Source organism: Leptolyngbya sp. PCC 6406 (assembly GCF_000332095.2).
Taxonomy (GTDB): domain Bacteria; phylum Cyanobacteriota; class Cyanobacteriia; order Phormidesmidales; family Phormidesmidaceae; genus PCC-6406.
In genome coordinates this window covers 3,614,267-3,670,891 of sequence record NZ_KI913949.1, presented here as the reverse complement: position 1 = coordinate 3,670,891, position 56,625 = coordinate 3,614,267, and the positions used below count along the sequence as shown (strand labels likewise).

At 54.2% G+C, this 56,625-nt stretch carries 54 protein-coding genes and 1 pseudogene (1 of these 55 running past the window's edge); 39 read left to right on the top strand and 16 right to left on the bottom strand.

All coding sequences use genetic code 11. The features are described from left to right. Positions 1–357, top strand: partial view of a CHAT domain-containing tetratricopeptide repeat protein gene (locus LEP6406_RS28465; protein ID WP_008313906.1) — the 3' end only. It extends 2,736 nt beyond the left edge of the window; 357 of the gene's 3,093 nt are visible here — the last part of the coding sequence; the start codon falls outside the window, past its left edge; its stop codon occupies positions 355–357. Between the two features lie 151 nt (positions 358–508). Here LEP6406_RS28465 and LEP6406_RS0216190 read toward each other — a convergent pair whose 3' ends face one another. After that, positions 509–3,748, bottom strand: a complete 3,240-nt coding sequence (locus LEP6406_RS0216190; protein ID WP_008313904.1) for a glycoside hydrolase family 15 protein — start codon at positions 3,746–3,748, stop codon at positions 509–511. Between the two features lie 187 nt (positions 3,749–3,935). Between LEP6406_RS0216190 and LEP6406_RS0216185 the strand changes: the two genes are divergently transcribed. The 6 genes from LEP6406_RS0216185 (at position 3,936) to LEP6406_RS0216160 (ending at position 9,441) form a co-directional block, all read left to right on the top strand. Beyond that, positions 3,936–4,841 carry a transposase family protein gene (locus LEP6406_RS0216185; RefSeq protein ID WP_027268700.1) on the top strand — a complete coding sequence of 302 codons (906 nt, stop codon included), beginning with the start codon at positions 3,936–3,938 and terminating at the stop codon, positions 4,839–4,841. A gap of 163 nt (positions 4,842–5,004) precedes the next feature. Beyond that, the gene (locus tag LEP6406_RS0216180; protein ID WP_225886556.1) at positions 5,005–5,463 is read left to right on the top strand and encodes a GNAT family N-acetyltransferase; all 459 of its coding nucleotides are present in this window, start codon (positions 5,005–5,007) and stop codon (positions 5,461–5,463) included. Beyond that, on the top strand, positions 5,463–6,326 hold the full coding sequence (locus tag LEP6406_RS0216175) for an EamA family transporter (RefSeq protein WP_008316509.1): 864 nt from the start codon (positions 5,463–5,465) through the stop codon (positions 6,324–6,326). Before LEP6406_RS0216180 ends, LEP6406_RS0216175 begins: the two co-directional genes overlap by 1 nt. A gap of 79 nt (positions 6,327–6,405) precedes the next feature. Next, a complete protein-coding gene (locus LEP6406_RS0216170; protein WP_008316511.1) occupies positions 6,406–7,143 on the top strand; it encodes a hypothetical protein in 738 nt (245 codons plus the stop codon). A gap of 34 nt (positions 7,144–7,177) precedes the next feature. Continuing rightward, complete coding sequence (locus LEP6406_RS0216165) at positions 7,178–7,813, top strand: CatB-related O-acetyltransferase (protein ID WP_027269191.1); 636 nt, start codon at positions 7,178–7,180, stop codon at positions 7,811–7,813. 338 nt (positions 7,814–8,151) lie between these two features. Further along, entirely contained in the window at positions 8,152–9,441 is a 1,290-nt protein-coding gene (locus tag LEP6406_RS0216160) for an ATP-binding protein (protein WP_008316513.1), read from the top strand. 21 nt (positions 9,442–9,462) lie between these two features. Here LEP6406_RS0216160 and LEP6406_RS0216155 read toward each other — a convergent pair whose 3' ends face one another. From LEP6406_RS0216155 to LEP6406_RS0216145, 3 genes are all read right to left on the bottom strand, one after another. Continuing rightward, complete coding sequence (locus LEP6406_RS0216155) at positions 9,463–10,485, bottom strand: acyl-CoA desaturase (protein ID WP_008316515.1); 1,023 nt, start codon at positions 10,483–10,485, stop codon at positions 9,463–9,465. A 274-nt stretch (positions 10,486–10,759) separates the two neighbouring features. Next, entirely contained in the window at positions 10,760–12,247 is a 1,488-nt protein-coding gene (gene hemN, locus LEP6406_RS0216150; RefSeq protein WP_008317663.1) for an oxygen-independent coproporphyrinogen III oxidase, read from the bottom strand. 183 nt (positions 12,248–12,430) lie between these two features. Further along, entirely contained in the window at positions 12,431–13,165 is a 735-nt protein-coding gene (locus LEP6406_RS0216145; RefSeq protein WP_008317660.1) for a biliverdin-producing heme oxygenase, read from the bottom strand. Between the two features lie 377 nt (positions 13,166–13,542). Between LEP6406_RS0216145 and acsF the strand changes: the two genes are divergently transcribed. Beyond that, on the top strand, positions 13,543–14,601 hold the full coding sequence (gene acsF / locus LEP6406_RS0216140) for a magnesium-protoporphyrin IX monomethyl ester (oxidative) cyclase (RefSeq protein WP_008317658.1): 1,059 nt from the start codon (positions 13,543–13,545) through the stop codon (positions 14,599–14,601). 206 nt (positions 14,602–14,807) lie between these two features. Here the strand turns inward: acsF and recJ are convergent, their stop codons facing one another. Continuing rightward, the gene (recJ, locus tag LEP6406_RS0216135; protein WP_008317657.1) at positions 14,808–17,204 is read right to left on the bottom strand and encodes a single-stranded-DNA-specific exonuclease RecJ; all 2,397 of its coding nucleotides are present in this window, start codon (positions 17,202–17,204) and stop codon (positions 14,808–14,810) included. A gap of 192 nt (positions 17,205–17,396) precedes the next feature. Between recJ and LEP6406_RS0216130 the strand changes: the two genes are divergently transcribed. The 3 genes from LEP6406_RS0216130 (at position 17,397) to LEP6406_RS0216120 (ending at position 20,624) form a co-directional block, all read left to right on the top strand. After that, entirely contained in the window at positions 17,397–18,428 is a 1,032-nt protein-coding gene (locus LEP6406_RS0216130) for an HD domain-containing phosphohydrolase (RefSeq protein ID WP_008317656.1), read from the top strand. 193 nt (positions 18,429–18,621) lie between these two features. Continuing rightward, on the top strand, positions 18,622–19,686 hold the full coding sequence (locus tag LEP6406_RS0216125) for a CobQ/CobB/MinD/ParA nucleotide binding domain-containing protein (protein WP_008317653.1): 1,065 nt from the start codon (positions 18,622–18,624) through the stop codon (positions 19,684–19,686). A gap of 149 nt (positions 19,687–19,835) precedes the next feature. Continuing rightward, entirely contained in the window at positions 19,836–20,624 is a 789-nt protein-coding gene (locus LEP6406_RS0216120; RefSeq protein WP_008317651.1) for a MinD/ParA family ATP-binding protein, read from the top strand. 165 nt (positions 20,625–20,789) lie between these two features. On the opposite strand, the gene LEP6406_RS0216115 is transcribed toward LEP6406_RS0216120, so the two are convergent. Together LEP6406_RS0216115 and LEP6406_RS28460 are read right to left on the bottom strand one after the other, a co-directional pair. Beyond that, positions 20,790–21,722 (bottom strand): alpha/beta fold hydrolase, encoded by a 933-nt coding sequence (locus LEP6406_RS0216115; protein ID WP_008317650.1) that lies wholly within the window; start codon positions 21,720–21,722, stop codon positions 20,790–20,792. A gap of 191 nt (positions 21,723–21,913) precedes the next feature. After that, complete coding sequence (locus tag LEP6406_RS28460) at positions 21,914–23,650, bottom strand: mechanosensitive ion channel family protein (protein WP_008317648.1); 1,737 nt, start codon at positions 23,648–23,650, stop codon at positions 21,914–21,916. Between LEP6406_RS28460 and LEP6406_RS34875 the strand changes: the two genes are divergently transcribed. The 3 genes from LEP6406_RS34875 to LEP6406_RS28450 all read left to right on the top strand — a co-directional run bounded on the left by LEP6406_RS34875 (position 23,649) and on the right by LEP6406_RS28450 (position 26,664). Next, entirely contained in the window at positions 23,649–23,777 is a 129-nt protein-coding gene (locus LEP6406_RS34875) for a hypothetical protein (RefSeq protein ID WP_263971187.1), read from the top strand. The genes LEP6406_RS28460 and LEP6406_RS34875 overlap by 2 nt on opposite strands. Positions 23,778–24,053: 276 nt before the next feature. Continuing rightward, positions 24,054–26,198 (top strand): CHASE2 domain-containing protein, encoded by a 2,145-nt coding sequence (locus tag LEP6406_RS30440; protein ID WP_008317646.1) that lies wholly within the window; start codon positions 24,054–24,056, stop codon positions 26,196–26,198. Positions 26,199–26,325: 127 nt separating this feature from the next. After that, positions 26,326–26,664 (top strand): hypothetical protein, encoded by a 339-nt coding sequence (locus LEP6406_RS28450; RefSeq protein ID WP_008317644.1) that lies wholly within the window; start codon positions 26,326–26,328, stop codon positions 26,662–26,664. 84 nt (positions 26,665–26,748) lie between these two features. On the opposite strand, the gene LEP6406_RS32965 is transcribed toward LEP6406_RS28450, so the two are convergent. The 3 genes from LEP6406_RS32965 to LEP6406_RS0216080 form a co-directional block, all read right to left on the bottom strand. Beyond that, positions 26,749–26,886 carry a hypothetical protein gene (locus LEP6406_RS32965; protein WP_155834705.1) on the bottom strand — a complete coding sequence of 46 codons (138 nt, stop codon included), beginning with the start codon at positions 26,884–26,886 and terminating at the stop codon, positions 26,749–26,751. A gap of 181 nt (positions 26,887–27,067) precedes the next feature. After that, complete coding sequence (locus tag LEP6406_RS0216085) at positions 27,068–27,394, bottom strand: ArsR/SmtB family transcription factor (RefSeq protein ID WP_008317641.1); 327 nt, start codon at positions 27,392–27,394, stop codon at positions 27,068–27,070. Between the two features lie 278 nt (positions 27,395–27,672). Further along, positions 27,673–28,641, bottom strand: a complete 969-nt coding sequence (locus LEP6406_RS0216080; RefSeq protein WP_008317639.1) for a hypothetical protein — start codon at positions 28,639–28,641, stop codon at positions 27,673–27,675. Positions 28,642–28,830: 189 nt separating this feature from the next. Here LEP6406_RS0216080 and LEP6406_RS28445 point away from each other — a divergent pair, with 189 nt between their 5' ends. The 3 genes from LEP6406_RS28445 to LEP6406_RS0216065 all read left to right on the top strand — a co-directional run bounded on the left by LEP6406_RS28445 (position 28,831) and on the right by LEP6406_RS0216065 (position 33,171). Beyond that, positions 28,831–29,079, top strand: coding sequence for a DUF2703 domain-containing protein (locus tag LEP6406_RS28445; RefSeq protein WP_008317637.1), 249 nt, complete (start codon positions 28,831–28,833; stop codon positions 29,077–29,079). A 262-nt stretch (positions 29,080–29,341) separates the two neighbouring features. Further along, complete coding sequence (locus LEP6406_RS0216070; protein ID WP_008317635.1) at positions 29,342–31,390, top strand: ATP-dependent nuclease; 2,049 nt, start codon at positions 29,342–29,344, stop codon at positions 31,388–31,390. A 5-nt stretch (positions 31,391–31,395) separates the two neighbouring features. Further along, positions 31,396–33,171 (top strand): ATP-dependent helicase, encoded by a 1,776-nt coding sequence (locus LEP6406_RS0216065; protein WP_008317633.1) that lies wholly within the window; start codon positions 31,396–31,398, stop codon positions 33,169–33,171. Positions 33,172–33,429: 258 nt separating this feature from the next. Here the strand turns inward: LEP6406_RS0216065 and LEP6406_RS0216060 are convergent, their stop codons facing one another. The 4 genes from LEP6406_RS0216060 to LEP6406_RS0216045 all read right to left on the bottom strand — a co-directional run bounded on the left by LEP6406_RS0216060 (position 33,430) and on the right by LEP6406_RS0216045 (position 36,721). Beyond that, positions 33,430–34,746, bottom strand: a complete 1,317-nt coding sequence (locus LEP6406_RS0216060; RefSeq protein WP_008317631.1) for a permease — start codon at positions 34,744–34,746, stop codon at positions 33,430–33,432. A gap of 133 nt (positions 34,747–34,879) precedes the next feature. Next, positions 34,880–35,128 (bottom strand): thioredoxin family protein, encoded by a 249-nt coding sequence (locus LEP6406_RS0216055; protein WP_008317629.1) that lies wholly within the window; start codon positions 35,126–35,128, stop codon positions 34,880–34,882. Positions 35,129–35,176: 48 nt separating this feature from the next. Next, complete coding sequence (locus LEP6406_RS0216050) at positions 35,177–35,593, bottom strand: heavy metal-responsive transcriptional regulator (protein ID WP_008317627.1); 417 nt, start codon at positions 35,591–35,593, stop codon at positions 35,177–35,179. Positions 35,594–35,857: 264 nt separating this feature from the next. Then, the gene (locus LEP6406_RS0216045; RefSeq protein ID WP_008317626.1) at positions 35,858–36,721 is read right to left on the bottom strand and encodes an arginase family protein; all 864 of its coding nucleotides are present in this window, start codon (positions 36,719–36,721) and stop codon (positions 35,858–35,860) included. A gap of 87 nt (positions 36,722–36,808) precedes the next feature. Between LEP6406_RS0216045 and LEP6406_RS34870 the strand changes: the two are divergent. The 11 genes and pseudogenes from LEP6406_RS34870 to LEP6406_RS0215995 form a co-directional block, all read left to right on the top strand. Beyond that, positions 36,809–36,961, top strand: a pseudogene (locus LEP6406_RS34870) (phage integrase N-terminal SAM-like domain-containing protein); the annotation flags it as partial. A 190-nt stretch (positions 36,962–37,151) separates the two neighbouring features. Further along, entirely contained in the window at positions 37,152–37,307 is a 156-nt protein-coding gene (locus tag LEP6406_RS32955) for a hypothetical protein (protein WP_155834704.1), read from the top strand. Between the two features lie 266 nt (positions 37,308–37,573). Continuing rightward, positions 37,574–39,238 (top strand): bicarbonate transporter BicA, encoded by a 1,665-nt coding sequence (locus tag LEP6406_RS0216035; RefSeq protein ID WP_008317624.1) that lies wholly within the window; start codon positions 37,574–37,576, stop codon positions 39,236–39,238. 3 nt (positions 39,239–39,241) lie between these two features. After that, the gene (locus LEP6406_RS0216030; RefSeq protein WP_008317621.1) at positions 39,242–40,660 is read left to right on the top strand and encodes a cation:proton antiporter; all 1,419 of its coding nucleotides are present in this window, start codon (positions 39,242–39,244) and stop codon (positions 40,658–40,660) included. A gap of 214 nt (positions 40,661–40,874) precedes the next feature. After that, the gene (locus LEP6406_RS0216025) at positions 40,875–41,228 is read left to right on the top strand and encodes a cation:proton antiporter subunit C (protein WP_008317618.1); all 354 of its coding nucleotides are present in this window, start codon (positions 40,875–40,877) and stop codon (positions 41,226–41,228) included. Between the two features lie 15 nt (positions 41,229–41,243). Next, positions 41,244–42,695 (top strand): cation:proton antiporter, encoded by a 1,452-nt coding sequence (locus LEP6406_RS0216020; protein WP_008317616.1) that lies wholly within the window; start codon positions 41,244–41,246, stop codon positions 42,693–42,695. After that, positions 42,692–43,093, top strand: a complete 402-nt coding sequence (locus LEP6406_RS0216015) for a Na+/H+ antiporter subunit E (RefSeq protein ID WP_008317614.1) — start codon at positions 42,692–42,694, stop codon at positions 43,091–43,093. The genes LEP6406_RS0216020 and LEP6406_RS0216015 overlap by 4 nt, the downstream gene beginning before the upstream one ends. 2 nt (positions 43,094–43,095) lie before the next feature. Beyond that, the gene (locus tag LEP6406_RS0216010) at positions 43,096–43,374 is read left to right on the top strand and encodes a hypothetical protein (RefSeq protein ID WP_008317611.1); all 279 of its coding nucleotides are present in this window, start codon (positions 43,096–43,098) and stop codon (positions 43,372–43,374) included. A gap of 39 nt (positions 43,375–43,413) precedes the next feature. Then, the gene (locus LEP6406_RS28440) at positions 43,414–43,773 is read left to right on the top strand and encodes a monovalent cation/H(+) antiporter subunit G (protein ID WP_008317609.1); all 360 of its coding nucleotides are present in this window, start codon (positions 43,414–43,416) and stop codon (positions 43,771–43,773) included. Beyond that, positions 43,761–44,393 (top strand): DUF4040 domain-containing protein, encoded by a 633-nt coding sequence (locus LEP6406_RS0216000; protein ID WP_008317607.1) that lies wholly within the window; start codon positions 43,761–43,763, stop codon positions 44,391–44,393. The genes LEP6406_RS28440 and LEP6406_RS0216000 overlap by 13 nt, the downstream gene beginning before the upstream one ends. Positions 44,394–44,401: 8 nt before the next feature. After that, entirely contained in the window at positions 44,402–45,064 is a 663-nt protein-coding gene (locus LEP6406_RS0215995; RefSeq protein WP_027269187.1) for a Na(+)/H(+) antiporter subunit B, read from the top strand. Here LEP6406_RS0215995 and LEP6406_RS0215990 read toward each other — a convergent pair. Further along, positions 45,039–48,035, bottom strand: coding sequence for a cation-translocating P-type ATPase (locus LEP6406_RS0215990; RefSeq protein WP_008317603.1), 2,997 nt, complete (start codon positions 48,033–48,035; stop codon positions 45,039–45,041). The two genes, LEP6406_RS0215995 and LEP6406_RS0215990, sit on opposite strands and share 26 nt — an antisense overlap. Positions 48,036–48,190: 155 nt before the next feature. Here LEP6406_RS0215990 and LEP6406_RS0215985 point away from each other — a divergent pair, with 155 nt between their 5' ends. The 9 genes from LEP6406_RS0215985 to LEP6406_RS0215945 all read left to right on the top strand — a co-directional run bounded on the left by LEP6406_RS0215985 (position 48,191) and on the right by LEP6406_RS0215945 (position 55,294). Beyond that, positions 48,191–50,620: a type I restriction-modification system subunit M gene (locus LEP6406_RS0215985; protein ID WP_008317601.1), complete on the top strand. Its 2,430-nt coding sequence runs from the start codon at positions 48,191–48,193 to the stop codon at positions 50,618–50,620. Next, the gene (locus LEP6406_RS0215980; RefSeq protein WP_008317599.1) at positions 50,611–50,898 is read left to right on the top strand and encodes a DUF4258 domain-containing protein; all 288 of its coding nucleotides are present in this window, start codon (positions 50,611–50,613) and stop codon (positions 50,896–50,898) included. The genes LEP6406_RS0215985 and LEP6406_RS0215980 overlap by 10 nt, the downstream gene beginning before the upstream one ends. Beyond that, complete coding sequence (locus tag LEP6406_RS0215975) at positions 50,895–51,107, top strand: DUF2283 domain-containing protein (RefSeq protein ID WP_008317597.1); 213 nt, start codon at positions 50,895–50,897, stop codon at positions 51,105–51,107. Before LEP6406_RS0215980 ends, LEP6406_RS0215975 begins: the two co-directional genes overlap by 4 nt. A gap of 251 nt (positions 51,108–51,358) precedes the next feature. Next, a complete protein-coding gene (locus LEP6406_RS0215970; protein ID WP_008317595.1) occupies positions 51,359–52,393 on the top strand; it encodes a PDDEXK nuclease domain-containing protein in 1,035 nt (344 codons plus the stop codon). Positions 52,394–52,428: 35 nt separating this feature from the next. Next, positions 52,429–53,739, top strand: a complete 1,311-nt coding sequence (locus tag LEP6406_RS30435) for a restriction endonuclease subunit S (protein WP_008317593.1) — start codon at positions 52,429–52,431, stop codon at positions 53,737–53,739. A gap of 16 nt (positions 53,740–53,755) precedes the next feature. Continuing rightward, entirely contained in the window at positions 53,756–54,109 is a 354-nt protein-coding gene (locus LEP6406_RS0215960; RefSeq protein ID WP_008317592.1) for a four helix bundle protein, read from the top strand. 74 nt (positions 54,110–54,183) lie between these two features. After that, on the top strand, positions 54,184–54,768 hold the full coding sequence (locus LEP6406_RS0215955) for an ATPase (protein ID WP_008317591.1): 585 nt from the start codon (positions 54,184–54,186) through the stop codon (positions 54,766–54,768). Beyond that, on the top strand, positions 54,765–55,031 hold the full coding sequence (locus tag LEP6406_RS0215950; RefSeq protein ID WP_008317590.1) for a hypothetical protein: 267 nt from the start codon (positions 54,765–54,767) through the stop codon (positions 55,029–55,031). The genes LEP6406_RS0215955 and LEP6406_RS0215950 overlap by 4 nt, the downstream gene beginning before the upstream one ends. Positions 55,032–55,096: 65 nt before the next feature. After that, on the top strand, positions 55,097–55,294 hold the full coding sequence (locus LEP6406_RS0215945; protein ID WP_027269184.1) for a hypothetical protein: 198 nt from the start codon (positions 55,097–55,099) through the stop codon (positions 55,292–55,294). A gap of 110 nt (positions 55,295–55,404) precedes the next feature. Here LEP6406_RS0215945 and LEP6406_RS0215940 read toward each other — a convergent pair whose 3' ends face one another. Beyond that, on the bottom strand, positions 55,405–55,656 hold the full coding sequence (locus tag LEP6406_RS0215940) for an AbrB/MazE/SpoVT family DNA-binding domain-containing protein (RefSeq protein WP_008317587.1): 252 nt from the start codon (positions 55,654–55,656) through the stop codon (positions 55,405–55,407). 277 nt (positions 55,657–55,933) lie between these two features. Here LEP6406_RS0215940 and LEP6406_RS0215935 point away from each other — a divergent pair, with 277 nt between their 5' ends. After that, the gene (locus LEP6406_RS0215935) at positions 55,934–56,170 is read left to right on the top strand and encodes a hypothetical protein (protein ID WP_193364928.1); all 237 of its coding nucleotides are present in this window, start codon (positions 55,934–55,936) and stop codon (positions 56,168–56,170) included. Between the two features lie 91 nt (positions 56,171–56,261). Continuing rightward, positions 56,262–56,525: a hypothetical protein gene (locus LEP6406_RS0215930; RefSeq protein ID WP_008318207.1), complete on the top strand. Its 264-nt coding sequence runs from the start codon at positions 56,262–56,264 to the stop codon at positions 56,523–56,525. Positions 56,526–56,625: the final 100 nt, after the last annotated feature.

Below are 56,625 nucleotides of genomic sequence, written 5' to 3'. Positions count from 1 at the left end.
CTAGCTCCTGGCAATGGCGAAGATGGCTTGCTGACCTCTGCCGAAATTCTACAACTGAACCTGCGGGCCAGTTTGGTGGTGCTGAGTGCCTGTGATACGGGGCGGGGGCGGCTAACGGGCGATGGGGTGATTGGCTTATCCCGCGCCTTCATTGCGGCTGGGGTACCCAGTGTGGTGGTATCCCTGTGGGCAGTACCCGATGCACCAACGGCAGACTTGATGACCGTGTTTTACCGTCAGTTGAGCCAGGGCGAAAGTAAGGCCCAAGCCCTGCGGCAAGCCATGTTGGTCACGATGCAGAGCCATCCCGATCCGAGGAACTGGGCCGCATTTACATTGATTGGCGCTACGGAATAGGGAGGGCAGCAACGAGGCAGCCGTTGGTTGCAGGCGGCTCCTTGACTCACCCCTACTATTGGGCATCGTTTATTTTGATTGGTAATGGGCTGTAGAGAAAGGGCACAGAAACTGGGGTTCTGTGCCGGGTTAGCAAATTTCCCTCTCTGGGTTAGGCGACCTCAGCAGAGTTGTTGTCTCCGGTCTCCTCCGCCAGCTCCACGAGGAACTGGAGTGCCTTGGCAATATAGAGAGCGCAGTCCTCTGGCGATCGCTGATAAAAGGCAGACCACGCTGCCGCCTTTTGGGACTCGTAGCGACCAATGCGGTCGGGGTGATCCTCCACCCAGGCCAGACGCACAGCATGGCCCGTCAGCACATCTAGCACGATGTAGCTCTCAAACTGGAGGTCAGGATTGCCCTTGAAAATCGCCGCTAGCTCCCGCAGAGCCTCCACCGTCAGATGGCGATATTCAGGGGCGTGAATTTTATTCAACAAATGCTCCAGACGGCGGGCGAAATTGTCTTCCCCTGGAGTCATTTCTGCCAAAACGCGATCGCTGTCGATGCGATTACGGCGATCTAGCTTGTCCCCAATCACAATGCCCTGACAATGGCTCAGCAATAGCCAGACATCCTGGTAAAAGTCCTCCGGCAGGCGGGTAAGTTCACCATCGATCTGGCGCTTGCGCCACCAGTCCCCATCCTCGGGAGCCTTATCCAGGGGTTGGGCCACCACCCCCCAAGTGATGGGAGCCTTGGCCTTAGCCTGGAGCGATTCCTGCTTAAATAGGGTGCGATTCAGACCGCTGTAGCCCGCCAGCACTTGGCGCAGTCGGGTTTTCACCGCATGGGGACTGAGGGCCGTGAGGCGATCGTAGGCTTCGTCCCGAGGGATGCCCTGCTCCCGCGCTAGTTCCCCCGTCAGCAACAGAATTAAATAGCCTACCCGGAGGGTCAGCAACCCCTTGAACAGTTCCGGCTCTGACTTGATCAGCACACTCAGATAGACAAGGATCTCCTGGGTCAAAGGGCGATCGCGTTCATCGTCACTACAAAAGGCGTTGATCTTATGAATAATCTCCGAGTGGGGCATGGGATCCCGAATTAGGGAGTTTTCGGTGTAGGCTTTGCCCACAGTGACCTGCTTTTGGCGCACTACCAACTCCGTCACCGCATCCGACAAATTCACATCCATCTTGCCCAGCAGCCCCGCCGCCCGTCGCACCACGAGCCACAACTCCAGCCTACTGGCCTTGATGTACACCTCCTCCAGTAGATCCGCCACCGTCACGGTCCGCTCTGGCTGACCGTAGCCCGCATCAAAATCTAGGCCCTCTAAGGCATGGAGACGAGCGAGGATTTCGATTTGTTTGTAGAGGTTATCCGACGCCCGCAGGCTACTGACGAGGTCAGCGGTTTCCTCTCCCTCGATCTGAAATACCTGCCACACATTGAGGGGCTGGGCCTGTTCCGGCACCATCGCCAGAAAGGAGGAAATCCAGGGGATGTAACGGGGTTGGACCGCACTAAAGGCGTATTGACCGATATCGTCAATTCGCTCGGTGCCCGCCGTCAGTAGCAACTGGTACAGTGGCCCCAGCACCACGGGGACATTGCCACAGTAGCCCGCCTTCAGTTCCTGGATGAGTTTCAGCAGGGGGGACCCATGGATGGGGCGATGGCCCAGCTCAAAAAGTTCATGGGTCAGCAGTAGGGTCACGGTGGGGCGACCGGGGGCATTCCAGTGGTAGTGGATATAGGCCAGTTCGCTGCGGATCTGGGCTACTAGAAAGTGGTAGTCCAGGGTGATGTAGAACTTTTGGGCATCTAGGAAGGAGGGCAAAAACACTACGTTTTCCCCAGCGATGCGAAAGACGCGGGAGGTGGTGAGGCTGCGGAGACGGCGAATGGGGCGTCCACTCAGGTTGAGTTTGGCGTTGTAGCCAATGTGGGCATAGACGCCGGAGAGTTCTCCCGAGGGCTGGATCCGCACGGGCTCTAGCTGCTCTGGAATCTGGGTTTCAATGCCGTAGGTGGCGAGTTCCTGTTGCAAGCCAGCGTTTTCCGCCACAAGCGCAATCTGGACAATGGACTGGCGCACCTGGCCCACCCGGTGGTGACGACCAAGGGGATCAATGTCTTGGGGGGTGAGCAGCCCATCGGCGATCATTTGCCCCAGGAGATAGAGGCTCTGTGCCCAGACTAGGGGGGTATTTTCGTTGGGCAGGCGTTCTTGGCTATGGGGTTTGGCCCGCTCTGCCGCGATCGCAGTTTCCGGCACATAGTACAGCTCCGGTAGCAGGGCAAAGCCACCCTCGTGGACGGCGATGGCCTCTAGGCGCTCTTGGTAAAATGCGATCGCACTTTGGTCCCGACGAAACAGCGCATCCAGATAGAGGTAGGCAAAGAACAACGGCCACTCACACTCAATATGCTCAAAGCGCAGCAGTTCCTCCGGCTCATAGTGGAGCCGAGTCGTATCCTCCACCGCCACCTGGTGACCATCCCGCAAAAATCGCTTGCAGCCGTAACGCCCCTGGAGCTTGTCCACAATCTTTTCGCGGGTGCGCTGCACCAGATCCCCATTCTCAATGGCAAAAGCGGGATAGCCAATCACACTCAGCACCGCCGCATCCACCTCCTTCGACCCCGACTCACGGGGCAGCAAGGATTCCAACGTAATGCGGGCACGGGAAATCTCATCCGGCAGTACATGGATCACCGAAGACTGCCCCCCGCGAATGCCGAACAGGTTCAACCCATCCATCGCCTCTAGAGCCGCCTTAGCCATGCCCACGGAACTAGCATTCAGCTCCGGCTTCCCATGGTTGAGCTTATTGCCCCGCTCCCAGATGCCATAGTCCGGCGTGCGGTAGGCCCGACCAATGTAATAGACCAGATTTTGGATAAACTTCACCTCATCCTGGGTGAAGATAATTTGCAGCCCCGAAGCAATCATCTGGGCCAGCATCAGCAAAAAGACAGCGGTGGCATCAATCTGCAAATGGCCCCACTCATCATCCCCCACCACCGGGGCTCCGGTAGCGGTGTCGTACTTGGCGTGAAGGGACGCCAGAGGTTCCTGGTTTTCCTTGAACCGCTCCACCTTATGGGCCTGCTGCATCATGGCAAACAGGAGCCCCCGCATCAGCTTCACCACGCTTTGCTCTAGCTCGTAGGTGTGGCCGGTGGTTTCATCTCCCTTGCGGTAGGCCAGAGCCAATCCCCATACCGCTAGGATGCTATAGACGTTATCCCGCACCCAGGCATCGGTGTAGTCGCCGTGGACGGTGATAGCGGTACTGGCGGGCAGCAGACCACTGACGGGATGCTGCCGCGCCAAGATTACAGCCTTGACCTGCTGATAGTAGTGATTGAGGCGATCCGTGGAAATTAGCGCAGTACCCATAAACGGGGCGGTATATCCATTAAGGAATGTTTAAAAGCCTACCGGAAATTGGAGGGCTGGGATAGTCCCAGATTCAGATGTGGTTGAATCTGGCTGGAAGCCGTTTACCAAGGGCTACGTCTATTTCTATAGACCTGTTGTGAAATAGGGGATAATAGCCTCTAGAGCTAGTTAACCTGGTTGTGCCGTGCTGAACCTCCAACGTGCCCTCAAGAGTGACCGCCTGCTGCGGGCTTTGACCGGTTTGAACCGGAAAGCCTTTGAGGAACTGGAATCCACCTTCGCTCAGGTGTTGGCCCATGCAGAGGTTCCCCGTCGGAGTCCCTTACCCCGTCAACGGGCCACCGGAGCCGGACGAAAACCCAATTTAGCAACGGTCGAGACCAAACTGTTCTTCATCTTGTTCTACTTCAAGGTGTATCCGACCTTTGATTTGGCCGGTGTCCTGTTTGACCTGGATCGCGCTCAGGCGAATCGTTGGATGCATCGCCTCCAACCACTGCTGGAGGAAGCCCTGGGTGAAAAAATGGCGTTGCCGAAACGCAAATTGACCAGTCTTGAAGAATTTATCGAAGCCTTTCCCGAGGTGGAACGGGTGATTCTTGACGGGACTGAACGCCCCATTCAGCGGGCCAAAGACCGGGACCAACAGAAGGAAGATTACTCAGGCAAAAAGAAGCGCCATACCCGCACCCACCTGGCTGGTGTCGCCCCAGACCGCCAGATTCTCGTATTCAGCACCGCCTATCCCGGTAAGGCGCACGACAAAGGCATTCTCAATAGCGAGGGATGGGCCGAGTGGATTCCTGATGACGTCAAAATCCAGGGTGATTCAGGCTTTCAGGGGCTGCAAAACGAGTATGTCAACGTAGAGATTCCACACAAGAAACCTAAGGGCGGACAACTCACCGATGAGCAGAAAGCTGAGAATCAAGCCCTCGCCCGAGAACGGGTCGTCGGGGAGCATGCCTTTGCTGGCCTAAAACGCTATGGGATTGCCGCCCAGGTCTATCGCAATCGCAAAGCGAACTTTGATGACCGCTCCATCTTCACAGCGGCAGGACTCTGGAACTTTTATCTGATGGCCGCTTAACCGAGGGAGAGAGGAAGGAAGTCGCCCTTGAAGGTTCTGACTGAGCACTATTTCACAACAACTCTTATGTTTGTATAGCAGCGGTTGTAACCGCCGTGAGTCTAGCCTGCGCCCCTAGCAATGTCGTCTAGATCACCTGTGTAGGATCCTCCTCTGGTGGACAATGTGGCGGTTCCGTTCCCTGTGCAGCAGTACCGTAGCCCCCATGGCGATCGTCATTGTCCGACAGCTCCATGAAGATCATATTCAGGATCTATGTAGCCTCTATCGTCAAACGTGGTGGGCTGCCGATCGCACCCTCCGAGAAGTGCGACGAATGTTGGACCACAGCGACATTGTGGTGGGGTTAGTGGATGATCGGGATGAACGTTTGGTGGGCTTTGCCCGCGTACTCACAGACTCCATATACAAAGCGTTTTTGCTAGATGTGATGGTGGTGGAGTCCCGTCAGGGGCTAGGCTTGGGGCGCTACCTGATGGAGACAGTGCTGCACCTGCCGGAATTAGACTTGGTGCGGGATATTCAATTGCACTGTCCGCCTGATATGGTGGCCTTCTATGAAAAGTGGGGGTTCTCGACCGACCTAGCGGGAACCCTCGCCCTACGGCTACGCCGAACTTGATGATTCCAATCCATCTCCTCATCGCCGTCCTCGTGGCGGTGCTATGGGGCTTTAATTTTGTCGCCATCCAAGTGGGGTTAGGATCCTTTCCGCCGTTGCTGTTTGCGGCCCTACGCTTTGTAGTCATTGCCTTTCCGGCAATTTTCTTTGTTCCTCGCCGGGGCATTCCCTGGCGATGGATTGTGGCGGTGGGGTTGACGATGGGGGTATTTCAGTTTGGCTTGCTCTACATTGGCATGGCCAATGGAATGCCACCGGGATTGTCCTCTCTGTTGGTACAGTCCCAGGCCCTGTTCACCTTATTGCTCTCCACGGTGATCCTGCGGGATGTGCCCCGGCGGCAACAGTGGGTGGGGGTGGGCATCGCCTTAGTGGGTATGGTTGCGATCGCATTTGCCCGAGGAGGACAGGCCCAGATCCTAGGATTATTGCTGGTGCTGGGTTCCAGCCTGTCCTGGGCCTTGGGCAACATTTGTTTGAAACTAGCCAAGGTAGGCAGCAGCTTTCGCTTTTGGGTCTGGATGGCCCTAGTCCCGCCCCTCCCCCTGCTCACCCTGTCCGCCCTGTTTGAATCCGGCCAGGGGGATGCCCTCCGTCACCTCACCCTCCTGGGGGCAGGCACCATTCTCTACACCGGACTGATTTCCTCCCTTCTGTGCTTTGGCTTCTGGGCCTACCTCGTGCAGCACTATTCCCCCAATCGAGTCGCTCCCTTTTCCCTGCTGGTGCCCATCTTTGGCATGGGGTTTTCGGCCTGGTTACTGGGGGACAGTCTCAGCCTGATGGAAGGGGCTGGCGCTGTTCTGGTCTTTTTGGGGCTGGTCTTAGCCGTCTTGGGCTCTTCTGCCCGCAAGGTTCCATGAGATCCTAATAATCAGGCTGGCCAGAGAATCCCTATCTACTGCTTTGGCTACCCCCAATTTCTTCTTTACAACAACTGCTATGACCGCAGGACTTGTCACCGCTATTGTCTCCGCCATCACCTCCCTCATCGTGGCTCTCGGCAGTCAGTATTTTGCGACTCGGGCCACCCATAGTCTGGAGAAGACGAAGGAACGCGATCGGATCACAGGCGAATACCTAAATCCCCTACGACTCTACCTAGAGGAAGCCTACGCCCGCCTCTCCCGCATTGAGGATCGCCTACAGCGGGGGGACGGTATCTGTGATGCCCTCCTCTCGGTGGAGAGCCCAGAGGCCATTAACAACCTACCGGATGACTGGTTCACCACCGACGGCTACTACCTGATGTCCTCTTGTTACCTCACCGCCTGTCTATTTTTTCACATGGATCAGGTGCGGAGTAAGGCTCCCTACCTGCCCCTAGAACAGGGCAGCGATACGGAGCTAGTGAATCGTCTATTTCAGATCAGCTTGGCCCTGGGAAAAACAGGGGGCATCTACTACATTCTGCAAAGCACCCTGGCAGAGGCCATGGCGGGGAAGAAAGGGCGACAGGTGATCAGCTATCGCACCTTCTGCGAAAAGTTTCGTAATCCCCAGGATCTGGTCTGGTTTAAGCAATTGGTGACCTTCTACTTGGCGGTAGGCCATGGCAAAAAAGGGGATCGGATTGACCAAGCCAAGGTCGCCATTATCGATCTGCTGCGGTTTCTAGAGGAACACCTTGGCGGCGGCACCGCCATTGAAAACCGAATTCAAAATCAGGGAAAAATCTAGAGTAAGCTTCAGCATGGTCCATCTATCCTCTGCCATGGCCTACGGTCCCTCCCCCCAGACCCGATACCCCATCGTCGGACAAACACGACTGGTCTACCTCAAAACCATCATCACCAACCCCAACATCATCGTCGGGGACTACACCTACTACGACGATTTTGAAAACCCCGAAAACTTTGAGCGCAATGTGCTCTACCACTTCGACTTTGTGGGCGACAAGCTGATCATTGGCAAATTTTGCGCCATCGCCTCCGATGTGAAATTCATCATGAACGGAGGCAACCATCGCACCGACTGGTTTACCAACTACCCCTTTCCCGTCTTTGGCCAGGGCTGGGAAACGGTCATGCCCGACGCATGGCCCGACAAAGGCAATACCGTCATCGGCAATGACGTGTGGATTGGCTATGGCGCGACCCTAATGCCGGGTGTGCAGGTGGGGGATGGGGCCATCATCGCCGCCCAATCAGTCGTGACCAAATCCGTCCCACCCTACACCGTAGTTGGGGGCAATCCAGCCCAAGAAATCCGCCCCCGCTTTGACCCCGAAACCATTCAGACCCTCCTGCAACTCCAGTGGTGGCACTGGGACATCGCAACCATCACCCACAACCTAGCCGCCATTTGCGGGGCCGACTTGGCGGCCCTCCAACAAGCCCAGCGATCCTAGTACCGCAGGGCGTAAATCAGTCCACTGTAAATCAGTTCACTATTGTCGCGTCGCCCAACATTATTTTCTGGTCCCCTCTCCCCGTGGGAGAGGGCTAGGGTGAGGGGCCGAGGTGTGCCACGATAAGAACGGTTAGGGTATTTACGCCGCAGAATACTAGTGGTCTGTGAACTTTACCTTTGTGATGTGAGTCTGCGTAGCTACTGTGTTAGCCCCTCAGCAGGCTTGACCCTGAGGCGCTAACACAGTAGCTACAAATTTAGAATTGACAGAGCACTAGTGCTCTGTCAATTCATAGTTGACGGGTGACCGAAGTCCTGGAGTAAGGAAAGTTTGATATGGGTGGATTGGCGGCCAAGGCCATTGGACTTGTACAGCGTTATCGGCAACAGGCCATGGCCCTGTTACTCTACCAGTCGGTGCTCGAAACGCCCCTGAGTCAGGCGCTGTTGGCTCTACTGGATGCCCTTTGTACCGAAGACTTCAGCCGCTGTCAGATCGCCTATGGAACCTGGTTTCGGATCCAGGCAGAGTATCAGCAAACCTGGCAGGATCATCTGCTTCAGCAAATTCTGCGATCGGACAATCCCTTTTCCCAGCAGGCCCAGTATAGAGATTTCGCTGACCTGCCCCCAGCCCTCGTTACCGCCGCCCGCCACGATCTTCAGCGTCTTCAGGCCCTCTACACCTGTCAGGGCGATCAGTTAAGTCGCTGGGTCCAGACTGTCTGTCAGATTCCGGAAGCCCCTGTTGTCTGGACCTTAGACCCAGCCCCAGTGCCCGTTTCCTTGCCGATCTTGCCGGACTGGCCGGAGGGCTTAGCAGAACTGGCGGACTACTACCGCCAGCAGGGGGTAGGCATTTGGGGACAATATCGGGCCTTTCAGTGGTCCCCAGACGGACTCAGGGGAATTCCCCACCCGGATCCCGTGCGCTTGCACCAACTTGCGGCCTACGATCATCCCCGGCAGCAGGTGGCGCAAAACACGGAGTTTCTGTTGGCGGGCTACCCGGCCCTCCATGTCTTGCTCTATGGCAGTCGCGGCTCTGGCAAATCTTCCCTCGTCAAGGCCCTGGTGAATGAATACTGCGATCGCGGTCTGCGCCTGATCCAAGTGGACAAGGGAGACCTCACCCACTTGCCCACCATCGTGGACCTGGTCCGCACCTGTCCCCAGAAGTTCATCATCTTTGTGGATGACCTTTCCTTTGAAGAGGATGACGACGCCTTCAAAGCCCTAAAGGTAGTTCTAGAGGGAAACATCACCGCCCGCCCCCAAAACGTAGTGGTCTATGCCACCTCTAACCGCCGCCATCTAGTGCGGGAATATTTCAGTGATCGCCCCCGTCCCAGGGACCAAGACGAAATTCAGTCCTGGGATACTATGCAAGAGAAACTTTCCTTTAGCGATCGCTTTGGCCTCACCCTCACCTTTGAGTCCGCCGACCAGCCCACCTATCTAGAAATTGTCAAACATCTGGCAGGACTGGCGGAAATTCCCCTGCCTGTGGCAGAACTAGAGCGCCGCGCCCTACAATGGGCCACCCGCCACAATGGGCGCTCAGGCCGCACCGCCCGCCAGTTTGTAGACACCCTAGCCGCCGAGATCTCTCTGTCTAAAACCTAGTGCTCAGTCAACTTTGAGGTGTCAGGGCAGGGCCGACTCCTTGTCGTAATCGGCGTTGTAATCGGCATTAGAGCCTATGGGGGAGGACTGGTGACTATTCCCCTGAGTACCGCCGGGACTGTGGGGATAAGTTGGCAAGATCGACCCCAAGCGGCGGAGCGGTTTCAGCGGTGAATCCCAGCCTCGGAAGTCGTGCCCCAAGCGCTCGGGCGGGGGCATCACTACCTTGCGGGCCAAACCTAGGGCTTGGAGGGTGCGAATGGCCCACCAAGTTATGTCAATTTGCCACCAGTGCCAGCCCGCCGGGGCAACTTGGGGATAGGCATGGTGGTTATTGTGCCAGCCTTCGCCATAGGTGAGGATGGCTGCCCACCAGAGATTACGGGAGTTATCGTCACAGAGAAAAGGGCGATTGCCCCACAGGTGGGTTACGGAGTTGATCAGCCAGGTGCTATGCCACAGCAACACTGAGCGCACCAACATGCCATACACCACAAAGGGCCACCCCCCCAGTAGGTACAACAGGCCAGCTAGGGGGATTTGGAGCAGCGCCCCATAGCTATCGAACCAGCGGTAGACCGGATCTCGTGCCAGATCGGGGGCATAGCGGTAGTACTGCTGGGGATCAAAGAAGGTAGACCGCTGGTAGAACAACCACAGCATGTGGCTCCACCAAAATCCCCGCTGGGCGGAGTAGGGGTCGCGATCGCGATCTTCGGTATAGGCATGGTGGAGGCGATGGCCCGCCACCCAGAAAATAGGGCCACCCTGGAAGGCCAAAACACCGATGAGTGCGATCGCATATTCCAACCCTTGGGGAACGCGAAAACTACGGTGGCTCAGGAGGCGATGGTAGCCCAAGCAAATGCCAATGCTGCCAAACAGCCAGTGGAGACCTAGGGTCAGAGCTACGGCAGACCAGGAAAAAAAGAACGGCGCTAGCCCTAGGGCTAAACCATGAATCAGGGCAATGAACAGTACCGTGGGCCAGTGAAATACGAGGCCATCGCGGGTGTTTGGGGCTGAAGATGGAATTTGGGTCATGGGGTGATGAGGTGATGAGGTGATGGGGTATTGGGGTGATGGGGTATTGGGGTGATGGGGTGTTGGGGTGATGGGGTGTTGGGGTGATGGGGTGTTGGGGTTATTCCCGTAGGGGCAATCCCTTGTGGTTGCCCTTGTCGCCGGGTAATTAGGTGTGAGGGTATTGGGGTATTGGGGTGTTGGGGCAATCTCTTGTGGTTGCCCTTGTCGCCGGGTAATTAGGTATTGGGGTGTGGGGGTAGGGGCGCGGTTTCCGCGCCCAATGATCAGGTGACTAAAGGGACTGGGAGAATTGCCCCTGCTGACGATGGCGTAAATAGGGGTCAAACACCGCCGCGATGTTGCGAATCAGCAAACGACCGATGGGGGTGACGGTAATCTCTGTGGGGCTCACCTGGAGCAGCCCATCTCCCTGGAGCGGCCATAGATCCCGCAGTTCACGGGCAAAATAAGCGTCAAAGTCGAGCCCATAGCAGCGGGCAATCTTGGCCTTGGACAGGTAAAAATGGCACATTAGCTCCTGAATCAGGGTGCGCCGAATCTGGTCATCCTGGGACAGTCGCACCCCGCGCTCTAGGGGCATTACCCCTTGATCTACCGCCCGGTAAAAAGCCTGCAATCCCTTGGCATTCTGGGTATAGACATCCTGGAACATGCTGATGGCAGTCACCCCAAACCCCAGCAGTTCCGCGTCCCCTTGGGTGGTGTAGCCCTGAAAATTGCGGTGGAGTTTACCCTGGGATTGGGCGATCGCCAGTTCATCTGTCGGCTTGGCAAAGTGATCCATGCCAATGAACCGATATCCTCCCTGCTGCAACTGGTCAATGGTGGTGTGGAACATTTCCAACTTGGCTGCTGGAGAGGGCAGGGCATCGGCGTTGATGCGCCGCTGAATCGGTTTCATCCAGGGCACATAGGCAAAGTTAAAGACGGCAATGCGGTTGGGGTCTAGGTGCAGGGTTTTCTCAATGGTGCGCTGGAAGGTGGCCGGGGTTTGGTAGGGGAGTCCGTAGATCAAATCCACATTGACACTGTCAAATCCCGCCTCCCGAATCCAGTCCATGGCCTGGAATAGCATCGCCTCCGGCTGCACCCGATTCACCGCCGCTTGGACACGGGGATCAAAGTCCTGAATCCCAAAGCTGATGCGGTTAAAACCGAGCTGCCGCAGGTGCAGAATCATCTCCCGTGTGACTAGGCGGGGGTTCACCTCAATGGAGCATTCCGCCCCTGGGGCAAAGGAAAACCGGCGGGAGAGCATTGTCCATAATTGCTCCATTTCCCCTAGGTCCAGATAGTTGGGGGTGCCGCCGCCCCAATGGAGTTGGGTGACTGGACGTTGGCGATCGACCCCCTGGGCCATGACCTCGATATGGCGCTCTAGGGCCTTCAGGTAGGGGCGGGTGGCGCGATCGCGCTGCTGGGTGATGATGACGTTGCAGCCACAAAAGTAGCAGGGGCGATCGCAGAAGGGGACATGGACATAGAGGGACAGGGGCCGCTGATGGTGGTTCCCCTGGGCAATGGCCTGCTCAAACCCCTGGGGGTCAAATTCTGCCTTCAGCTCCGTGGCCGGGGGATAGCTGGTGTAACGGGGAATGGGGCGATCGTATTTCTGTAGCAGGTCGGGATGGAACCAATCTGCATCGAATTGAAAATCGGGCTGGCCATGGGTCTGCTGAGCAGGCCCTAGGTCCGGAAAGGGGGTAGGGAAAGCCGCGATCGCAGTAGTTTTTCCCCCGAAGTCAGTAAAGGTGGACATTATGGTAATTGGGTTGCAGAGTTTGCGAATATTCAAAGCGACTGCTCAAGGGACTATTGCAACCAGGACAGCCGGGACGGCTATCCCACAAGAGAGGGCTGTGACTTTACCCTTGTGGGATCGGCCTCTGGCCTGTCCCTTCTTTTGCTGTTACAGCCCCCTTACAGCCCCCAGATCTGTGTCCTAGGAGGCCATAGCAGGAGCCCCTTGGGTGCTGCCGGGGCGATGCGCATCCTGAAGCCGCTGTAGGGTTGCGGGCTCCAGCGCCAACACCATCTCCCCATCCAGGGATGCCATGACCGCACAGTTGAGATGGAAGGCCCGCTGGGCTTCCAGCACCATTTGCTCCGCCAGTACCTCATCCACCGGGAGTTGATTCAGGGCCGCTCGATAACGCTCCTTAAAGGTTTGCTTCGCCTCCGGTGTAGGCAGCAGGTCAAACTCATGGAGGCCCGTACCCTGATCCGGCGGTGGATTCAGCGCTTTACGGACAATGCCCTTTAACCCTTGCCCCCCAGAGAGATCTCCCAGATAGCGCACATAGCTGTGGGGCACCAGCAGCGCCGGGTTTTCCCGCGTCACCTGTTGCAGCCGAGTCACATAGACTTGGCCTGCTGGGGTAATTTCGGGGCCAATAGCATCCCGCCAAGCTTCCCCGTAGTAGAACTGCAAATCCTCTTGGAGCTTGGCCGTGCGTTGGATTTCTGGGAACACCATTGGCCCCACGATGGGATGGTCTCGATACTCCTCCATGGCGGTCTCTAGGGTGCGATAAACCCAGTAGAGATTACTCAGCAGCTTACGGAAAGTACTTTCCACCACGATGCCATCCAAAAAACATTTCATAAATAGGCTGTTCTCGGCGGTGGTATGGGCCTGTTGAGTACCCAGGCGTAATTGTTGGGCTAAATCAGTCATGGTGATACCTCTCTTGCTATCAATTATTCATCTAAAAAGCGGTCACTATTCAAAACAAAAGCTTTACTTACTCTAGAACGATTGCTTGGTTTGTCAACCCTTAAATCAGAAGTTTATGACTCCTTTTATTGGAATTTATAAGGCTATAAAAGTAAAATATTTCTCTTTACAATTTTCCCATTACTTAAGCCTGAGATTGCTGGGAACCTTGGCGTCACTAGGTGAATCAAAGTAAAATTTTGGGGTTTAGATTTCAAAAATGTGAATTCTTGTCCCTGGAAATACCGTCTTGATGTAAAAAAGATCTGTGGGCTATACCATGATCCAAAACCACCTCAAACTATTCCCAAACCATTTAAGTCATTACCCTATACGCCATGACCTCAACCCTGACGCCATCCCCCGTTGTCAAAGCTGCGATCACAGAGAACATCCTGACTCCCCGCTTCTACACCACTGACTTTGATAAAGCGGCTGGCCTCGACCTTTCCCGAGAGGAAGAAGCGCTCCAGGCCATGGTGGCAGAGATGCGGGCGGACTATAACCGCTATCACTTCACCCGTAATGAAGACTTCAAGGGCAATTGGGATCACATTCAGGGGGCCGAGAGACGGGCCTTCATTGATTACCTGGAACGATCCTGTGTGTCAGAGTTTTCTGGGTTTATCCTATTCAAGGAATTGTCCCGCAAGCTCAAGGGACGGAATCCCCTACTGGCGGAAATCTTTCACCTGATGGCACGGGATGAGGCGCGTCATGCGGGGTTTATCAACAAGGCCATGGGGGACTTTCATATCACCTTGGATCTACAAAAACTGACCCGAAAGCGCACCTATACCTTTTTCCCGGTGGAATGGATTATCTATGCGGTTTACCTGTCGGAAAAGATTGGCTACTGGCGCTATATCATCATCTTTCGCCACCTGGAGCAGCATCCTGAAAACAATTTCTATCCCCTGTTCAACTACTTCGAGAGTTGGTGTCAGGATGAAAACCGCCACGGCGATATCTTTAAGGCCCTACTGCGATCGCAACCCCAAATGTGGCAAACCTGGCAGGGGCGGCTCTGGAGTCGCTTCTTTTTGCTCACGGTTTTCGCCACCCATGCCCTGACCGTCCACGAACGGGCTGAGTTCTACCGCATGTTGGGGTTAGACCCCATAGACTTTGATCGGGCAGTGATTCGGGAAACCAACGCCACGGCAGGGCGAGCTTTCCCCACCTGCTTGAATGTGGATCATCCCGCCTTTTATGACCGCCTGCAACGCTGCGCCGACCACAACCTGGCCCTAAGCCACATCGATCAAACCAATCAACCCCAGTGGTTGAAGGGACTGCGGAAATTGCCCCGGCAACTTGCGATCGCAGGTCACCTGCTGCGCCTCTATCTACTCCCCGCTGTCGATACCGAAGCCCTGCGCGGCACTGTCCGCTAGGGAAGTCAGAGCCACGCGAGTGATGCCCTGATATTCAAGCAAGGGGGATGTAGAGCTTTGCTCTTCCCGCAGGGTGGGGGCAGGACTACGTTGCAGTCCTGCCAGAGCTTTGCGCTTAATGTTGATACTAGTGACGGTTGTGCGCCCTCAGGGATGTACGCAATCCAACCGCATGTCGCTATATCCAGAAACTAAGACCTGTTGCATTATCGAGAAACCAAGACCTGTTGTACCACTGCCGGAGAGACCTGATAGAAATAGCGACGGCGGAATTGCTCCTCGCGTACCGCTTGTAGAAAGCGGTACGCGATCTGGGAATAGTCTTCCGTCATCGCAGTGGGATCTGTTTCGGTAGCCCGACCAATATGTAATGAGCCACTAATTGCCCCAGCTTCTGCCCCCGCAAGATTTACCGTAAAACCCAATTGCTTCAGGCAGTCTAGCCCCACGGTGATGGTCTTAAGGCTGAGAGTTAATCGCTGGCTGAGGGCAGTCAGAGTGGTGGGGGTCTCGGTGCGGGCCAAGTATTTGGCGAGGCCCACCCAGTCTTGCCACAACGCTTCTGGGGCAGGGGCATCGGGCAAGGGATAGGCCAATGTCAGCGGGGGGACTAGATGGGGTGAGGGGGGAAACTCGGACCAGTCGGCAGGGCAGTGGGCCACGGCGGGCGGAAGGGGATGGGGAGGGGGATCTGAGCGCTGATCCAGAATCCAATTACCGGGAGTAGCGGCGGTGGCGGTCGTCTCGGGGACGGTGGATTGGAGATCGATCAATCGCACTTCATATTGGGCCGGTTTACGGTAAAAGTTTACATCCAGCTCCACTACAACATCGCAGGGGGTTTCCGGTACCTCGTCCCGGCGGTGGCCCCACCAGTGGCCGGGGAAGCTGTGGGTGTCACTCTCGTCCTGGAGACGGAATTCCACTTTATAGAAACGCTGTTTGCCTCCGTTGCGATGGCCAGCGGCTGGTCGAAGACTATCGCGGATAGCGTGCTCCTTCACCGCTGTAAATTGGACATTCCGTAGTAGTAGTCGCGGCGTGGGGTTGCCCATACCGTAGGGTTCCAGTCGCTTTAGAGCCCTGAATAAATCCTGCCCTAGGTCGGCAACGGTGACCGCTAGGTCAACCGTCAGGGATGGCATTTGGGTGAGGGATTCGCTGGCCTGGTGCGATCGCAGGGATCGATTAATGCCCTCAATGAATAGATCGAGGTTGGTCAAGGGCAGACTTAGGCCCGCTGCGAAGGGGTGGCCCCCAAATCGAGTCAGCAGATGGGCTTGGTCCTGCACCAGCCCATAGAGATCAATACCATTTACCGACCGCGCCGATCCCCGTGCCATGGGCAGGGCGGCAACCGGGCTATTCTCCGCTGGGGAAACGCTATCGCCAATGGGCAAATCAGTCTGAAACATAATGGCGGGGCGGCCATAGGTCTGGGCCAGTTGACTGGCTACCAGCCCCAGTATCCCTGGTGACCACTGGGGATCCGCTAGGACGATGACCTGGGTCGTAGCGAGATCCAGTTGGGCGGCCCGAGTGGTGGCATCCGCCAGGACTTGGGCCTGGAGATCTTTGCGGCGGGTATTAGCCAGCTCTGCCTCTAGGGCCAGGGCTTCAGCTTGGGGACGTTCTCGACTCGTCAGCAACTCCACACCAAAGCTGGCATCCCCATGGATGCGACTGACCGCATTGATACGAGGTCCCAGGCCAAAGGCAACATCGGAGGGGCGATCTCCGGTGCGTTTGCACAGCTCCAGCAATTTGCTAATACCGGGGCGCAGTCCTTCCTTTGCCTGCCGTTCTAGGGTCCGCAGCCCCACCTGAGCCAGGTAGCGACAGTCTCCCCGCAGGGCCACCAGATCTGCAATTAGGCCAATGGCCACCAGATCCAGCAGCGTTGCCAAGGGCTGCTGGGCGACCCCCGGCAGGCGCTCGTACAAAGCCTCTAAGAGTTTGTAGGCCACGGCAACCCCCGAGAGATCCGCTAGGGGATGTTCTGGGGGCAACTGACGGGGGTTGATGAGGGCCACCACCGGGGGGCGGGTCTCCGGCAAGGTGTGGTGATCTGTGACAATCACCTCTATGCCCAGCTCTTGGGCATAGTCCAATTCCCGATGAGCCGTGCTCCCTGTGTCGCAGGTGACGATCAGGTTGCAACCCCAGGCAGCGAGGTGATCGAGTCCCCGGTGGGAGAGGCCATGGGATTCCGTAAACCGATTGGGGATAAAATATTTCAACGCTTGGTGCTGGGGAAAAAACTGTCCCAGTCCCTCCCACAGCACCGCTGTCGCCGTCAGCCCATCGGCGTCGAAGTCCCCCCAGATGGCGACTTTTTCGGCGCGATCGCGGGCCTGAATCAACCGTGAGATCGCCAACTCCATCTCCCCACCAAAGGCCCAGGGCGGGGTAGAAACATAGCGATCGGGATTGAGAAATCCCCCTAATACCTGCGGATCCTGCCATCCCCGCTGCCATAGCAGTTGGGCTGTCGTCTCGGGGAGGGGCTCCGGTTCCCCCGCCGCTGTCGCCACCGCTTGCCGCCAAGCGAGATCTGGAGAGGGGGCAGACGTTTGGAGCCAGCGAAATTGTGCCTTTAGCATGGCCTGTTCAGCCTTGTTCCTCACAAACTCTTTATTGATCACCCCTAACCAGCCATAGCCTTTATCGCTAAGGTTAGTAAAGTAAGCTAAGTTAAACCAGTCGAACCTACATTATTTTCCGTCAATCCCTCAAATGCTCCTCAAGGGTTACCCGGAACCTAAGCGACGATCGCTGAATAGGGCTGTGTGTTTATGAATCGCGTCTCCATGCCTGTGGTCAGCCAAGCTCAACGTTATCTCACCGTGAATTACTCCGGTTCCGACCCTGCCAAAGTCTTGGTGGTGGATGATAATCCTCCCAGTCGGATGACAGCGGTGGCCCTGCTGTCGGTAGAGGGGTACGTTGTGCTGGAAGCTGGGGACGGGTACCAAGCCCTAGAGCGGGTCGCCAGCCAAACCCCCGACATTGTGCTCCTAGACGTGAGTATGCCAGGAATGGACGGCTTTGAGGTTTGCCGCCAACTCAAGCGCAATGAAAACACGCGCCTTATCCCCGTCATCTTTGTCACGGCCCTCGACGATCGCCGCGCCCGTCTCAAGGGCATTGAGGCGGGGGGGGATGATTTTCTCACCAAGCCCTTTGACCAACTTCAACTTTCCGCTCGAGTGCGATCGCTAATTCACCAAAAGCGCCTGAACGAAGACCTCGACCATGCCAGCGAAGCCCTATTTTCCATCGCCCGCACCGTCGAGAGTCGCGATCCCCACACGGGGGACCACTGCGAACGCCTCTCCCAACTGGCCCGCACCTTCGGCGAATACCTGGATCTGCCCGCCTCCCAGATCCGAGACCTGATGTGGGCCAGTTACCTCCATGACATCGGCAAGGTGGGCATTCCCGACGCAGTCTTGCTCAAGACGGGTCCCCTCACCGTCACCGAGCAGGCCATCATGCAGCAACATGTTTTCCTAGGGGAAAATATCTGCCGTCCCCTCCGCACCATGCACGGTGTCCTGCCCATTATTCGCCATCACCATGAACGCTGGGACGGCAGTGGCTACCCCGATAGCTTGGTCGGCAATAGCATTCCTCTCCTGGTCCAGGTGTTCCAAATCATCGACATCTACGACGCCCTCACCAACGAGCGTCCCTATAAACCCGCCTTTTCCATCGCCAAAGCATTGGAGATCATGTGGGGAGAGGTGCGCCAGGGCTGGCGCAATCCGGAACTCATGGCTCAGTTTGAAGCCTTCGTGAAAACGACAGATTTAACCAGCCTGTAAATCGATGCCACATCGTAATCATGCAGGGGTTTAACGAAAGAATAGGCGTGACAAGTTATCCCCGCCCTCAAGTGAAGGCTTCGGGAAAACAAATCCCCCACAGAAAGGGAAAGGTTAGGTTTACACTAAAACCATCCTTAACTCCCCTTGTTCTGTCCAGCCCCTTCGGACAAGCTCCCTGCTGATACCCTCCATGCCCAGTATCATTGCGCTTCACGCCTGCCGCCATGCCGCTGGATGCTCCCACCTAGCGGCCAATCTTGCTGTTTTATTGATGCAACAGGGGCAGCGGGTGGGGCTTCTAGATACCGATCCTCGGGGCGGGGGTATTCGTGTTCTTTTTGGTCTAGACGAAACAGCGGTACAGGTACCCGGCACCTACTCCTGGCTTCAGTTAGATCCGGCCCAGCCTCGGGTGATGCAGGCACAAACTCTGAACTATGGTACTGCCCCCCAGCGGCGTCAACCCGGAATTTATATGGTGCCGACGTTACCCCAGCCTGGTGGCATTAGTGCCCATCTCCTAGATCTTCAGCACCATTACAGTGTGAGCACCCCAAGTGAAGCACTCTCTCAACTACAACGGGATCTGCACCTCACTTGTTTGATTTTTGACACCCAGCCCACCCTAGACGATGACAGTCTTCTGAGCCTAGCCCTAGCGGATACGGTGGTGCTGATGCTCCAAATTGACACCTATGACTTTCAGCGTACTGCCGTCATTCTAGAGGTGCTTAAGAAGTTAGGTGATCGTGATATTTGGCTTGTGCCTAGCCAGGTCTTACCTGATTTGGTGGAGGATGAGGTGAAGCAAAAGGTTGAGAGTACCTACAATCTGCCCGTTGGGGTTATTCTCCCTCTGAGTGAGCAGATGGTGCAATTGGCCAGCGGCGGCATCTTTTGCCTCCATTACCCCGATCATCCCCTCACTCAGGCCATGGCAACCCTCGCCCAGGCGGTGACGCCGCCATCGTCGGCATCGGGTTTAGCCAGAATTCTGGCTAAACCCTTTGGGAAATCCCAGGGTAAACCGTTTTTTGGCATTCTGGATCTGTCTCCCCTGCAACGGCAGGTGCTGATGGCGGTCATTCGTCGGGGTGCTTTGCCTCCGGCTGAGGTGTTGGCCCAGGTGGAGGGAGATCCCCATGCGGTGTCGGTGGCTCTGCAGGAGCTCATTGATCGGGGATGGCTCTTCCAGGACAATGTTCAGGGTACGGTTTATTACCAAAGTCCTTTGCCCGATCGCGATTCTCTCTGAATTATGAAAGTGCCCAATCCATCCAAGACCCCCGAGGGAAGTTGAAGCATCGTGGTAAAACTAAGGCAGTTCCCCTCCCATTGCTTCCCACAGCGGCCAAGTTCCTTCCATTTAGTCATCGTCACGTCAGAGAGAACAGCAGGTGAGCCATGGTAAAAGTCGTGTCTGTTCACTCCTTTAGGGGCGGTACTGGCAAGTCGAATACGACTGCAAATTTGGCGGCTACGGTGGCGCGCCATGGCCATCGGGTTGGCATTGTGGATACGGATATTCAATCTCCGGGGATTCACGTGCTGTTTGGCTTTGATGAAAGCAAAATGGCGCTATCGCTAAATGACTATTTGTGGGGACGCTGCTCTGTTGAAGAAGCGGCCTATGATGTCACCTCTGTGCTCCATGGTGTGGGCAGCGATGGTCAGAGACCGGCCCAAATGGGCCATCGAAGTGCCATTTACCTAATTCCCTCTAGCCTGCGGGCCGGGGAAATTGCCCGAGTTCTGCGGGAAGGCTACGATGTGGGCCTCCTCAACGACGGCTTTCAGGAACTCATCCACCGCCTTGACCTGGACTATCTGTTTATTGATACCCATCCTGGTCTCAATGAAGAGACGCTGCTCTCTATAACTATCTCCGACGTGCTGTTGTTGATTATGCGGCCCGATCGCCAAGATTTTCAGGGCACTGCCGTCACGGTGGATATTGCTCGCCGATTGGAGGTGCCTAAGATGCTAATCATGGTGAATAAGGCCCTCTCCTCCTTTGATTTTGATGCTCTGAAAGCGGAAGTCGAAAGCACCTATGGAGCCCCGGTGGCGGCGATTCTGCCTTTGACGGAGGAAATGATCCAGCTCGGGAGCAGTGATATTTTTTGTCTTCGGTTTCCCGACCACCCCCTTAGCCATATCTTTGGCAAGGTGGCGGAAATACTCATGGCCTAGGGCGGTGCGGCGTAAATACTCTGACCGTTCCATCGTGGCACACCTCGGCCCCTCACCGTTCGGCTGATCTCACGCCGAAGCCCTAGCCCTCTCCCAGGGGGCGAGGGGACCAGAAAATATTGGGCTGGTGCGGCAGAATCGTAAGCCTATTTCCGCCAAGCATTACTAGGGCGGTGGCGGGGAGTCTGGCAACTGGAGCCAGGACAGAATTTGCTGGTTAATCGGGTTGGGGTATTCATCGTAGAGACAGTGGCCTGCCTTGGGAATTACCACCAGGGACAGGCGATCGCTCAACTTAACTAACTCCTGTCCCCAGGTGAGGGGAATCACCCGATCGGCCTCGCCCCATAGGAGTAGGGTGGGCTGGGTCAGTTGATGGACTAAGTCTTTGGTGGCGGGAGTAAATTGGGGCTCTGTGCGCGATCGCACTAAATAACAGAGCGTCCGGGCGGCACCGCGATCGCGGGTTGGCGCAACAAACTGCTCCACCAGATCGGCATCTACCCGCTGCGGCACTTGATAAATGCCCCGCAGGGCGGCCCTGATAATGCCGGGACGACGCACCCAATAGAATAGGGGGCGAATTAGCAGCGGCGTAGAGAACCAGCGCTCTAATGGTCGCGACAGGGTGTCGGCCCAACCTGGTAACAGTTCCTCTCGGGCCGCTGGCAGGGTTAGGAGCACCAACCGTTCCACCGCTTTGGGGTGGGCAACCGTCATCGACAATGCCACCAGGGCTCCTAGGGAATGGCCGACTACAATCATGGGTCGCTGTCCCAGCCACCGGGTCCAGAAGTCATGGACCTGGGCTACCCAGAGGTCAATGTTAAATCGGGTGGCTGCCTTAGCGGAGCCACCAAACCCCAGCAGATCAAGGGCATAGAGGGGCTGGTGCTGAGCTAAGGCGACAAAGTTGTCTCGCCATTGGTCCAGGCTAGCTCCAAAGCCGTGCAACATTAACACTGGAGGCCGTTGCCGTGCTGCTGGCTCCGTTGGCAGCAGTACCCGATAGCGCACAGGCCAGCCCCGCCAATAGCCCGTGCGCTCTTGGCCCAGGGCTGGGGTTGCAGAAAGGACGCTACCGGGAGAGATGATCATCGTCGGTACTGGGGGGGTGGGGGAGTGGGGGAGTGGGGGAGTGATGGGGTATTGGGGTAAATCCTGTAGGGGCAGGTTTGGCTTGGATCTAATGGGGAATCCGGGATGGGAGGCTCAAAACCCGCCCTGTTGTCGCCGGGTGACCCGGATTGGGGAGTGGGGAGTGGGGGAGTGGCGGTTGGAAACCGCCGCTATTGATCTCCATTGGGATGGCCTAGAGCCATCATTGGGAATGAATCGGAGATGGAGTTTCCATCATTCACCACAAAAATACGCTGTTGCGGCACCCCAATGGGAATCTGGGCCTGCTCAAAGGCTAGCTTGAGACGACGACGATATTCCCGAGCTACATCCCATTGTTTCAGGGGTTGAGTTTTAATCCAGAGGCGCAGGGTTGCTCCGGTGTGGTCTAGCTTCTCTACCCCCAGCAACAGCGGTGGTTCCAAAATCAAAGATCCCCAAACTCCATCCTGACTCATATCTAGGGCGACTTGGTTCACTAGGGCGAGGGCAACATCTAGGTCCGCCGTCAGTCCTACGGGAATCAGCAGGTCTACCCGTGACCATTCCTTAGACAGATTTTGCACCACATCAATTTGGCCATTGGGCACTGTGATCAGCCGTCCCTCCTCATTGCGAAGCTGGGTAATGCGGAGGTTCATGGTTTCTACAAAACCCGCTACCCCTGCCGCGATGATCACATCCCCTACTCCGTACTGGTCCTCTAACAGAATCAGAAAGCCATTAATTAAATCTTTGATCAGGTTTTGGGAAGCTAGGGATAGGGCAATGCCCAAGATCCCAGCCCCGGCAATTAGTGGCCCGATCTGTACCCCCAGTTGAGTTAGCATCACTAGCAATGCGCTCAGGCCGATGGTCACTGCCACTGTGCCCTTGATCACCCCGGAAAAGGTGGATAGTCGCAGGGCCAAACGCTGGGACGGCCTCAGCCCCGATCTGGAAGACCATCGCTCTTGGGGTTGATTTGCCTGCTCCTGCATGGCGAGAAAGAGGCGTTCTAACCAATCTTCACTCAGACGGATTAGGCCATAGGCAATGGCCAGGATCAACAAAAATCGTAAGGGTAACCGCATCGCGGTCATGATTAAGGGTTGTAGCCAGCGGCTATAGGGATAGAGACCGACCAGGAAAAAGCCTAGTCCCAACCACAACGCCACCTGCACGAGTTGTAAGCAGAGGTGCTGAAGCTGATATATGCGCTCTTCTCGATGACTAATGAGGGTCTGGCGTAGGGCCATGGTGGGCTCTAGGGTGGGGGTCTCGCGTCTCTCTCGACGGCGATGCTGACGGTGACGCAGACTCTCTCGACTACGTGCGATCGCAAAACTCCCCAAGATCACGCCCAACAGAGCGGCTATTCCCCAGCGGGTTTGTTCCCAGAGAAAGCTCCTTTGGCGTTCTAGGTAGTAGCGTACCAAGGCCCGCTCTACCGCCTGAGACAGTTCCAGCGCCCGGAATCTGAGGCTACCGGTTCCCCCCAGTTGGGCATCCAGAGAGGTGACTGTGAGCAGCACTTGCCCATTGACAAAGATGATTGGTTGGTTGCTCTCACCATCCAATTCTCGGGTCACCTCAATCGTCTCTGGAGCCCTGCGATCCTGGGCAATACGGTAGAGCCGCCGCTCAATTTCCCGAGCCCGTTCTGGGGCACTGAGGTGAGGGTCTGTGGCCGTGGTTTGGGCTGGGGCCGCCACCCGAAACACGACACGACCATCTAGGTAGACAGGGGCCTGAGCCACGGTTTTATCCGTCTCCATGAAGAGGGCCTGCACCTCTGGTGGAGCTAACGTTTCCAGATTGAGGATGGGCGGGAGAGCCTCCTCAACCTGGGCTAAGGCTACCCTCGGAGCTGCCACTGCCATTAGGATCAATGCGGTCAGACAACTGACCAAAAGCGTAATGGCCATGGATGTCGCCGTCCTTAAGGCGCTAGACCAGCGCCAAAGGGCCATCCTGCTCCAGCTCAATCGGGTCCGCCGCCGGAGACAAGTGCGGTGGTTAGCGACCATAGCAGTTTTCTCCCCCTGGATCTGACAGTCTTTTCAACACTCCCTAAAATAGGGCATAGGGTGGAAACCTGCTGGGAGTTGGGACGCTGGGGAAATTATCAATTAGCAATTGATAATTAAGGCTCTAAACCTATCCCAAGTCCAGACGTGGAGTGTTTCTGGTGGGGAAACTCCAGATTTCGAGCTGGACTTGGGATAGGAACAGGCTGAGGCTGTAGTTGCTGTAGTTGTTGTATTTGTTGGGTAATCCGGGGATGGAGGCTTCAACCCAGTCCGGCCCGGTCTCTGGAACCGCTGAGGCATGGTTGGGACGACTCTAGTTGGGCGCTATCGTCTTTTACGGTTATTGGGCATGGGGGGGTTTGGTAAAACCTACCTAGCAGCGGATGAACAGGAGGGCAATGGGCTTTGTGTTGTCAAGCACCTGACTCCTGGCAGTCAGTCCCCAGAATTTATGGTCACGGCCCGTCGTCTGTTTGACGCCGAAGCTAAGGCGTTGGGTCGTCTAGGCCAGCACGATCGTATTCCCCAATTGCTGGATGCTTTTGAAGCCGGGGGGGAGTTTTACCTGGTCCAAGACTACATAGAGGGCCAGCCCCTCAGTGATCTCTGGCGGTCGGGTCAACCCCTGCCGGAAGCAGAGGTGATTGAGCTGCTGCGGGATGTGCTCACGACCCTAGCCTTCATCCACGAGCAGCAGGTGATCCACCGCGATATCAAACCCAGCAACCTGATGCGGCGGCAGGATGGCAAGATTGCGCTGATTGACTTTGGGGCGGTGAAGGAAATCACTACCGAGATCCAGACCGCTAGTTTAGGCCAGCCCACCGTCAGTATCGGTACCCAGGGCTATGCCCCCGCTGAGCAATTGGCGGGGCGTCCTCGCTATAGCAGTGATCTCTATGCCTTGGGGATGACCGCTATTCAAGCCCTGACGGGGCGACCTCCCAATGATTTGCCCGAGCATCCCGACACGGGGGAAATTCTTTGGCAGGGTGCCGCTCCACCCCTCAGTCCTGGGCTAGGCATCTGGCTCAACCGCCTTACCCAACCCTCAATCTATCGTCGCTATCGGACGGCCCAGGACGCGCTGGCGGATCTGGATATTCTCCCAACCCTCACTGCTCCAGAGTCCTGGGACGGGATGGAAACCAGTTTGGGACCGTCCTCCCTGACCCAGCGCGTCCCGTGGGGTGGGGGAATAGCTGCCCTGGCTATGACGGCTATTGTCCTGGGAATTCATCAGGTGGGGGGCTGGGTTCCTCTGGAATTAATGGTGTACGACCGGCTTCACCAGCAACAGACTCCCACTGGCCCGGACCCCCGGTTGCTCGTGGTGGAGATTACAGAGACGGATCTCCAGCAACTTCAGCAACCGACGCCCTCGGATCAGACGGTGGCGTCGGCGATCGCCCAACTCCAAATCCACCAGCCTCGGGTCATTGGGCTGGACCTGCATCGAGATTTGCCCCAGGGAGAGGGACAAGCGGAACTGCTGACGGCCCTGAATGCCCCCAATGTGGTGGCGATTACAAAATTAGGGGATCGCGTTGAGGATACCATTCCCCCTCCGGCGTCGGTGCCTCCGGAACGGGTGGGCTTTAATGATTTGATCGTGGATAGTGATGGTGTCATTCGTCGTAACTTGCTGCTTGCCAGCACCGGGAATGATGCTGACAGCCCGGTGATGTATTCCTTTGCGCTACGGTTGGCGCTCCAATATCTGGCGGCGGTGGACATTACCCTGGACTCCAGCCCTGATAATTCCGCCTACTTTGCCCTGGCGGGCACCACGTTCTATCCCCTCTCTCGCACCTTTGGCGGGTATCAAGCCATTGATGATGCTGGATATCAGGTAGCCCTGCGCTATGGCACTGGCCCCACTGTGGCCCGTCGTCTCAGTCTGGGGGATCTGCTGGCGGGGGAGTTTGAGCCGGACTGGATTCGCGATCGCATTGTTCTCATTGGCACCACCGCTGCCTCCGCCAAGGATCTGTTCTATACCCCCTACAGCCGAGGGGCCACAACGGATCAGGATCACCTCATGGCAGGTGTCATGCTCCACGCCCACATGACCCATCAAATTTTGGCAGTCGCCCTCGATGGCCAGCGTCTCCCCTGGTCCTGGCCCGATGGGGCAGAAATAGCCTGGATACTCGCCCTGTCCACCGCAGGGGGACTGTGGGGCAGCCGCTGCCAACGGCTGCTGTGGTTAGGAATAGTAACGGGAGTCGGCTTGGGACTGGCCATCGGCATCCCAATCCTGATCTTTACCCAGGGGGGCTGGTTGCCCCTTCTTCCTGGCAGCGTTGCTCTTCTGGGCAGCATCCTCGGGGCTACACTCCACCGTAGTTTGGGAGCACAAGCCTTCTCTCCCACCCGGATTGCCCCGGTTTTACCCCCACCGCCAAATCCTCCCGAAGGCCAGATCATTCCCCGAAGATGATGGCTTTAAGTCCATTCCTGAGGGCACACAGCCATGCGTTCCTACCTTGGGTGTACTCGATTGGGACTGTATACCGCTATGGGAACCGCTATACACTCCCAATAGGCCCTGCTATTTTCTGAAGCCCGTGGACGAAACCTCCTCCTCCGATCAGCCCGAGCGCAAGCCCCGCGCCAAACGCCGTTCCCCCAAGGCCAAACCCCAACCCGCTCTGCCCCCCGCCTCTTCCCCCCCCAGTAGCAGCGGCCTGAAGGTGCAGGTGTTTTACCTCGCCGCCCGCAACACCAACCCCAAAGCCCCAGTCAAAGATGCCCTATGGTTTGCCGCCTATCCGATCATTCCCCGCGTCGGCGACTGCCTCTTCCACGATGGCGTCTACTACCAGGTTTCTCGGGTCTTTCTGTACGAAAATATGGCACCGGGCTGGTACGCCGATGTCGAGGTCACCTTCTACGGTCGCCGTTAGAGGCTGTTTGATAAAGGGGTTGGGGGGTAAAACAGCCCTCCAGGCATAAGCTGAACAGGCACGGGGGCCATCGCTGCGGGAAGATTAGATATATCGATTGGCGAGCCCTGTGAGGGTCATATTTTCCGCGATCGCATCATGGGGAATGAGCACATAACGCCACAGTTTGCCCCCATGCTGCTGCATATAGTCAGAGGCGTGCTGGCACCACGCTACCGCCACCTCTTTTTTGGCCAGTACTTGAGGGTCAGTACCACTTCAGCGCTTCCCGCTCTAATAGGGGATACAGCTTGCGGGAATATCCTTTGTGCCCCGGTTGGCCGCCGCGCTTCCGCTTCCCTTTGGTCTTAGGGTTGCCTTCACTCATGAGCCTACCTTAACCCCTATCGAGACCCTGAAACCCTTAATTCTTCGTGAACCCCTGAAGGCTTACAGCATCAAAACGGGCACTCCATATTTTTTCATACTCACTGAGATATGCTGCGGCTACTTTGAAGGTCTTCGGTTGAATCAGAATCACTTTTTCCTTGCCGCTTCGACGCTTGGTAATAAGTCCGGCTTTCTCCAACACACTGATGTGCTTTGCGATCGCGGCCAAGGACATCGCATAGGGTTCCGCTAATTCGCTGATAGTACACTCTGCTCTCGATACCCGTTCAAGGATGTCTCGTCGTGTCACGTCGGCGAGGGCACCAAAAATTTTATTAAGGGAAACACTTGAATCAACCATGTGGTTGAATGATAGGCCAAGGCCAAGGCATTGTCAAGCGCTCTGCTGCCTCCGTGAGTTATGCTTCCCAGCCACGCTGCGAGGGTCTTCAGGAATTAAATAGAATTGCTATATGAGTAATGGTTTTTGCTGAGCTGGATCGAGATGCAATAGTAGGGTGTGCAGTTCTTCGAGAGCCTGTTGCAGGACGTACTCAAGGGTTGCGGTTACTCAACTGAACTAACCCTCAAGGCTCTGGCCTGCTTGTTTCACACCATCTTGCATCTCGTGGATGCCTCCTACCAGCGCATCCGAACAAGTCGGGTTTCATAGAAGGGTTCCACCGGACCGCTGACCACCATGGCCCCCACGGGGGCAGCGGTTTGCTTAAAGCGGGGGTCGAGGTGGGAGTTTTCGTGATCCCATACCGACTCCCACACTCCATGCATGAGATAGGCCCGCAGATCGCCATCGGGGAAGGCGTTACGGAGAATTTCGGTGCTGACGGCTTTGCGGTAGTGGCGGTTGTCAACGGCACCGGGGAGTCCAGTATCTGTGGCGGCAGGCTGGTAGGTCTGCTGGGCGATCGCCAGCAGCTCTGCGGTTTTGGCCTCAAAGGGTTGCAGCACCCCATCCTGAATCATGACGTGGTTGCCAACGGTGATGTAGTGGCGATCAGGCAAATCCACTGGGCGGCGTAGAAAGGCTAGAATTTCCTCGGCTTGACGATAGATGGCGGTGCGATCGCCCGCCACCACTGTCTGATACAGACCCCTGTACGCCTCCAGCATCAGGGGCGTTTTCTGTGGCCCCTCTGGAGTCATGGCGTAGGCGTGGAGATGGGGCATCACCACCGTGTCAAACCAGCGATCAACTTGGGCGGCTTGCAGACTGGCGTAATCGGCAAAACGCACAAACAGCGAGTAGAAGTAGGGCAGGGAGTGGGCTGCTACGGCATCGGCATAGGCCGTTGCCAGCATCCCCTTATAGGCTTCGGGGTAGTTTTTCACCATCGTCGAGTCGCCAGTCATCTGCTTCACAGAGAGACTGAGAAATCCAGCCGCAGCTTGCAGCGATTCAGACTGGGCCTGGATGTTCTCCAGCAGAGCGGCATTTTCAGGTTCGGCCACGCGGATTTCGGCGTAGAAGGTGATGGCTCCGGCGGGTGCTGGGCGCTGGGCCTCAGCCGCTTGGGCCTGGGGGGTAGCGGCAAAGCCCACGGCGGTGAGGGCAGCACCGGCAGAGAGAAAATGACGACGGTTAACCATAAAACGATGTAGTTATGAAAACGATAGGATGATGGTTGCAACGGGCCTGAAGCTAGGAACGGCTTAAGCAGCAACTGTGCTGATGGTAAAGCCTGTACTTGGGTATAAGGTCAAGGGTTTTTGCAACTTTTGCGTCCTTTTTGCAACTTCGTCGTCTACCTGGGTGAACATCAACGCAGGAGGACTGTGATGAATCCGACAACGACCCTACCGCGCACCCTCACCATCGAACTGCTGGCCCTTGACTTGGCCACCTGCTCTCGGTGTACGGGCTCCTTGGCTAACCTGGAGCAGGCGGTTGCGACCCTTCAGCCCGTTCTCGCCAGCACCGATACAGCGGTTGAGTTCTACAAAATTGTGGTGGAGTCCGAGGCCCAGGCCCAGCAGCTTCGGTTTGTGAGTTCTCCCACCATTCGGGTAAATGGTCAGATTGACTAGAGGTGTGTGACCAATGATTTCAGTAGTATCGGCAGAGATTTTCATGACGCTTTGATACTAACGCCTTGGTAGATTATGGATAGTATATAACTCATTGTGACTATGCCCCACAAGCCTGATTTATATTTGATCTGGTTGCGTGAACTTGTAGTAGATTCTAATTTTGTTTTCATTGTGATGATGATCACAGACACAATAATCTTAAAGAAACTAAGCTCAGTTAAGATGCCGTCAAAATTTTAGATTTACGCAAAAAAGATTTATGAAAATACGCAAAATATCTATTCGAAACTTTCGAAATTTACGTAGAGTAGATATATTCCCAAGGGGTGTAACGGTCATTCTTGGGGAAAACAATGCTGGAAAATCTAATTTTCTTCATGCTCTCCGTTTACTCTTTGATCCACAGGCAGAGAGCTTAAGACTTGCTTTGTCACAAGAAGATATTAATGACAATGCAAGGGTGGCAGGAGAAAACTATTTTTCAATAAAAGTGGAACTTGGTGACCTTCAAAAGCACATTGAAGTGGAAACGTGCTTTAGAGAGCGTATAGAGCAAGATGGTGAAGAGACTTTTGTCACCATTGAGGGAAAATTTGAGCTGGACGATGATGGAATTTATACCTGGATAACTCAACTACTTCCACCAAATGGAAGATCTAACAACCCTATTTCGATGTCGCGTCGAATGGTTCGTGCCGTGCCACTTTATTTCCTAGATGCAGTTCGAGACGCAACACGTGACACACGCGCAACAGGACGTGGATTGCTTGCTCAATTGTTAAGTGAAATAGACTTTACAGACGTGCAAGACGATGTAAAAAGTCATCTTTGTAATGCCAATAATGCTCTGAGCAAGGGACAAGACATATCAAAGCTCGCTCAGGGCTTGACTAAGCAATTGACACCATATATGCCTGGAGGACAAAGTGAAATACTTGTTGCCATTGCAGGCGAAGATACATCCAGATTAGTGCAAGGTTTTCGACTAAACATACGAAAAACTGTCGGTTCTATTCAGTCAGACATATCCCGTCATGGAACGGGATTACAAAATCTGACTTTGATAGCAATGTTTCGCCATCGTGTAGCATCAGAAGATCGAGGTACTCCTATTTTAGCAGTTGAGGAACCAGAAGCCCATTTGCACCCTCATGCACAACGTTCCTTATTTAAGGATCTAGCTGAGATTAATGCACCAATATTCCTCACAACGCATTCTCCTTCAATTATTAAATATGCTGATCCCTTCAGTTTAATTCTTTTGCGTTCTATAGCCTCAGATGAAACCCAAGCATATCAGTTGGATCCCAGCAAGTTAGGGAGCACTGCCCGCAAAGAATTAAGCCATTTTATGCGAGAGGGAAAAGCTGAGGTTTTCTTCTCTAGAGCCATCCTAATTGTTGAGGGTGAAAGTGAATTAATTGCATTACCAGCTTTTGCTGAATTATTGGGCTGTGATTTGGATAGAGATGGGATCTCTATAGTATCAGCAGGTGGATATAAGCAGTATTCCTTTATCATTAGATCCTGCCAAAGTGATCAATTCAAAATTCCTGTAATAGTTACGTATGACACCGATATACTAGAGAATACAAATAAACTAGTTGATGCAGCATATCATTCTGGCTTAATAGATAAGGATACATGTCTTGCATGCAAACAAGATATACCTGAAATAAAAACAAAACGCGAAAAAACTTTAAGTGAAGTAGGTTGGATAGGAGCAAGCGAATGTTTTGAGGAAGAGATATGTAGAAGTGGATACTTAGGTGTTGTAATTCAAGCAATTAAAGATGCAGATCCAGAACATGACTCACAATCCAAAGCATTAGATTCACACTTGGAAAAAGAAAATCTCAGAAAAGATCCAGTAGGGATTTCATCTTTCATAGCAAAACGGGACAATCTTAAAATTCCAGTAGCACGTGCTGTTGCCGAGACGGCAGCAGAAGTGAAGCGTGTTCCTGATTGCTATGCTAACAGTATACGAAAAGCTGTTTTAGAAAGTATAGGTGGTATTCCTGTGGATAATTATTTTGAGCAGCGTGCTTGCACTGCGGGTTTCTATGATGTAATTCGAGAAACTCTACTATCCAATTATTCTGAAAGATTGACATGCTTTCTGGCAGAGATGCAATTAGAGGAAACTCCTAACAGCCTTATTCAATTTATAGGAAAGTCGGAGGATAGTTTACTGATTCAGCACGAAGTCAGGCTAGCTGTAGCTGATTCAATAGAAAGATGTGGCTGTCAAGAATATGCTGAGTTGATTAGACGAGAGGTTGAGAAAGCTGCTGATAATGAGTAACTCTTATGACTCTTACACCAGAACAAGATTATATTGTTCATAAAACAACTGGACATACTGTTGTCCTCGCTGGACCTGGGAGTGGCAAAACCCACACCATAATCGAGAAAATATCTTATATTTTTGAGAATAATATCATTCCGGAACCCTATGGTTTACTGGCAATAACTTTTACTAATGCTGCTGCCAATGAAATACGATCGCGACTACGCGCAAAAGGTTTTCAACAATTAAGTCGGGTTTGGATAGGGACGTTTCATGCATTTGGGTCTTATTTGTTAAGATGCTATGGAAGTGATGTCGGCATCCAAGAGAACTTTGAACTACTTGAAAAGGATGTACAAGAAGAGATTATTAGCAATGTAAAATCCAAGTGTTTAAAGGGGGTTTCATCTAGTAATTTCAAATCAACACTCGAAAGACTCAAAAGAAAAGGGATTTATCCAGGGCACAATGATGATAGTTTAGATCTGAAATTACGCATTGCTTACACAAATTACCAAGAAGAGCTTGTTCGAAGAAATGCCCTTGACTTTGGAGATTTAGTGGCATTAGCAGTTCGCTTATTGCAAGAATCAGTTTTAGCAGGTAGGCTCTTTAAAAACTTCTTCCGTTACATCATAGCTGATGAATTCCAAGATAGCGATCTTCAGCAACTTGAAATGATCTCTCTTCTAGCAAAAGATGCTGTTGGGAGTACCATAGTAGCAGACGATGATCAAGCAATTTATAGATTTAGAGGTGCAGTCAGGGAGAATGTCACTAGAATAGAAAAATCACTTAATGCCGAAAAAATCATTCTGGGAACCAATTTTCGATCTGATCAAATTATCGTTGATGCAGCTAAAGCTATAATCGGATTCGAAATCAATCGGGCACCTAAGGAAATCCAAGCTGCGTCAAAAAATCTTGGATCTTTGTATAAACGTGAGTTTCCCACTCACAATGCTGAATCTGTTCAGATAGCTCAGTGGATTGCGCAATTGGTAATCGAAAATAAAACTCAAACCTTGGGTGAGATTGCAGTTATTACCCGAAATAGAGCAAGGGTAAATGAAATATTGACGGAGCTAGATAAGGTTGCGATTCATTGGTTTGACAGGAGTCGATTAAACTTCCAAGATTCATGGGAGATATCCTTAGGCTTGGCAATTCTGTCTTTGTCTTGTGATCTGAATTCTAGTATTCAACTACGAAAAGTATTAGATGTTATTGAAGATGAAGGAATATCCAATCGTCTTGGAGATAAAGATGCTCTAGACCTTACAATAAGAATTCGCGACTGTCTGTTAGAAAAGCTGGATTTCCAACCTTCTCCTGAAAAAGTTGAGACTATTTGCGAGATAGTGTGCCTGGAGACTCTCATTCAAGATGTATGCTGGAGTTCCACTGAGGCGAATCGATTGCTAAGTAATTTACATAAAATGCTTGATGATTTAAAGCAAGAAGCGCAGTCTCTCGGGTTAAACCTATCTGACGCTATAAATCGTTTGGCAGGATATAGTGCTGTCCAGATTATGTCAGGACATGCATCTAAAGGAAGAGAATTTGACTATGTTTTCTTGGCTGGACTTGAAGATGATGTACTTCCTTTTTACAAAACTCACAGTAATGAAAAAGATCTTGCAGAAGAACGTCGAATTTTCTATGTTTCTGTTACACGAGCACGTAAAGCTGTTTATTTAACTAGCGCAGTAAAAACCACCAGAACATGGAAAGGAAAGCCATCTCGATTTATTAAGTATATTCCTGAAGACTTATTTACCCCCCTTCCAGAATAGAGATTTAACAGTCGATCCTATTTTACATTATTCGCTATTCGCTGCAAGATCCCCAAAATAAAGGCTCCCAATCATAGAAGCCAAGAAAACGCTTTTTCATTAAGCACACAATTGAAAGATCAACTCAGGGTGAATGTGTAGTGTCCCAAGGTCTACCCCGAGGGCGGCTGTACTGATGGTAGAGCTTGTATATGGGTATAAGGTCAAGGGGAGGGAGGGATAAGCGATCGCCAATTAGCAAACCTGTCAAACCAATACTCATCCCCAAATCGCGCCAAACACTATCCCCGAAATCGTCGCCATCACTACCACCAAAGCCACAAATACCACGGTCTTTTTTGTGCCCATAATGCTGCGAATGACCAGCATGTTTGGCAGCGATAGGGCCGGCCCCGCCAGCAGCAGCGCCAAGGCTGGCCCTTGTCCCATGCCATTGCCAATGAGTCCCTGTAAAATCGGCACCTCGGTCAAGGTGGCAAAATACATAAACGCCCCCGCCAGCGACGCAAAGAAATTAGAGAAAATCGAATTGCCCCCGACTGCCCAGATAATCCACTGGGAGGGAATCAGCGCCTCTTGGCCAGGGCGACCAAGCAAGGCTCCCGCCACCACCACCCCAAAAAACAGCAGTGGCAAAATCTGCTTGGCATAGTCCCAAGTGGTCTCAAACCATTCGCCAGCCTCGTCTTTGTTGGTGCTGGTCAGCCACGAAAGCCCGATCACCGCTGCCGCAAAGGCAATCATCGGCTGCGCGGCAAACTGAAAGGCCAGCACGGCGGTAACGCCGGTTACGAGCATGACTTTGCCCCCATTCAGCTCAAACCAACGCACTAGAATGGCCGCCAAGGCAACGCCTAGGGCTCCGGTAATCCACCACTTAGCCCCATAGATAGCGGCCCAAGTGCCCGCTGCCTCAGCGGGTTTAGCCCAGTTGGCGAATACCAGAATACCCACCATCACTCCAAAGAACAGGGTATTTTGCCATAGCGGGCGAGAGACCTCTGGCTCCGGCAATCCGGCTTGGGCTTCGATTTTCTCCAGCTCCTCCTTGCGAAAAATAAAGGCCATCACCAGCCCAATCACCACACTAAAGAGAATCGCCCCAACGGCCCTAGCGATACCCAACTGGAGGCCCAACACCCGTGCCGTGAGAATAATCGCCAGTACGTTGATGGCAGGGCCAGAGTAGAGAAAGGCTGTCGCTGGCCCCAGCCCTGCCCCCATACGGTAGATCCCGGCGAACAGCGGCAGTACGGTGCAAGAACACACCGCCAGAATGGTGCCCGACACCGAGGCCACACTGTAGGCGAGCACTTTGTTCGCGTTGGCCCCCAGGTATTTCATCACCGCGTCTTGGGAGATGAAAACCGCGATCGCACCGGCAATAAAAAATGCTGGAATCAGGCACAGCAGCACATGCTCCTGGGCATACCAGCGCACCAGATGTAGCGACTCAAACACCGCATTGCGCAACCGCTCCGAGTTTTGAATCGCCTCCACCGGCAGATAAAAGCACACCAGAAACCCCGCCACAATCCACAGCAGCGGTTTCCATTCCGACTTCCAAAAATGCATAAAACTACCCTCCTCTCCGATGCGATCGGGGAGATGTGATGTGAATAACGCTAAGCCTTAATCTCGTTCAGACCTCCGGGTTCTTTTTTGCTAACCCAGGAGGCTTTTGCATCCCCGAGCAGAACCCAGAGGTCTAGTTCCCTGCGGTCAAGAGAGCCTCAATATCAGTGGGGTCCAGTACCTTGCCCTGGCTCAATACTTTGCCATCGACCACCAGAGCCGGGGTTTTCATCACCCCACGTTTGACAATTTCCATGGTGTCGGTGATGTGGGCAATGTCAGCGTCTAGGTTGCGGGTGGCGATCGCCGCCTTGGCATTGGCCTCCAACTGCTGACATTTCTTACAGCCTGTACCCAAAATCTCAATGTGAAGGGTCGTCATCGGTCTATACCTCGTGATGGTGAAGGGATGGGAGAGGTTGCGTCACAATTAACCAGCAGGCGGGAACGAGTGCTGGTCAAACACCACACACTGTTGCCCTGGCTGGGATTGCTCTATGCCTCGCTGACACTGATCGAGGAGAGGGGCCAGTTGTGTTCTCAGGGTTTGCAGCTTAGCGATCGTCTCGTCAATATGTTGCACTTTTTTGAGCAGGCGATCGTATGCCTCCTGGCAAGACAACTGCTGCCCGTCTTGCAACGCCAGCAGTTCCTTAATGTTGTCCAGGCTCAGCCCTAGAGCTTTAGCTTGGGTAATAAAGGTCAGGCGATCCAGAGCAGGCTGATCGTAGAGGCGATAGCCCGCTGCCGTGCGCTGGGGACTGGGCATCAACCCAATCCGCTCGTAGAAATAAAGGGTCTGGGGATTGAGGCTCAACCGACGCGAGACTTCACCGACTTGGAACATGGCTCTCACTCTGCGACCTTTCCATGGTGAAATCCTACTCCTTATACCTAGGTATAGGGTCAAGGGTTAGGCGTTAAAGTTGATGAAAGTTGTCTAGTGCTTGTTACTATAGCGATCCTGCATGAGCCTTGGGCAAGCCTCTTGTTCCGTGGGTTACGCTTCGCTTCACCCACGCTACGAAGGTCTTCAGAAGTCAAATGGGATTGTTATACCTACATTATTAACAAGTACTAGAGATATTTCCCATCCGCTGCATTGCAATGATTATGCGGCTACCAGGAGCGGCAAACTAATATTATCAAGCAGCTTGATAACGTCTAAGGTTGCTAAGTTTTTAGACCCCGTAGGTAAGAACTCAAGCACACTACAACCCACTACATCAAAATTGTTTCTCAAGCCAACTAATAAATCCCTGAGTCTTTCTATGTATATCCCACCTGATGTGGGGCAAGCCACATGAGGAAATTCTTCAGGCTCGATTACATCCAAATCAAGATGGATATAAAGCTTGTCAGCATTAGTCTTGTCTAGCATTAAGAATAACCGATCAATATCCCCATCGTTTATTGATTCAGCAGAAAAAATAGATAATTTTTTCTGCTGAACAAAACTTTTTTCAGGAGCATCAAACTCCCTTGCCCCAATCAGAAATACTTGCTCTGCGCGTAATGTTGAAAAAGTTTGATTCACTATGTCTGCGTCGCCTTCACCCAGTAAAACGCGCAACGGCATTCCGTGGAAATGAGCACTAGGAGATGAACTAGGTGTATTCAAATCTCCATGAGCATCTAACCAAATGACATTTAAGGTTTGAGCATATTTTTTATTTAGAAAAGAAACTGGAGCAATTTCAACGCCACAATCTCCTCCAATAGTTAAAATACGTTCTGGGCTATGAGCCTGAATCACCTTACAAGCATCTAGAAGTTGAGAAAAGATTTGGCTGTATCCCAGAATATTTTCATCCCCAACTAGCGAATAAGTTAGAGAGCTAGGAATCTGAGCAAAGGGAATTCTATTGTGCAGAGACTTGTAAAGAAGTTTAGCACCTTCATGAATTTCCAGTCTTCCTGAACCCTGCCATTGTGGAAAAAAGAGATTCAGGGTTTCTTGTGAAAATTCTGGCATTGTTATCTCCTTTCAGGCGGTCTACCCACGCAAGCAGAACCTCGTCCTAAGAAACTCCTCGACCAGGTTTGAGACGCTGTTCGTCTAAAGCACTATTCCTACCGCACAGAGCAAACCTACGTGCGGTGGATTCGCTGCTACATCCTGTTTCATAACAAACGCTATCCTCTTACCCGCCTTGCTGAGTCAGATTGGGGTCCATTGTTTCAACTACATCAAGGACTCCGCCGAAATCAGTAACGCTGCCGCTGCGGGAATGCCGCTGCGGGCCTATCGACCCGGCCACAAAGCCAATCAGAACTTCGGTGCATCTCAATTTGGCAACTTTGCCCCTCATCCCCCAGCCCCTTCTCCCAGAAAGGGAGAAGGGGGGCCGGATTCAAAGTCCCTCGCCCTTTGGGAGAGGGATTTAGGGTGAGGGGCTGCAAAAGTGAGATGCACCCAACGTCAGGCGACCCAACAGCCCATTTTTCAAAAATTTCAGCAGGTGGGCGCGGCCCAGGCTGGACAGCTTCAGCAGCGGGATCAAGAGATTGCCCAGCTCCGGCAGCGGATCATGAGCCTGGACTCACAAGCTTGGGCTTGAACCCCCGCGAATGATAATGCCATCTTTTAAGGACATGAGAAATATCTATGGGATTTGCGGTTTACATAGATTTAAGTAACTACTAGACTAAAGCAAATAGATGAGCCGACATCGATAGTCTTAAGTCTATCAATGTGATCGGGCCGAATATCAAGTCCGTTTATGCAGCCACACTTTATGACCCTCATCCCTGTGACTGTGCTTAGGGCAAACCCTCGCCCTCTTCTAGTGTTCAGTCCATTAATGATTGACGGGAAGCCGAGTCAATGCAGATAACCAACCGTATTAACTTTCGCAATGTCCGGGGCGATCTGTTTGGCGGGGCCACAGCCGCCGTAGTAGCCCTCCCCATGGCCCTGGCCTTTGGGGTCGCCAGTGGCGCTGGTGCCCCTGCGGGTCTCTGGGGGGCCGTGATGGTGGGGTTCTTCGCTGCCCTATTTGGGGGCACCCCCACCCTGATTTCCGAGCCTACCGGTCCCATGACCGTTGTCATGACCGCCGTCATTGCCAACCTGACGGCAGTCGATCCCGAAAATGGTTTGCAAATGGCCTTCACGGTCGTGATGCTGGCCGGGGTTTTCCAGATTCTCTTTGGAGCCTTGCGCCTAGGCAAATACATCACGATGATGCCCTATACGGTGATTTCCGGTTTTATGTCCGGCATCGGCATCATTCTGGTGATTCTGCAATTAGCCCCCTTCCTGGGCCAAGCCAGCCCCTCCGGTGGGGTCGTGGGTACCCTGCGGGCCATTCCCGATCTGCTGGGGGGAATCCAACCAGTTGAGACCCTCCTGGCAGCCTTGGCGGTAGGCATCATCTGGTTTATGCCCCGCAAGTTCAAGCGCATCGTACCGCCCCAATTGGTGGCGCTGATTGTGGGTACCCTGCTCTCCCTGGCTCTCTTTCCGGAGATAGATATCCGCCGCATTGGGGCCATCCCCATGGGGGTACCGGAGTTGCAAATGCCCATCTTTAATGGTGAGCAGTGGCGCTTGATGCTGGTGAATGGCATCGTGCTGGGGATGTTGGGCTGTATTGATGCCCTGTTGACCTCCGTGATTGCCGACAGCCTCACCCGCACGGAACACAATTCCAATAAGGAGCTCATTGGTCAGGGCATTGGTAACCTCATGTCCGGTCTCTTTGGCGGTATTGCCGGGGCTGGGGCCACCATGGGCACCGTGGTCAATATTCAAAGTGGGGGTCGCACCGCCCTGTCTGGGTTAACGCGGGCCTTGATTCTGTTGGTGTTTGTCCTAGGAGCGGCCAGTGTCGCTTCGGTGATTCCCCTGGCGGTGTTGGCGGGAATTGCATTCAAAGTGGGGGTAGACATCATCGACTGGAGCTTCCTGAAGCGTGCCCATCAGGTGTCGATCAAAGGGGCGCTGATCATGTACGGGGTGATTGCCCTGACGGTATTGGTGGATTTGATTGCGGCTGTGGGCATTGGGGTGTTCATTGCCAATATTCTCACCATCGATCGCATGAGTGCCCTGCAATCCCAATCTGTTAAGGCCATTAGCGATGCCGACGATGCCATTCGTTTAGACCCTGATGAAAAGCACTGGTTGGATCAAGGCCAGGGACGAGTGCTGTTGTTTCAACTCAGTGGCCCAATGATTTTTGGTGTGGCCAAGGCCATCTCCCGCGAACACAACGCTATTGGGGACTGCCAAGCCATTGTCTTTGATCTAGGGGAAGTACCCCACTTGGGGGTCACCGCTTCCTTGGCCTTGGAAAATGCCATTAAGGAGGCGGTAGAAAAGCAGCGCTTGGTCTATTTGGTGGGGGCAACGGGGCAAACCCAGCGTCGCCTGGAAAAACTGAAGGTATTCGATTTTGTGCCGCCCCACCAATGCTATGCAGTGCGGGCTGAAGCGCTCAAGGATGCCGTAGCGGCAGTGACCCCATCCCCTCTATTAGGAGCGTAGACAATGATATTGAGCGGAGTACTGGGGGACTGGGCCAGTGGGATTGGGTTCCCCGACCTGTTGGCAACGGTTCCAGAGACAGAGCAGCAGAGCCCGTTGGTTTTGACTGGGGTGCTGATGACCCTGGTGGTGATCTATGTAACGAGTAAGCTCGGTGGGGAGCTTTCGAAGCGGGTAAACCTACCACCCGTGCTGGGGGAATTGGTGGGTGGAGTAATTGTGGGGGTATCAGCCTTGCATTTACTCATGTTTCCAGCAACGGGGGCGACAGCGGCAGATTCTCTGGTGATGGTGGCCTTAGGCCGGTTAGCCCAAGTGGATGGTGAAACCCTGACCCAGGTGTTTGCGGGCCAGAGTGAGGTGATCTCGGTTTTAGCAGAGCTAGGGGTAATCGTGCTCCTGTTTGAGATTGGCCTGGAGTCTGACCTGCGGGAACTGCGGCGGGTGGGCTCCCAGGCGGCGGCGGTGGCAGTGGTGGGGGTCGTCGTGCCCTTTGCCCTGGGGACAGTGGGTCTGGTTGCTCTATTCCATGCCCCTGTGATTCCGGCTATCTTTGCGGGGGCGGCGTTGACGGCCACCAGCATTGGTATTACCTCCAAGGTGCTTTCGGAACTGGGTCACCTGAAGTCCATAGAGGGACAAATTATTGTCGGGGCGGCAGTCATTGATGATGTGCTGGGGATTATTGTGCTGGCGGTAGTGGCTAGTTTGGCTAAGACCGGGCAGGTGGATCTGCTTAGCGTGGTTTATCTGATTATCAGTGCTACCACCTTTTTGTTGGGTTCCATTTTACTGGGGAAATTTTTTAACCAGAGTTTCATGGCGATCGCTGACAAGTTGCAAACTCGGGGTGCCCTTCTAATTCCCGCTTTTGCTTTTGCTCTGGTCATGGCTATCCTGGCTAGCGTGATTCACCTAGAGGCGATTTTGGGAGCCTTTGCCGCAGGGCTGGTGTTGGATGAAACCGATAAGCGGAAAGAGTTAGACCAGCAGGTGATGCCCATTGCCGATTTTCTAGTGCCCATCTTCTTTGTCTCGGTAGGAGCCAAAGCGAATCTAGGGGTGTTGAATCCCACTGTGGCGGAAAATCGGGCTGGTTTGATTATCGCCAGCTTTTTAATCCTGGTGGCTATTTTGGGCAAGGTGGTAACTGGGTGGGCGGTCTTTGGTAAGCCAGGGGTCAATCGGCTCGCCATTGGCGTTGGCATGGTACCCCGAGGAGAAGTGGGATTAGTTTTTGCCGGGATTGGTTCTGCCAGTGGGGTGCTGGATAAGCCCTTGGAAGCCGCCATTATTGTCATGGTGATCCTGACCACTTTCCTCGCCCCGCCCCTATTACAGGGGGTTTTGAAAGATCAACCTACAGAGGCTGCCGAGGAAGAAACCGCTGGAGTAGTTGAGGTTCTACAGGTGAGGGATTAAGCTCAGCCGTCATTGTTTATTTGTATCCAACTACTTACCACGACAACTCACTTTACTGGCATCCACTGACCCACATGATGTCTGACCAATTGTGCGTAGTTCTGGAAAGGGTGAAAATCCTTTTTTCCCTACCCATGAAATAGATTTGTGTGTGCATTTTGCGTCCACCCTACCGACTTGATGATTCAGCCTACCTACATGATGGAGAATAGTGATGATTAGTTTATCGCCCTTAGAAGCCTGTGTTTTAGCTGCGGTATTAGTGGGATTTTTCGGTATCATTCAAAAGAAAAATTTGATGATGAAAATTATTTCCATGGATGTGATGAGTACAGGGGTGGTGGCTTACTATGTTTTAGTCGCAACACAACCGGGACGATTTACCCCTATTCTCACTGATCCTGCTGATGTCAATTTTGCTGATCCAGTCCCCCAAGCGGTGATTTTGACAGCGATCGTTATTGGCTTTTCTATCCAAGCCTTAATGCTCGTTGGGGTGATGAAAATTGCTCGGGATATTCCTACCTTGGAGGTGTCGGAAATTGAACAAACCCTAGAGCACCATTAATCTTCTTGCTTGGCTATGATACCCCTAGTTCCTTGGACAATTATTCTCTGGATTGCCCTGCCATTTTGGATGGGATTTACGATCTACTTTTTGCCACCTTTAGCCCGCTTGGCTACCTTGAGTATCGCCCTATTGTCGAGTCTTTACGGTATCCAAGCGATCGCTCAAGCGGAACCTATTTCTCTGGTTTTGGTAGATAATTTTGGCGTCACTTTAGGGATTGATACGACTAGTGGCTTTTTCATTTTGACCAACGCCCTAGTCACTCTGGCCGTGGTGCTGTACTGCTGGCAAAAGCAGAAATCAGCTTTTTTTTACACCCAGATGATCATTCTCCATGGCAGTGTCAATTCTGTCTTTATCAGTGCGGACTTCATTAGTTTGTATGTGGCTTTAGAGGTGATTAGTATTGCCACCTTTTTGCTGATCACCTATCCCCGTAGTAATGGGGTGATTTGGGTGGGGTTGCGGTACCTCTTGGTGAGCAATACGGCCATGCTGTTTTATCTGATTGGGGCAGTGTTGGTATACAAGGCAAATCAATCCTTTGGGGTGGCGGGGTTGGGCAATGCGCCGCCGGAGGCGATCGCCCTGATTACCCTAGGGTTCCTAACCAAAGGGGGGGTGTTTGTCTCCGGACTGTGGTTACCCCTGACCCACAGCGAAGCCGATGCTCCGGTTTCTGCCCTCCTCTCCGGCAGTGTGATCACTATTGGCAGTTTTCCGTTAGTGCGCTGTGCCCAGGTTTTTCCAGGACTGGTCCCTTTCCTGATGGCATTTGGGGTGGCCACGGCGCTGTTGGGGGTGGGGTATGCCCTGTTTGAGCGGGACACCAAGCGGCTCTTGGCCTTCAGTACGGTTTCCCAAGTGGGGTTTATCCTGGCCACTCCGGGGGCAGCAGGGCTCTATGCCCTGGCCCATGGGCTGGCCAAGGCGGCTTTGTTTCTCCTGGCGGGGAGTTTACCCAGCCGGGACTTGGGGCAGCTAGCCCAGCAGCCTCTACCTTGGGCGCGGTGGGGTGCGATCGCACTGCCAGCGTTGTCCATTGCCGGTTGCCCCCTACTGGTGGGCTACAGCGCCAAGGCCCTGACCTTGCAGGGATTACCCCTCTGGGCAGAGCTGGGGCTGAGTCTGGCGGCGGTGGGTACTGCGATCGCACTAGGGAAATTAATATTCCTACCCTGGAAACTGACCGCCCCCGTCTCTGACCCTTTAAGGCCCACTGTATGGGCGGCCTTGGGGGTACTTCTGGGGAGTTTGCTGCTGTTGGGGATAGCCTATCCCGACAGCTACGACCCCATCCCCTTGGGGAAAGCGGGGCTGACCCTAGCCGTAGGGTGGGGCCTGTATGGCCTGGGGGTGGGGCGATGGCATGGGTCTTTGCCCCGTGCCTGGGAGCGGGTAGAGCATTTAATTGGGGTCATGAGTTTAGTCCTCACCGGGTTGTTTTGGATAGTGGTGGCATGATTGGCATTCTGGATTTAGTGCTGCGGTTAGTGATTTGGTTTCTGCTGACGGCGGATTTGAGTCTGGCCAATATTGCCATTGGGGTGGCGATCGCCCTGCTCATCCCCCGCTGCCGTATTGTTCCGGGGACTGCTAAGGACTGGCTCTACACCCTCCGAGATGCCCTAGTGGCTATCCCAAAAGCGTTTGTGGAGGCCATTGAAATCATCCTGTATCCCCACCGCCATGAGGAGCGTTTTTGTGAGAAAGCCAAGCCTTTGCGCACTCCTGGTCTCATTTTTTTGGATGTATTTCTGATTACTTTTACCCCCAAGACTATTGTGATCAAATACCACGAGAATGGCTGGTATGAAGTTCACCATATCCGGCGGCGACGGACTATATTCTCAAGGGAGTAATGATGGGTAATTTAGATCACTCCATGATGTTGAACGGCATTATCTGGGCCTTGATTGTCGCCCTAATGATTCCCATCTACGAGGCTTGGCAAGATGAAGACATCTGGCAGAAGATGTTGGCCTTTGCCAGTATCGCCACGAAAACATCAATTATGATTCTCGTGATTTCAGTTTTGGAAAATGACTGGATGATTGGGGTAGTGGGAGTCCTGATTTTGAGCATTGGCAATGCTGCCCTGATGCTTTTAGCCCATGTCTTGAAGCGCTTGAATCAACTTTAGAAATTTCTTTCTTTTTTACTGACTTGCTTACCTACGTCTATGCTGTCTAATTCGCCAACTTGGTTGAATGGTTTTAGCTATGCCCTGATGCTCCTAGGGGTAGTGTTTTGGTTCTGGGGCACGCTGCCCCTATTGGGCCATCGCTCTGTGTTGTACAAACTCCATAGTTTATCGGTGTCGGACACCCTAGGCTCGATGGCCATTGTATTGGGGCTGTTGCTCAAAATTCCCCAGGAATGGCCGCTGCTGGTACTGGCCCTGATTTCTTTAGGGATTTGGAATACGGTGCTGGGCTATGTGCTCGCCTACTGCTCTAGCGAAAACACAACCCATGACCCTGATCAACCGGCTCAGCGGTTGGGACAGGCTACCCCGGAGGATCACCCATGGCAATGGTAACGGCCATGATGGCAGCTTCCCCCTTGGGACTGGTGATCTCGGAGGCGAATATGGACGGTTACGGGATAGTCATTGCCCTGCTGTTGCCTTTGACAGCGGGGATGGTTGTGACTCAAGTCAATCCTTACCACGCTTTGGTGATTCGGGGCATTCTGGGAGCGGTGGCGGCCCTGGTGTATGCCCTGATGGGGGCGGCGGATGTGGCTCTGACGGAAGCCTTAGTGGGCACGATGCTGTCCATTACCCTCTATGCGATCGCAGTGCGGTCTTCCCTAAGTCTGCGGTTGGGTATTTTAGCCCCAGTAGCCGAGGTGCCCTCCCCCCAGTGGTCCCAGCTCTTAAACCGAATTAGGGATGTGATTCGGCCCTTCCACATGCGGTTAGAACTGGTGCCCTACCCCACCTCAGAAGCGCTGGCAGCGGCCCTTCAGGCCAAAGATATCCATGTGCTCTGCCGGGAAGTCGCCCTAGAAGCCAACAGCACCTATGTCTTGAAAGTCCGGGGTCGCCGCGTTTATCACCTCCTGGGGGCACTGCCGTCGGAATTGGCCCAACTTGATTGGATTGATCCGGCGGGGGCTACAGCAATAACACCCTCAATGGAGGTAACATCCCCATGAATCCGTCAATGAAATGGATTTATGTCGCAGCCGGAATTGCTTTCTATTTAAAGATGGTGATTTTGCCCGGTATCGTCTGGGAAGCCGCCGAGTTGTCCGTGGTAGAGCGGGTACTACAGGACACGGGGGTCCCCAATGCGGTTTCGGGGATTATCTTTCGCAATCGCCTCTACGACACTATTTTTGAGGTGGTGGTATTTACCCTGGCGATCATGGGGGTGCGGTTTCTGTTGGCGGATGAGCAACCCTCAACGGTGATCTACCAGTTCACGGATCACCCCTCGATTGTGCTGGCCCGGTTAGGGGCTACGATTGCAGCCCTGATCAGTATTGAGCTGGCGATTCGGGGGCATCTGAGTCCCGGCGGCGGCTTTGCGGCGGGGGTGGCCGGGGGGACAGCCATTGGTCTGGTGGCCATTACGTCCTCTTCAACCTTGATGGAGGCTCGGTATCAACGGTGGCGAGCGGCGGCGATTGAAAAGGTATCGGTATTGATCTTTCTGGCCGTGGCCGGGTTGAGCTTGTTGGGGGTGGCGTTGCCCTTGGGGACTCTCGGCACCTTAGTCAGTGGCGGTTGGATTCCCGTGCTCAATCTATTGGTGGCAGTGAAGGTAGCCCTAGGCTCCTGGGCCGCAATTTTGATTTTCATTCGCTACCGGGGCTTGTTGTAAAAGCGTCAGGTTGCGATCGCCTAGTCGAACCGTTTCTGGGCGTGCGAAACACCGCTTTTCGCAGCTCTTCAGCCCCCAGCACGAGCGGGGGGCAAGTGAGCAACAGCAACCCCTGCCAGCGAGTGAGGGGGGCGGTGGTAAACACATCCCTCAACAACGGGACGTAGATCAAAACCAGGAGCGTGATGCCTTCGACCCCGATGCCAATCCACAGCAGGCGGTTATTAAACCATTGGAGGCGAAAGGCCGAAACCCATTCAGATCGGCAGGCAAACAGGTTACCAATTTGGCAGGCGGCGATCGCCGCCAGGGCCATCGTCGTGGCCTGCCCATAGATCGCCGTTACCGCAGGGTCAGCAGTACGGGCCAAAATCATGGGTGTCACCGCTTGCAAGTCAGCTAGACCATAGCCATGGCTCCACCAAACCACGGCAAACCCCAGCATTGACAGCACGGCTTCTATGACCCCGAGGAACCCGTAGGCCCTCAACAGCAGGGATCGGTCCAGCAGAAAAGCATTTTTAGGGCGGGGGGGGCGGCTCATCAGGCCGGTTTCTGGTGGTTCTGCCCCTAGGGCCAGGGCGGGCACCATGTCGGTGCCCAAGTCCACCGCCAGAATTTGCAAAATGGTCAGCGCTGGCGGAATTTTGAACACCGCCATGGCCAAAAAGGGCGTGATCTCTGGGGTGTTAGAGGCCAGAATATAGGTCATGAACTTGCGGATATTTTGATAGATGGCGCGCCCCTGCTCAATGGCACTGACAATAGTGGCAAAGTTGTCGTCAGTGAGCACAATATCGGCGGCTTCTCGGGCCACATCGGTGCCGTTTTGGCCCATGGCAATGCCCACGTGGGCGGCACGCAGGGCCGGGGCATCGTTGACGCCATCCCCCGTCACGGCGACGATTTCGCCCATGGCTTTGTAGGTCTGCACTAGGCGCAACTTGTGCTCAGGTGACATGCGGGCAAACACCAGCGATGAGCGATAGGTCAACACCTGGCGCAGTTGGGCATCAGACAGGTGTCCCATGCCGTCGCCCGTCACCACCCGCACCCGATCGTGGGAGTTACTGGTGCCGTTGCCCACCAGTCCAATTTTGCGGGCGATCGCCTCGGCGGTGAGCCCATAGTCCCCGGTTACCATGGTGACTTTGATGCCAGCGCTATGGCACTGGGCGATCGCCTCAGCGATGCCATCTCGGGGCGGGTCAAACATGGCCACCAGCCCGATGAAAATCAGCTCTTGCTCTAGATCTTGGGTAGGCAGGGTCAAAAATGCCTGATCGCCCCGTCGGGCCGCCAGCCCCAGCACCCGAAAGCCTTGGCTGGCCAGCCCATCATTGGCGGCAATCACAGTATCTCCCTCGGTCTTGGTCAAAGCCTGCACCCTACCGTCGTGCAAAATCCACTGGCAGTGGCGCAGCACCTCCAGGGGGGCACCCTTGGTGATCGCCACCTGGGGCAGGGCATCGGTCCACAGGTCGGCAGATCGCCAGTCGAGCACCACGGTCATCATGCGGCGACGAGAGTCGAAGGGCACTTCTCGCAGGCGGGGAAACTGGTGTTGCAGCGCGGCCAAGTCGAGTTCGCCCTTGGCGGCGGCCACCAGCAAGGCCGCTTCGGTGGGGTCGCCAATCTCTTGCCAGCGGCTAGGGGAAGGGTGCACCAGTCGGGCATTGGAGCATAGGCAGGCACCAATAAGCAGCAGACGCACCTGCCATGCGGCGGTGAGATTGGCAGGCAGGCGCACGGTGCCAGCGGTGGGGTCGTAGCCCACCCCCGTCACCTCGATCAGGGGGGACGAAATCTCCGGGGTGCCGACCGGAGGATGGCCTTCGGCCCTGGCGGACTCGGGTTGCCAGGGCACCCAGAGGTAGCGCACCGTCATTTCGTTTTTGGTCAGGGTGCCGGTTTTGTCGGTGCAGATCACCGAGGTAGCGCTCAGGGTTTCGACCGCAGACAGCCGCCGTACCAGGGCGTTTTGCTTGGCCATGCGCTGCACCCCCAGGGCCAGGGCCAGGGTGACTGTGGGCAGCAGCCCCTCGGGCACGTTGGCGACAATAATGCCGATCGCAAAAATGAAACTCTCCGTCACCTCCATGCCGATCAGCAGGTAGCTGAGCAAAAACACGAGAATGCCCATGGTGATGGCGATCGCGGTGATGATCCGCACGATCCGCGCCACCTGAATTTCGAGGGTGCTGGGCTCTCGTTTGACCACGGCGGTGAGGTGGGCCACCTGGCCAAATTCGGTCTGGGCTCCGGTGGCATAGACCACGGCCACCGCCCGACCCGCCGCCACGGTACCCCCCGCCAGTACCAGGTTGGCAATTTCGGCTGGGTTAACCGCCTCTTGCAGGGGGTGCTCGCCAGGGCGAGGCAAGGGTTTGCCCGCCCGCATCGCCACCGCCTGCCGCAGCCGCACGGGATGCGCATTGCGGGCCACGGGCAGCGATTCGCCGGTGAGCACCGAGACATCGGCGGAAAAGTTTTCCGCCGATACGAGGCGGGCATCGGCAGAAATGCGATCGCCCTCCTCCAGCTCTATTACGTCGCCCCGCACCAGCTCCCGCGCTGGCAGTTGCTGGAGGGTGCGATCGCGGTAGCCCTTGACCTGCATGGGCAGTACTTGCTTCAGCGCCGCCAGTGCCCGCTCAGCCTGAAACTCTTGCCAAAAGCTAAAGATGGCGTTGATTAAAATCACCGCCCAGACGGCCCAGCCTAGGGCCGGAGTGCGGGCCACAAAGGCCAAGCTGCCCGCCACCCACAGCAGCAGCGCCATAAAGTGAGTGAGCTGATCGGTAAACTTTAGCCACAGGGGGCGGCGGATCGGCGTAGGCAGCTCATTGGCCCCAAATTGCGCTAGGCGCTGAGCCGCCTCTAGGCTAGAGAGACCTTGGGGCGTAGTGGTCAGCGATTCATAGACCGCCTCAACAGGTAACGTCCAAATCGGCTGGTGCTGTGCTGCCATCGTCTCTTATACCCTTTCCCTAGGGGATACTAGGGGCTGTGGACAATCCAAGCCAGATTCTGGGTTATGGGGCGGTTACAGCTTCGTTCACCTGCAACCCATTCTCCACCGCTTTTCCTCACTCGACTTCGCCCTATCCCATCGTAAGACTCTGAATGGCCGTTAAAAAAACTGCTCTCTATAGCTCCCTGTGGGCCAGTTGCGACGAACTGCGCGGCGGCATGGATGCCAGCCAGTACAAAGACTATGTGCTGACCCTGCTGTTCATGAAGTACGTCTCCGACAAATATGGCGGCGACCCCTACGCCGACATTGTGGTGCCCGAGGGCGGCTCGTTTCAGGACATGGTGGCGCTGAAGGGCAATAAAGAGATCGGCGATCGCATTAACAAAATCATCAGCGCCCTGGCGGAAGAGAACGACCTCAAGGGCGTGATCGACGTGGCCGACTTCAACAACGAAGACAAGCTGGGTCGGGGCAAAGAGATGGTGGATCGCCTCTCGAACCTGGTGGGCATTTTTGCGGGGCTAGATCTGAGCGCCAACCGGGCCGAGGGCGATGATTTGCTGGGCGATGCCTACGAGTACCTGATGCGCCACTTTGCCACCGAGTCGGGCAAGAGCAAGGGCCAGTTCTACACCCCCGCCGAGGTGTCGCGGATTTTGGCCCAGGTGGTGGGCATCACCGCCGAGACCCGCCAGGATGAAACCGTCTATGACCCCACCTGCGGCTCAGGGTCGCTGCTGCTGAAGGTGGCGGACGTGGCCCCGCGTGGCCTCACCATCTACGGCCAAGAGATGGATAACTCCACCTGGGCCTTGGCGCGGATGAATATGTTTATGCACAACTACCCCAGCCACGAGATCTGGCGGGGCAACACCCTCTCAGACCCCTACTGGAAAAACGACGACGGCAGCCTCAAGACCTTTGACTTTGCGGTGGCAAATCCGCCCTTTTCCTACAAGTCGTGGAGCAATGGGGTGAATGTGGCCGAAGACCCCTACGGGCGGTTTGAATACGGCGCACCACCGGACAAAAACGGCGACTATGCCTTTTTGCTGCACATCCTCAAGTCGCTGAACAGTACGGGCAAGGCGGCGGTGATTTTGCCCCATGGGGTGCTGTTTCGCGGTAATGCCGAGGCCACGATTCGGCGGGCGCTGGTGCGCCAGGGCTACATCAAGGGCATCATCGGTCTGCCCGCCAACCTGTTCTACGGCACCGGCATTCCGGCCTGCATTTTGGTGCTGGATAAGGCGGGGGCGGCAGCGCGATCGGCCCTGTTTATGGTCGATGCCAGCCGGGGCTTGATGAAAGACGGCAACAAGAACCGCCTGCGCAGCCAGGATATTCACAAAATTGTGGATGTGTTTAACCACCAGAGTGAGCTAGGGCGCTACAGCCGCCTGGTGCCCCTGGCGGAGATCGAGAAAAATGACTACAACCTCAACATCCCCCGCTACATCGACGCCAGCGAGCCAGAAGACCTCCACGACTTGGCGGCCCACCTCAGGGGCGGCATTCCCAATGGGGATCTGGATGCCCTGGGGGCCTACTGGCGGGTGTTTCCGAAGCTGAGGGCGGATCTGTTTGCGCCGGAGCGAGAGGGGTATTCGCAATTAATAATTGATAATTGTCAATTGATAATTAAGAGTCATCCAGAATTTACGGCCTTTGCGGAGCGGAGTTTGGCGCTCTACACGGCCTGGTATGAGGCCCACCGGGAGGCGCTGATGGGGATTGCGATTGGCGACAAGCCTAAGGCGCTGATCACGACGCTCTCGGAGGATTTGCTGCACCGCTTTACTGAGGCCGATCTGTTAGACCGCTACGACATCTACCAAATTTTGATGGACTACTGGGCGGAGACTCTGCAAGACGATGTCTATGTGCTGGTGCAGGATGGCTGGGCGGCGGGCAAGACCCTGCGGGAGCTGGTGGTAGTCAAGGGCGAAAAGCTGAAGGAAACGCCGGATCTGATCATCGGTAAGCAGAAGTACAGGGCCGACCTGATACCGCCGGGGCTGGTGGTGGCGCGGTACTTTGCCGACAAGCAGGCCCACATTGATGAACTCCAGGCTGACCTGGATGGCATGAGCCAGGAGCTGGAATCGCTGATGGAGGAGCACGGCGGCGAGGAGGGGGTATTAGCTGAGGCCCAGACCGACGCGGGCAAGGTGACCAAGGCCACCGCCACCGCCCGGCTAAGAGAGGTTAAGCGCGACCCCAACGCTGCCGAAGAACGGGAGGTGCTGACAGAGGTGCTAAAGCTGTTTGACCAGGAGGCGGCGATGAAGAAGGCGGTGAAGGCCGCTACCGAAGCGCTGGATAAAGCGGTGTTTGGTCAGTACTCGAAGCTGAGCGAGGCGGAGATTAAAGCCCTGGTGGTGGAGGACAAGTGGCAGGCCACGCTGAAGGGGGCCGTGGCGGCGGAGATTGAGCGGGTGACGCAGCAGTTGGCGAACCGGGTGAAGGATTTGGAGGAGCGCTACGCGGAGCCGCTGCCGGAACTGGTGCAGACGGTGGAGGGGCTATCGAGCCGGGTGGAGGAGCACCTGAAGAAGATGGGGTTGGTATGGGATTGACTTCCTATGTCTTCTCGAACCATGCCCTACAGGAGATGGATCGGCGTGATATCCATCGTGTGATTGTAGAAAGCATCTTGAACGGCCCAGAGCAAGTGGTAGCGGGTCAAGAGAATCGCACTATTTACCAGTCTCGCTCTATCCAGATGCCAGTTGAGGAGGGGGAAGTGGAAAGGGTCTATTTAATTCGGGTCGTGGTGGATGAGCAGATCGATCCGCCTGTGGTGATTACGGTATATCGCACGAGCAAGGTGCAGAAATATTGGAGAACAGAATGAAAATCGTGTACGACCCAGCGGTGGATGTGCTGCGCATCCTGTTTCAGGAGGTGCCTATTGCGGAAAGCGATGAGGATGAGTCGGGAATCATCTTCGACTATGACGCAGCGGGTAATGTGGTGGGGCTGGAGGTGCTATCGGCATCAAAGCGGGTGGATAATCCGCAGGCGATAAGTTATGTGATTGAGACGGCAAAGACGGCAAGCTAACGAGCCGGGTGGCGAAGCACCTGAAAAAGATGGGGTCGGAGTGGAATTAATAATTGATAATTGTCAATTATTAATTATTAAGGTGGCTAGGATCTGAATAGAACAATAAGGGGGCGGTGGGGTTGATGTGTGCGACACGTCGCACATTTTTGAGATAAGGGTGGGGTAGTGCTGTGGCCTCACGTTTCGATTGGTCAGAAGGCATCTGACCAATCGACGAAGCTATTGAGGGAAGGGAAACAGGGCAATTTATGGGAACCATTCAACCAGCTTCAGACAGAGCCTATCAGGACTTTTTGCAGGCGATCAAAAGCCAGGTGGTGCAAAGCCGGATTGGGGCTGCACGGGCGGTTAATCGGTCTTTGATTGGGCTGTATTGGTCGTTGGGACAACTGATTGTAGAGCGACAGGCGGCGTTGGGCTGGGGCAAGGCAGTGGTGGAACGGCTGTCGGCTGGCCTGAAAGCTGAGTTTCCTGAAATGAGGGGTTTTTCTCCCCAGAATCTGTGGCTGATTCGCCAGTTCTACACGGAGTATCAGCAAATGCCAAATCTCCAACAGCTTGTTGGAGAAATTCCTTGGGGGCACAACATTCTGATTATGCAGCGGATTAAGGATGAGACGGCCCGACGCTATTACCTGGAGGCCACGGCTCGTCTGGGCTGGACGCGCAATGTTCTGCTGAATCAAATCAAGGCAGGAGCCTACGAGGTGAGCCTGCAAGACAAGAGCCACAATTTTGCGGCGGTGCTGCCAGAATACCTGGCTGAGCAGGCGGAGGAAACGCTTAAGAGCCAATATAGCCTGGAGTTTTTGGGGTTAACCCAGGCTATCCACGAGCGGGATCTGGAGCGCAGCCTGATTGCCCGCCTGAAGGATTTTATGATTGAGCTGGGCTATGGGTTTTGCTTTATTGGCAGCCAGTATCGGCTGACTCTGGGGGAAAACGAGTATTTTCTCGATTTGCTGTTTTATCATCGCTTTTTGAAGTGTTTGGTGGCGATCGAGCTAAAAACTGGACGCTTTCGTCCGGAGTATGCGGGCAAGATGGATTTTTATCTGGAGGTGCTGAATGATCAGGAACGCGCCCCGGATGATAACCCTGCGATCGGCATTATTCTCTGTGCCGAGAAGGATCGGCTGGAGGTGGAGTTTAGCCTAAAGTCGAAGGCAAACCCGATTGGAGTGGCGACGTATCAGCTATACCCACAGGTGCCGGAGGAGTATGAGGGCATGTTGCCAACGGATGAGGATTGGCAACGACTTTTAGATGCAATTGATAGTTGACAATTGATAATTAACAATTAGGGGGAGATGTGGACGTGTCGAATTATCAATTATCAACTATTAATTATCAATTACCCAAGGGCTATAAGCAGACTGAGGTTGGGGTGATTCCTGAGGATTGGGATGTTGTAGAGTTAGCTCGCTTGATTACTTCTGGTCCAAAGAATGGTTATTCAGGTCAAGTAGGAGAAGACGCGAAAGGGACTCCAACCTTACGACTCACAGCCACTTCGTCTGGCTACTTAATTATCAATAATGAGACTGTAAAACATTTAGATGAAACCATACATCAAGGATCAGAACTATTCTTACAGCCAGGTGACGTTCTGATTCAGAGATCTAATACCTATGAGCTTGTTGGAACGACTGCTGTTTTCAATGGGCCACCTAGTATATACGTCTATCCAGACCTGATGATGCGGTTGCGATTCAGCAATAGATTGACTGCCCACTGGTTCTGGAAGTATGCAAATAGCGCAAATGGTAGACGCTTTTTCCTAAGCGCTGCCGCAGGTTCTACGGGGAGCATGCCGAAAATCAGCGGCGCTAAGTTGCGGCAAATGTTGGTTCCTATGCCATCTACTGAAGAACAACGCGCGATCGCAACTACCCTATCCGACGTAGATGCCCTGATTGCCGCGCTAGACAAGCTCATCGCCAAGCAACGCCACCTCAAAACCGCCACCATGCAGCAACTCCTCACCGGCAAGAAACGCCTGCCGGGGTTTGGTGAAAAATGGCTTCGTGTTGAGCTTAGTGAGCTGGGAAGCTTCTCAAAAGGAGCAGGAATCAGAAAAGATGAAGTCTTAGATTATGGATTACCCTGCATCAGGTACGGAGAAATTTATACTAGACATCATGATTTTATTCGAGAAATATATTCGTTCATATCGCCAGAAGTTGCTAGTCAATGTCAGTCTTTAAAGAAGGGCGATCTCTTATTCACTGGTTCAGGTGAAACGTCTGAAGAAATAGGTAAATGTGTGGCCTTTCTCGATGAAAAGATGACTTATGCAGGGGGTGATATAGTTATATTTTCCCCTCAAAATCAAGATTCATTGTTTTTGGGATATCTCATGAATCACGAGTCGATTGTTAGGCAGAAGGCAAGAATGGGCCAAGGAGATGCTGTTGTTCATATTCAGGCAAAGAATTTAGCAAGATTACAACTATGCTTGCCGCCGCTTGAAGAACAACGTGCGATCGCAACTGTCCTCTCCGACATGGATGCTGCGATCTCTGCCCTAGAAACCCGCCGCACCAAAACCCAAGCCATCAAACAAGGCATGATGCAACAGTTGTTAACGGGGAAAGTGAGATTGTTGGATGAGGGAATTGATAATTAATAATTGACAATTGATAATGGTGCGGAAAAATATTGCAAAGGAAAAATCATTTGCGTTTGCGTTGCGGATTGTGAAACTGTCACAGCATCTCAATCAAGAGAAACGTGAATACGTGCTAACCAAACAGCTTTTACGCAGCGGCACCGCGATTGGGGCTTTAGTTCGAGAGTCAGAACATGCTGAGAGTCGAGCTGACTTTGTTCACAAACTAGCGATCGCCCTCAAAGAAGCCAACGAAACCCAATACTGGCTAGAATTGCTGCATCAGGCCGATTATATTGATATTAAAGGCTTCGAGTCTATCAACCAGGACTGTATCGAACTCCTCAAGCTCCTCACAGCGATCGTCAAATCCACCAAAGCAAGCTAACAATTGATAATTATTAATTGTCAATTGTCAATTGTCAATTGTTAATTGAATCCCTACTCTAGAATCCTGCCAGTATGTTCATTGCTCCCCCCACCTGCTGGATTATCGCTGGCCCCAACGGCGCAGGCAAAACCACCTTTGCCCTGTCCTATTTGCCCACTGCCGCCAACTGCCGTAACTTCGTCAACGCTGACCTGATCGCCGCTGGCCTGTCGCCCCTAGCCCCAGAAGCCGAACTACTGGCCGCCAGCCGCATCTTTCTTCGAGAAATCGAAAACCGCATCCAGGCCCGACAAGACTTTGCCTTTGAAACCACCCTGGCGGGTCGCAGCTATCTCAGGCTCATCCGACGATTACGATCAGAAGGGTGGCGAGTAGAACTCATTTACCTGGCCCTGCCGAGTGTAGAACTGTCTAGACTGCGAGTTGCCGAGCGAGTTGCCCACGGTGGTCACAACATCCCCCTAGAAGACATCGAACGCCGCTTTCCCCGCAGCCTGCGAAACCTGCTCCATGAGTTCAGCCATGCCGTTGACCGTACCCAATGCTTTATGAACAACGGCGACACTCCCCAGCCCGTCTTCATCCAGCAAGGGGAAACCCGCGAAATCCTTAATCCTGAACTATTCCAGCAGCTAACCCAGGAGGCAGAACAATGACCCGCATTCCCCCCGACACTCAAAAAATCTTAGAGACCCTAAGACAAGTTGCCGCCGATACCCTAGAGCGCAAACGCCGCCTGGGCCACTATGCCGTTATCTGGCGCGATGGCAAACCTCTAATCATTGGCGACGATGCCCCAGCCGACTATACCCAAGAGCGTCGAGCATGGGTTGATGAAACTTCCTTAGAAGATATATTTGGGGCTATGGAACAGCAGCAAGATGACGACACCACCCAATACGATGAGGTGATTAAGTGATGTAGCAGCTCCTCACCGGGCGGGTGCGCCTTACCAAGCCCATGACTAACGACAAGGCACCGGTCATGTTAGACACAGACATCTTGAATCAACTGAACGGGGCCTCAATCGAAGAACGCATTGCCGTCATTGAGATGATTCTGAAGTCCCTCAAGCAGGATCTTCGTGCTAGCAACGCCCAATCTAGCGCTGAACAGCGTCCTCTTCGCGGCACAGTATGCTCCTACGAAGATCCCTACGAGCCCGTCGCTGCCGAAGACTGAGAAGCATCAGCATGATTGTCCTGGATACCCACTTGCTCTCTACTCTGGGTCGGGTTCAAGTTGACGCGAATCACCTCACCTCGGCGAAGCTGCATTCATGCTCTCCTTCGCTATAGCAATTCTTGTCCCTGTGGCCCGCTGTTCATAAAATGATCCACATCAGTGGAATAGCGAAAATCGGCAGGAATACTCGCCAACAGCTGATCGAGGGATGTTGCCACCGCTTTCTTACGGATCACCAACGCCCCATCCACCTCTAGCATTTCGACCGTAGAGTTTTCATCCCACCCAAAGCTCTCCACCAGCCGATGGGGAATTCGCAGACCAAGGCTATTGCCCCACTTTTTAAGCTGAATATCCATGTTGCCAAGAAATTATACTTTGTATAACATCCTAGCCAGTCTTAAGTATCAGAGCTTGGCCAGCACCAATGGACACCCCTTAAGATTGAGCTAGTACCGCAGGGCGTAAATCAGTCCACTATTGTCGCGTCAGCCCAACATTTTCCGGTCCCCTCTCCCCTTGGGAGAGGGCTAGGGTGAGGGGCCGAGTGTGCCACGATAGAACGGCCAGGGTATTTCCGCCGCAGAGTACTAGGTTCACCGAAATAGTGCGATCGCACCAATGCCTCCCACCGCCATGACCAGGGCATACGAAGAAATTATTGAATTCATTGCAGCAGGCACCACCCCCCAAAGCCTGATTAACTTCCAGCCCTCTGAGGTGGCAAAAGAGCAGGTCGCCGATTTGATCTTTCGTGAAAAAACAGCAGCCCTCACCGCCGAAGAAAAAGCCGAGCTAGATCAGTACCTGATGCTAGAACACCTGCTGCGGCTAGCCAAAGCCCGCGCCTATCAATACATTGCGGCATCCTAGGGATTGGGGATGGAACCGCTAGACTTTTGGGGTTTAACGACAGCGATCGCCTCACCGGACGAGTGCGCCTTACAATTGCCTCAGCCAGCCAATGACTAACGACGAGGCACAGGTCATGCTAGACGTAGATATCTTGAATCAACTGCATGGCGCTTCAATTGAAGAACGCATTGCTGTCATTGAGCTGCTGCTCCAGTCCTTAAAAGACGAACTCATCCAAAATCGTGAGTCTCACGCTGAACCTGCCAACCGCCCCCACCGCCCAGCCTTTGGTTTCATGAAGGGCACAGGTGTCATTCATGGCGACATCATTTCCCCGGCAGTGCCCGAAAGCGATTGGGAAGTTCTTCAGTGAAGCTACTCCTCGATACCCACATCTGGCTCTGGTATGCCTTAGAAGACCAACGGCTTTCCAGCAATCTTCAAACGCTCATCGCTCAAGCCGATACCGATAG

What these genes read in the sequence shown, in the direction of transcription:
- LEP6406_RS0216190 (WP_008313904.1), bottom strand. Translation starts at nt 3,748, where the DNA reads ATGGGTACTGCGCTAATTTCCACGGATCGCCTCAATCACTACTATCAG.
- LEP6406_RS0216180 (WP_225886556.1), top strand. Translation starts at nt 5,005, where the DNA reads ATGTGGCGGTTCCGTTCCCTGTGCAGCAGTACCGTAGCCCCCATGGCG.
- LEP6406_RS0216175 (WP_008316509.1), top strand. Translation starts at nt 5,463, where the DNA reads ATGATTCCAATCCATCTCCTCATCGCCGTCCTCGTGGCGGTGCTATGG.
- LEP6406_RS0216170 (WP_008316511.1), top strand. Translation starts at nt 6,406, where the DNA reads ATGACCGCAGGACTTGTCACCGCTATTGTCTCCGCCATCACCTCCCTC.
- LEP6406_RS0216165 (WP_027269191.1), top strand. Translation starts at nt 7,178, where the DNA reads ATGGCCTACGGTCCCTCCCCCCAGACCCGATACCCCATCGTCGGACAA.
- LEP6406_RS0216160 (WP_008316513.1), top strand. Translation starts at nt 8,152, where the DNA reads ATGGGTGGATTGGCGGCCAAGGCCATTGGACTTGTACAGCGTTATCGG.
- LEP6406_RS0216155 (WP_008316515.1), bottom strand. Translation starts at nt 10,485, where the DNA reads ATGACCCAAATTCCATCTTCAGCCCCAAACACCCGCGATGGCCTCGTA.
- hemN (WP_008317663.1), bottom strand. Translation starts at nt 12,247, where the DNA reads ATGTCCACCTTTACTGACTTCGGGGGAAAAACTACTGCGATCGCGGCT.
- LEP6406_RS0216145 (WP_008317660.1), bottom strand. Translation starts at nt 13,165, where the DNA reads ATGACTGATTTAGCCCAACAATTACGCCTGGGTACTCAACAGGCCCAT.
- acsF (WP_008317658.1), top strand. Translation starts at nt 13,543, where the DNA reads ATGACCTCAACCCTGACGCCATCCCCCGTTGTCAAAGCTGCGATCACA.
- recJ (WP_008317657.1), bottom strand. Translation starts at nt 17,204, where the DNA reads ATGCTAAAGGCACAATTTCGCTGGCTCCAAACGTCTGCCCCCTCTCCA.
- LEP6406_RS0216130 (WP_008317656.1), top strand. Translation starts at nt 17,397, where the DNA reads ATGAATCGCGTCTCCATGCCTGTGGTCAGCCAAGCTCAACGTTATCTC.
- LEP6406_RS0216125 (WP_008317653.1), top strand. Translation starts at nt 18,622, where the DNA reads ATGCCCAGTATCATTGCGCTTCACGCCTGCCGCCATGCCGCTGGATGC.
- LEP6406_RS0216120 (WP_008317651.1), top strand. Translation starts at nt 19,836, where the DNA reads ATGGTAAAAGTCGTGTCTGTTCACTCCTTTAGGGGCGGTACTGGCAAG.
- LEP6406_RS0216115 (WP_008317650.1), bottom strand. Translation starts at nt 21,722, where the DNA reads ATGATCATCTCTCCCGGTAGCGTCCTTTCTGCAACCCCAGCCCTGGGC.
- LEP6406_RS34875 (WP_263971187.1), top strand. Translation starts at nt 23,649, where the DNA reads ATGGATGTCGCCGTCCTTAAGGCGCTAGACCAGCGCCAAAGGGCCATC.
- LEP6406_RS28460 (WP_008317648.1), bottom strand. Translation starts at nt 23,650, where the DNA reads ATGGCCATTACGCTTTTGGTCAGTTGTCTGACCGCATTGATCCTAATG.
- LEP6406_RS30440 (WP_008317646.1), top strand. Translation starts at nt 24,054, where the DNA reads ATGGTTGGGACGACTCTAGTTGGGCGCTATCGTCTTTTACGGTTATTG.
- LEP6406_RS0216085 (WP_008317641.1), bottom strand. Translation starts at nt 27,394, where the DNA reads ATGGTTGATTCAAGTGTTTCCCTTAATAAAATTTTTGGTGCCCTCGCC.
- LEP6406_RS0216080 (WP_008317639.1), bottom strand. Translation starts at nt 28,641, where the DNA reads ATGGTTAACCGTCGTCATTTTCTCTCTGCCGGTGCTGCCCTCACCGCC.
- LEP6406_RS28445 (WP_008317637.1), top strand. Translation starts at nt 28,831, where the DNA reads ATGAATCCGACAACGACCCTACCGCGCACCCTCACCATCGAACTGCTG.
- LEP6406_RS0216070 (WP_008317635.1), top strand. Translation starts at nt 29,342, where the DNA reads ATGAAAATACGCAAAATATCTATTCGAAACTTTCGAAATTTACGTAGA.
- LEP6406_RS0216065 (WP_008317633.1), top strand. Translation starts at nt 31,396, where the DNA reads ATGACTCTTACACCAGAACAAGATTATATTGTTCATAAAACAACTGGA.
- LEP6406_RS0216060 (WP_008317631.1), bottom strand. Translation starts at nt 34,746, where the DNA reads ATGCATTTTTGGAAGTCGGAATGGAAACCGCTGCTGTGGATTGTGGCG.
- LEP6406_RS0216055 (WP_008317629.1), bottom strand. Translation starts at nt 35,128, where the DNA reads ATGACGACCCTTCACATTGAGATTTTGGGTACAGGCTGTAAGAAATGT.
- LEP6406_RS0216050 (WP_008317627.1), bottom strand. Translation starts at nt 35,593, where the DNA reads ATGTTCCAAGTCGGTGAAGTCTCGCGTCGGTTGAGCCTCAATCCCCAG.
- LEP6406_RS0216045 (WP_008317626.1), bottom strand. Translation starts at nt 36,721, where the DNA reads ATGCCAGAATTTTCACAAGAAACCCTGAATCTCTTTTTTCCACAATGG.
- LEP6406_RS0216035 (WP_008317624.1), top strand. Translation starts at nt 37,574, where the DNA reads ATGCAGATAACCAACCGTATTAACTTTCGCAATGTCCGGGGCGATCTG.
- LEP6406_RS0216030 (WP_008317621.1), top strand. Translation starts at nt 39,242, where the DNA reads ATGATATTGAGCGGAGTACTGGGGGACTGGGCCAGTGGGATTGGGTTC.
- LEP6406_RS0216025 (WP_008317618.1), top strand. Translation starts at nt 40,875, where the DNA reads ATGATTAGTTTATCGCCCTTAGAAGCCTGTGTTTTAGCTGCGGTATTA.
- LEP6406_RS0216020 (WP_008317616.1), top strand. Translation starts at nt 41,244, where the DNA reads ATGATACCCCTAGTTCCTTGGACAATTATTCTCTGGATTGCCCTGCCA.
- LEP6406_RS0216015 (WP_008317614.1), top strand. Translation starts at nt 42,692, where the DNA reads ATGATTGGCATTCTGGATTTAGTGCTGCGGTTAGTGATTTGGTTTCTG.
- LEP6406_RS0216010 (WP_008317611.1), top strand. Translation starts at nt 43,096, where the DNA reads ATGGGTAATTTAGATCACTCCATGATGTTGAACGGCATTATCTGGGCC.
- LEP6406_RS28440 (WP_008317609.1), top strand. Translation starts at nt 43,414, where the DNA reads ATGCTGTCTAATTCGCCAACTTGGTTGAATGGTTTTAGCTATGCCCTG.
- LEP6406_RS0216000 (WP_008317607.1), top strand. Translation starts at nt 43,761, where the DNA reads ATGGCAATGGTAACGGCCATGATGGCAGCTTCCCCCTTGGGACTGGTG.
- LEP6406_RS0215995 (WP_027269187.1), top strand. Translation starts at nt 44,402, where the DNA reads ATGAAATGGATTTATGTCGCAGCCGGAATTGCTTTCTATTTAAAGATG.
- LEP6406_RS0215990 (WP_008317603.1), bottom strand. Translation starts at nt 48,035, where the DNA reads ATGGCAGCACAGCACCAGCCGATTTGGACGTTACCTGTTGAGGCGGTC.
- LEP6406_RS0215985 (WP_008317601.1), top strand. Translation starts at nt 48,191, where the DNA reads ATGGCCGTTAAAAAAACTGCTCTCTATAGCTCCCTGTGGGCCAGTTGC.
- LEP6406_RS0215980 (WP_008317599.1), top strand. Translation starts at nt 50,611, where the DNA reads ATGGGATTGACTTCCTATGTCTTCTCGAACCATGCCCTACAGGAGATG.
- LEP6406_RS0215975 (WP_008317597.1), top strand. Translation starts at nt 50,895, where the DNA reads ATGAAAATCGTGTACGACCCAGCGGTGGATGTGCTGCGCATCCTGTTT.
- LEP6406_RS0215970 (WP_008317595.1), top strand. Translation starts at nt 51,359, where the DNA reads ATGGGAACCATTCAACCAGCTTCAGACAGAGCCTATCAGGACTTTTTG.
- LEP6406_RS0215960 (WP_008317592.1), top strand. Translation starts at nt 53,756, where the DNA reads ATGGTGCGGAAAAATATTGCAAAGGAAAAATCATTTGCGTTTGCGTTG.
- LEP6406_RS0215955 (WP_008317591.1), top strand. Translation starts at nt 54,184, where the DNA reads ATGTTCATTGCTCCCCCCACCTGCTGGATTATCGCTGGCCCCAACGGC.
- LEP6406_RS0215950 (WP_008317590.1), top strand. Translation starts at nt 54,765, where the DNA reads ATGACCCGCATTCCCCCCGACACTCAAAAAATCTTAGAGACCCTAAGA.
- LEP6406_RS0215945 (WP_027269184.1), top strand. Translation starts at nt 55,097, where the DNA reads ATGTTAGACACAGACATCTTGAATCAACTGAACGGGGCCTCAATCGAA.
- LEP6406_RS0215940 (WP_008317587.1), bottom strand. Translation starts at nt 55,656, where the DNA reads ATGGATATTCAGCTTAAAAAGTGGGGCAATAGCCTTGGTCTGCGAATT.
- LEP6406_RS0215935 (WP_193364928.1), top strand. Translation starts at nt 55,934, where the DNA reads ATGACCAGGGCATACGAAGAAATTATTGAATTCATTGCAGCAGGCACC.
- LEP6406_RS0215930 (WP_008318207.1), top strand. Translation starts at nt 56,262, where the DNA reads ATGACTAACGACGAGGCACAGGTCATGCTAGACGTAGATATCTTGAAT.